This window comes from Brachybacterium equifaecis, from assembly GCF_023509525.1.
In the GTDB taxonomy this organism is placed as follows: domain Bacteria; phylum Actinomycetota; class Actinomycetes; order Actinomycetales; family Dermabacteraceae; genus Brachybacterium; species Brachybacterium equifaecis.
The window spans coordinates 395,669-451,916 of sequence record NZ_JAKNCJ010000001.1; the positions used below are offsets into that span (position 1 = coordinate 395,669).

Genomic DNA, 56,248 nt, shown 5'->3' on the forward strand with positions numbered 1-56,248 from the left:
CCATGGCCGCGCAGACCCTTGAGGGAGGCGGCGATGCGGTCGGAGAGGTTGTTGAACACGGCAGGCTTCCCCCAGGGTCAAGTGGACCGTCCCAGTGTAGGGCGCGCGCCGCGCATCGCCCGGGGCGCAGGGGGCTGGGGCGGCTCACCTCACGCCGAGGCTGCCTCCATCAGGGCGGGGATGACGCGCTGGACCATCGCGTCGGCGAGCGGACGCCCGCGCGCGTCGGTCAGGTAGAGCACGTCCACGGCGCGGTGGCCGAGGGTCATGATGTGGGCGCTGCGCACCTCGAGCTGATGCAGCGTGATCATCTCCGCGACGTCGGCGAGCAGGCTCGGCCGGTTGCGCGCGTTGACCTGGATGACGGTCGCTCCGGGTGCGGCGCCCGGCAGCAGGGTCACCACCGGGGCGTCCTCGGCGGTGCGGGGCGGCGCTCCGGGGGCGACGTCGAGCACGCGGGCGGCCGGATCGTGCCGTCGCTCCAGCTCGCGCTCGAGGGCCGCGCGCAGGACGGTCGGGTGGGGCTGGTCGGCCGGGGCGCCCGTGACCCACCGCGTATCGACCGCGATCCCCTCGGCCGTCAGGATGACGGCGCTGCGCACGTCCATGCGGTGGCGCGCGAGCACTCGCGCCATCGCCGCGAACACCCCGGGGCCGTCGGGAGCGCCGAGGCACACCTGGGTGACGGGCTCTGCGTCCGTCGGCGCCGGGTACAGCACCTGCGGCCCGCCGGTGCGGCCGACGGCCTCGCGCACCGCGGCCTGGGCGGCGCGCTGCGGGGTCAGCAGGTCTCGCGGGGCCCGGGCGGTCCCGGTGAGGGCGTCGCGGGCGAGGGCGGTGAGGTGGTCCACGAGCGACGCCCGCCAGCTCGACCAGGCCGACGGCCCCGCGGCGCGGGCGTCGGCCTCGGTGAGCGCGCGCAGCAGCTCCAGGACCCCCAGGTCGCGGTCCACCGCCTCGAGCAGCGCCTCGAGCGTCCCCGGCTCGGAGAGATCGCGCGCGGTCGCAAGCTCGACGAGCGTGAGGTGCTCGCGCACGAGGCGCGCGACCACGTCGGCGTCAGCCTCCTCGAATCCCAGGTGGAGCGCCGCGCGGCGCGCGAGCGGCGCTCCGGCCAGGGAGTGGTCGCTGCCGTCTCCGCGCTTGCCGATGTCGTGCAGGAGCGCCGTCACCAGAAGCAGATCGGGCCGGTCCACGCGCGCGAGATGCGACTGCGCCTCCTTCACCGTCTCGAGCTGGTGGCGGTCCACGGTGAAGCGGTGCACGGGAGAGCGCTGGGGGCGATTGCGGATGCCCTCCCATCCGGGCACGAAGCCCCCGAAGGCACCGTGGACGTCGAGCGCCTCGTAGGTCTCCCGGATCGCCCCTCCGGCGAGGGCATCGACGAGGACGTCGCGCTGGGCGGGGGTGAGCGGGCGGCTCGGCCGACGGGCGAGGCGGGCGAGGGTCGCGTCCGCGAGCGGGAGGCCCGTGCTCGCGGCATGGCGCACGGCGGCGAGGTCGCGCACCGGATCCGTGACGGCGGGGTCGACGGACACCTCACCGGACTGCACGAGCACGCCGTGGCCGAAGCGCTCGAGCTGCGGCCGGCGGTCGGCGCCCTGGCCGCGGGTCCCCGATCCGCCCGGGGCGGCAGCCGCGGCGGCGGCGCGCACGGTCCGGTGGAGCTGCCAGGAGATCGCGCGCGCGGCGTCGGCCAGCGCGGAGAGGTGGTCGTCCGCCGTCTCGAAGCCCGTCAGCGCGGCGACGGCGTCCTGGTCGGCGCGTGCGAGGCGGGTGGTGGCGCGTCCGGTCACGGCCTGCAGCGCGTCGCGCGCATCCATCAGGGTGCTCGCTGCGGCGTCGACGACCGCGTGGTCGTGATCGGCGAGCCATGAGGCCGCGAAGGCGCGGATCACCGTGATGTCGCGCAGTCCCCCGCGGTCGGACTTCAGGTTGGGCTCGGCGGAGTGGGCGAGCTGGCCGTACTGCTCCTCCCGGGCGCGAGCGATGTCGATCAGCTCCGCGCTCAGGCGGCGGGCGGCGGAGCGCCACTGGCGGCGCACCCGGGAGGCGGTGTCCGCGACGAGGGCCTCCTCCCCTGCCACGCAGCGCAGGTCCAGCAGGGAGATCGCGGCGCGCAGGTCCTCTCCTGCGACCGACTCGCACTCCTCAGGGCTGCGCGAGGCGTGGTCCAGGGACGTGCCCGAGTCCCAGATGGGGTACCACAGGGCGCTCGCGAGACGGGCCGCCTCCTCCTCGTCGATCCGGCTGCGGTCCAGCAGCAGGACCAGGTCGAGGTCGCTCGCGGGGCCGAGATCTCCCCGGCCCAGCGAGCCGATCGCCGCGAGCGCGGCGCCGCCTGCGGGCGGATCCGCCTGCGCCCACAGCTCCTGGAGCCAGGCGTCCACGAGGGCGGCGTGCTCGGCGCGCCGCGCCGGGCCCGATGCGCCCTGCGCGAAGCCGGCGTGCAGGACGTGGGCGAGCCGGCTGGCCGGCAGCGGTTCAGACGGCATCTGCCCCTCTCTCGCCCGTGCGCACCCGCACGGTCTCGACGATGTCCGTGACCCACACCTTGCCATCGCCGATGCGTCCGCTGCGCGCGGTGCTCACGATCAGGTCGACGACGCCCTCGACGCTCTCGTCGCGCACGGCGATCTCGATCTTGATCTTCGGGATGGTGTCGATCCGGTACTCGGCCCCGCGGTACACCTCGGTGTGGCCGCCCTGGCGGCCGTATCCCGCGACCTCGGTGATGGTGAGGCCGGAGGCGCCGTGCTCGCGCAGCGCGTCGGCGACGGCGCTCAGGGCGTGGGGCTGGATGACGGCGGTGATGAGCTTCATCGGTTCTCTCCTCGGTGGGCGTGGCTGGTGGCGATGCTGCGCAGGGTCGCCGGGCTCCCGGTGAGGTCCCAGGCGGTCTCGGCATGGCGGCTGAGATCGATGCCGGCGATCTCCTCCTCCTCGGAGATCCTCCACCCGAGCACGGCCTTCAGGAGGAGGCCGACCGCGAGTGTGACGGTGCCGGAGACGAGCACGGCGGCCAGGGTGATGATCACCTGCACGCCGAGCTGCGCGAAGCCGCCGCCGTACAGGAGTCCGGTGTCCGTGGCGAGGAAGCCGATGAGCACGGTGCCCGCGATCCCTCCCACGAGGTGCACCCCGACCACGTCGAGGGAGTCGTCGATGCCGAAGCGGTGCTTGAGGCTCACCGACAGCGCGCACACAGCCCCGGAGATCGCGCCGAGGGCGATGGCCCCGAGGGGGCTGACGGCGGCCGCGGCCGGGGTGATCGCGACCAGGCCGGCGACCGCGCCGGAGGCTGCCCCGAGGCTCGTGACGTGGCGGTCGCGGATTTTCTCGACGACCATCCAGCCGGCGATCGCCGCAGCGGTCGCGACGGTCGTGTTCACCCAGGCCAGTCCCGCGGTCGCGTTCGCGGTGCCGGCGGAGCCGGCGTTGAAGCCGAACCATCCGAACCACAGCAGGGCCGCGCCCAGCATCACCAGCGGCAGGCTGTGGGGCCTCATCGGCTCACGGCCCCAGCCGATGCGGCGCCCGGTGAGGATCGCGAGCACGAGGCCCGCCATCCCGGCGTTGATGTGCACGACGGTCCCGCCGGCGAAGTCGATGGGGGCGACGGCCGCGACGGCGTCGGATCCGGTCCCCGTCGTCCCGAAGACAGCCGCGGCGAGCGAGTCCGCGGATCCCGACAGGAGCCCTCCGCCCCAGACCATGTGCGCCATCGGCGCGTAGCCCAGGATCGTCCACAGGCCGGCGAAGACGACCCAGGTGCGGAAGCGGATGCGGTCGGCGATCGCCCCGGAGATCAGGGCGACGGTGATGATCGGGAAGGTCATCTGGAATGCGGCCGCGACGAGGAAGGGGACTCCGGAGGCGGCGAGGAGCGACTGCTCGTCGGTCCCCTCGAGGCCGAGGAACTGGAGGGGATCGCCGATCACGCCACCGATGTCGTCGCCGAAGGCGATCGAGTAGCCGCACACGGTCCAGACGATCGCGCCGACTGCGAGCGCCGCGAAGGACATGAGCATCATGTTCAGCACGGTTTTCGCGCGGACCATGCCGCCGTAGAAGAAGGCGAGGGCGGGGGTCATGAGCAGCACGAGCGCGGCGCTCATCAGCATCCACGCGGTGGCCCCGGTGTCGAGGACGAAGGGTTCCATGTCGGCTCCTGAGAGGGGAGTCGGGCGGCCCGGGGGCCGACGGCCCGAGAGGACCGCGCGCCCATCGTGGGTCGGAAGGTGCGCGCTCGCCCCCTCCAGAGCGCCCCGTTACCTTTCCGTGACCTGCGGTTCCAGGGGGTGGACATGGAAAGGCGCCCGCACACCCGCGCAGGCGGACGGGCGGGCGCCCGGGGGCGTCGCGTCGAGCGGCGCTCAGTCCAGGAGCGCGTCCACGAATCCGTAGGCGTCGAACGGCGTGAGGTCGTCCATGCCCTCGCCGAGGCCGACCATCTTCACCGGCACTCCCAGTTCGCGCTGGACGTTCGCGACGATGCCGCCCTTGGCGGTGCCGTCGAGCTTGGTGAGCACGAGACCGGTCACCTGCACCACCTCGGAGAACACGCGGGCCTGCTGCATGCCGTTCTGACCGGTGGTCGCATCGAGGACGAGGAGCACCTCGCTGATCTCGTCGCCGTGCAGGGCCTTCTGCGCGACGCGGCGCACCTTGCCCAGCTCGTCCATCAGGCCCTTCTTGTTCTGCAGGCGCCCGGCCGTGTCGATGATGACGACGTCGGCGGAGGTCTCGATGCCGCGCGCGACCGCGTCGAAGGCGACGGCTGCGGGATCGGCGCCGTCGCGGTCCGAGCGCACGGTCTCCACGCCCACGCGCGATCCCCAGGTGGCGAGCTGATCTGCGGCAGCCGCGCGGAAGGTGTCGGCGGCGCCGAGGACGACGCTGCGGTTCTCGGCGACCAGCACGCGCGCGAGCTTGCCGACGGTCGTCGTCTTCCCGGTGCCGTTGACGCCGACCATCATGATCACCGACGGCACCGCAGTGCCGTCGGGCGCCGTACGCACGGTCGCGGCGAGTCGGCGGTCGAGAGTCGGGTCGACGAGATTCACGAGCTCCTGGCGCAGGGCCTCGCGGATGGCGACCGGATCCTCGGTGCTGATGACCTGGATGCGTCGGCGCAGGTTCTCCATCAGCTCATCGGTGGCGCTGGGGCCGAGGTCGGCGAGCAGGAGCGTCTCCTCGATCTCGTCCCACGTGCTCTCGTCGATCTTCCCGCTGGTCAGCAGGCCGAGGAGGCCCCGGCCGAGGGAGCCGGAGCGGGAGAGGCGCTCGCGCAGGCGCTCCATACGGCTGGCCGCGGGCTCCGGCGCATCCAGCGGCACGACGGCGGGGGCGGGCTCTGCCGCAGGCTCCGCCCGCGCCGGCTCAGCAGCGGCGTCGTCGGTCGGAGCGACGCCGCTGGCCGGAGCCGCAGCAGGGGGCGCGGGGCTCGCGGCGGGCTCCGCGGGGGTGGCGGGCCGGGCCGGGACGGTCTCGTCCGTCGCGGCTCGCTGCGCTGCATCCGCCGGAGCGGCGGTCTCTTCCGGGCCAGCGGGCGCAGCAGGGGCGGAGAGCGTGTCGCCCCAGGTCGGAGCCGCGGGGCGGTCCTTGGTGGCCGGGCGCTCCTTGACCTCCAGACCGGTGGAGGTGGTGCGGACGGTGCCCTCAGCCGAGTCGGTGCCCGGCCGGCTTCCGCCCTGCCGGGTGCTGTCGCCCTTCGCACGGCGGCTGCGCACCCAGGCCCAGGCGCCTGTGCCGATGACGACCAGGCCGCCGCCGGTGCCGGCGAGTATGGCGAGGATTTCATTGGGGTCCACAGGGCACCTCCACGAGTAACGGGCGCCGTTCGGCGCAGGCCGCCCCCCAGTCTAGGGGCCGCGGGTACGGGCCGTGCGGCCCGCGATCAGGCGCTGCGGTCGGTGCGGGAGGTGCCTCGGAGGGGCGCCTCGACCGGCTCTGCATCGCGTCGGGCGGTGAGCACGGTGAGCGCCAGCACGCCGAGCGCGAGGAGGACGGCGAAGACGATGAAGAGAATGCTCACGAGACCCATGGGTCCATTGTGTGCTCTCCCCAGGCGGGGCTCTCGCCGCCGGCCTGGGGAGTTGGTCACATGCGCCTCACGGGCGCGGTCTCAGCCCTGCTCGGGGAACCAGATCGCGATCTCGCGCGCAGCGGACTCCTCGGAGTCCGAGCCGTGGACGAGGTTCTGGATCACGGCGGTGTCCCACTCGCGGGCGAGGTCCCCGCGGATGGAGCCGGGAGCCGCCTGGGTGGGGTTGGTGGCGCCGGCGAGCGAGCGGAAGCCCGCGATGACGCCCTCTCCCTCGGCGAGGATCGCGACGACCGGGCCGGAGCTCATGAAGTCGACGAGGGGCCCGTAGAACGGCTTCCCCTCGTGCTCGGCGTAGTGCTGGGCGAGGAGCTCCTGGGTGGCCTCGCGCTGGTCGAGCGCGAGGATGGAGTATCCCTTGGCCTCGATGCGGCGCAGGATCTCGCCCCGCAGACTGCGGCGGACGGCGTCGGGCTTCAGCAGGATCAGGGTGCGTTCGGTGCTCATGGCGTCAGCCTATCGAGCGCGGCCCTGCAGCCCTGGGTCCGCCCTGCGAGGATCCTCCTCGGGGTGCGCCTCCCAGTAGCTGGCATCCACCGCGTCCTTCTCGGCATCGAGCTTTCGGCCGATCAGCACGCTGTACACGTAGATCGCGGCGAAGAGCAGGCCGACGGCCCACATCGCCCCGACCCAGATGCCCATCGCGATCAGCGGCAGCTGCAGCAGGGCGCCCATCGCGTAGGGCCAGGCGCGCTTCTTGAGCATTCCGCTGGTGAGCACGAGCAGCACCGCTGTGACCAGGGCCAGCGTCCACACCGGTGCGCGCGTGCCAGGGCTTAGCTGGTGGGCGACGAGCGCGGCGAAGACCATGACGAGCGCCTCGACCACGAGCGTCGTCGAGGCGAGGATGCGCTGGGCGCCGTGGGGGCGCTGCGACGGGGTCAGGGAGCCGGGCACTCTCACACCTCCTCGGCGAGGCCGAGGAGGTCGCGGACCTCGGCTGCGAGCGTGATCGATCCGGCGACGACGACGCCGCCGAACTGGTCGCCGCCGTCCTCTGCGAGATCCACGGCGCGCTGGATCGCGTCCGGGAGGGACGCGGACTCGATGACGCGGTCCTCGTCGCCGAAGACGTCGCGCGCGATGTCGGCGAGGACGTCGGCCGGGATGGCCCGGGGGGAGGAGGACTGCGAGATGACGACGGCATCCAGCAGCGGCTCGAGCGTCGCGAGGATCGCATCGGCGTCCTTCTCCGCGAGGATGCCGACGAGCCCGATCGTGCGGGTGAAGCGGAAGTTCTCGCGCACGGTCTCGACGAGGACCTCGGCCCCGGCCGGGTTGTGGGCGGCGTCGATCAGCACCGTGGGCGCCTGACGGGCGACCTCCGCACGGCCCGGGGAGGTGACACGGGCGAGGGCGTCGGCGAGCATCTCGGCGCCCAGCGGCGTCTCCCCTCCCCCGAGCAGCGCCTCGCAGGCCGCGATCGCGAGCACGGCGTTGTGCGCCTGGTGCTCGCCGAGCAGGGAGAGGAACAGGCTGTCGTAGCGCCCGGCGATCCCCTGCACGCTCAGCATCTGCCCGCCGACGCCGGGGGTGCGGGAGAGCACGCCGATCTGCTCGCCCTCGAAGGCGGCCTCGCAGCCCAGTTCGGCGGCGCGATCGCGCAGCACGTCGGCGGCGTCGGGCTCGGCCTGCTCCCCGATGACGGCGAAGGATCCGGCCGTGAGGATGCCGGCCTTCTCCCCTGCGATCTCGGCGATCGTGTCCCCGAGGTAGTCCTGGTGGTCCAGGCCGATGGCGGTGATGACGCTGACGTCCGGGTCGATCGCTCCGGTCGCGTCCCAGGTGCCGCCGAGGCCGACCTCCACCACGGCGACGTCGACGGGGGCGGTCGCGAACGCCTGGAACGCCATCGCCACCATGTACTCGAAGAAGGTCAGGCGGGGACCCCCGGCTGCGAGGGACTCGGCGTCCACGGCCTCGGCGAACGGGAGGACGTCCTCGTAGGCCTGGATGAAGCCCTCCTCGTCGATGGGGGCGCCGTCGATCGCGATCCTCTCCACCGGCGAGTGCAGGTGCGGGCTGGTGGTGCGGCCCGTGCGCAGTCCCGCCTCGCGCAGGATCTGCTCGATGATCCGCGCGGTGGTGGTCTTGCCGTTGGTGCCGGCGATGCGGATCGAGCGGTAGGAGCGCTGCGGATCCCCCATCAGCTCCATCACGCGGCGGATCCGGGTGAGATCCGGCTCGATGCGGTTCTCGGGCGCGCGCTCGAGCAGTGCGGCGTAGACGGCGCGGAGCTGCTCGGACATCTCCGGGCGGGCGGTTCGGGGCACAGCGGCTCCATTCGGTGCTGAGCGCGCGGGAGCGGACCGGGTGCGATCCGCGGCGCGAGATGGGGAGGCCTCAGTCTATGAGGGGCGGGCCGGCCGTTCCTGCACCGGGCCGCCGTTCCTCCCCAGCGCGTACTTCTCCCCAGGGCCGACGGGAAGCGGTCGCGAGGCGCCGGGCGGGGCCTAGCGTCGCGCCATGAGCGGATTCCTGGGGATGGACGTCGAGGCCGCGCGCGCCCGCGCCGCGCAGTGGGAGCAGCACTCGGCGGAGCTGCTCGGATCGGCGACGGCGCTCGGCGGAGCGGTGCGCGCGGCGGTGTGGGAGGGGCCCGACGCGGAGGCGTTCCGGGAGGACTGGACGGCGCGCGCGGACGCGCCATGGCGCGAGGCGGCGGAGGCGCTCGCGCGCTGCGCCCGGGACCTCGAGCGGCACGCCGCCCAGCAGGAGGCGGCCTCCGCCACGGACTCTGCGGCGCCGACTGCGCCTTCCGGACCGGCGGGCCCGGCACCTGCATATGCCGGGATCGGCACCCCGATGTACGGCCTCGCGGGCGGATACCAGGGGATCGGGACCCCGATGTACGGCAGGGCCGGCGGGCCGCCGGCGGCGCTCTCCTCCGCGTGGGGCGGCACCGCTGCTGGGCGAGCGCCCGGTCCCTCCCTCGTCGCGGACCGCACCGAGGTCGAGCTGATCACGCCTCTGGACTGGATGATGGCGCGCTTCCCAGGCGGCGCGGCGAACCCTCGCGTGCAGACCCTGGACGCCCATGTCGACAACCTCGCTCGGATCGCCCTCGAGTCCTCGCCGCTCGGCCGGCCGGCCAGCGCGAGCGAGCTGATTGCGGGAGGGATCCTGGTGGCGGGGTCCGCTGCGGCGCTGTCGCCCCCCGGTCTCGCCCGGCTCCCGGACGGCTTCCTGGATCCGCGCACCGAGGTGAGGGTCCGCTCCGTCCAGAAGATCGAGTCCTCGGCCGCTCCGCGGAGTCTCGCCGATCTCATCCTCGCCACCGACGAGGCCCGTCGCACCCTGCCGGGCACCGACCACCCCTTCGACAGCTCCGCGACCGGCCAGATCCGCATCCAGGCGGTGCGCCCGGCCGACGGCGGCGAGATCGTCTACGTCGTCCACCTCCCGCCGACAGAGGGAGAGGACATCAGCAGCCCGTTCGCCTGGGGCCCGCAGGGCAATCCGAGCGACTGGGGGGCGGACGTCCAGCTCGTCGCCGGTGAGCGCACGGCCTCGATGGCTCAGGTCGAGGCAGCGATGGCGACGCCGGGCGCAGACGGAGAGCCGCTGGTCCCGGCCGGAGCGCGCGTTCTCCTGGTCAGCCATTCCCAGGGCGGGATCGTCGCCGCGGCGCTCGCCGCGGATCCGCTGGTCAACAGCACATCCGGAGCCGAGGGGACCTACCGGATCACCCACTCCCTCAGCGTGGGATCGCCGGTGGAGTCGCTGAGCGCGGCCCGGAACGGCACCCAGGTGGTGAACGTGGCGCACGGGCCGATGGTCCCGGCGGTCCCGCCGGACGGCGACGCCCTCCTGCTCGGCTCCTACGGCACGATCGCAGGAGACACCATGACCGCGCCGGTCCTGGTGGGCGATCCGCGGGACATGCTCGGCCATCTGCTGAACATCCCCGACCTCGTGCCGACGGCGGATGTCGGAGGGCTGCGCCTCGGGATCCCGCTGGCCGGCGGCCCCGGCGCCACCGACATCGTCCTGCCGACTCCGCGGGGGGAGCACGGCGGCGAGGGCCTGATGCAGGATCGCCACAACTCCGTGCAGCGCGGCAGCGGCGAGGTCGATGGCCTGGCCGGCTACTACGGCACGCTGCGCGAGCACCAGGACACGGATCCGCAACTGTCAGCGCTCCAGCGCGACCTCGAGGGAACCTATATCGGCCCGGGGGTGCAGCTCGTGGGCGACGTCGTCGTGGAGACCTCCCGCGAGGATCTGCGGCCGGGGAGCTGAGGTGATCGCGGTGCTCGTGAGCGCGGGGGCCTCAGGCCACCTTCCAGCGATAGACGAATGCAGCCATCGCCTCGCGGCTGATGGGCTCGGCGGGGCGGTAGGTCCCGTCGGGCCAGCCGGTGGAGATCCGCTGACTCGCAGCCCACGTGATCTCCCGGTAGAAGATCGTGGACTCCGGGGTGATGTCGCCCAGCGGGGAGCTCGCAGGAGGCGTGTGCGCGGGCGATCCCGCGGCGCGATAGAGGAACGCCGCCATCGCATCGCGGGCGATGGGCTGCGTGGGGCGGAAAGTCCCGTCGGGATAGCCGGTCGTGATCCCCTGCGCCTGCGCCCACGTGATCTCCCGGTAGTACTGGGTCTGCGGGGTGACGTCGGTGAAGGGCGAGACCACGGGCGGGGTGAACTCCGGGGAGCCGGCCGCGCGATAGAGGAACGCCGCCATCGCATCGCGACCGATCGGCTGGTAGGGCCGGTAGGTGCCGTCGGCCCAGCCGGTGGCGAGCTTCTGGTGCTTGAGCCAGGCGATCTCGACGAAGAACTGGGACTGGCCGTGGCGCACGTCGGTGAAGGGCGCCTTCGGGGTCCCGATGCTCGGGGCGGCGATCGGGCTGGGGGTGGGGTCGGCCCCCGTCGGCGATCCGAACCACGTGGCGTAGATCCGATAGAAGTTGCGGTTGCCGTAGGTCGCGCAGACGTCATCGGCCACGACCCCCGCGCCCGCGTCGAGCGCCGCCTGGCTCGGCGTGAACGGCGTGTAGTTGTAGAGCGCCGCCGTGGCGCGGTTCGCAATGCTCACGCGCCCGGTGCCGCAGAACTCGAAGGGGCTGTACTGCAGGTCGTAGGTGCGGCCGGCCTGGTAGCGGAAGCCGCGCGCCGGATCGCCGTACTCCTGCAGCCGCGAACCGGCCTGGTAGATCTGCTGCGCGAAGCCGGCCTTCGCCGGATCGCATCCGAGGAAGTCGGGGCAGGCGAATCCGAGCGCCTGATCCAGCTTCTTCCACGTGGGAGCGGCGGTGGTCACGAGTCCCTGCTCCTTCTGCAGCATGACCAGCAAGGCCTTCGGGCTCACGCCGCAGGCGGCGGAGACGGCCGCGAGGATCTGCCCGGCGCTCTGCGCAGTGCCCGCGGGGATCGCGGCGCAGTACGCCGTCTTCTCGCGCTGCGGTGTGCTCATCGCGAGGTCCTTGAGGCACGGTGCGCCGTCGACTCCCGTGCGGCAGGAGGCGCCGCGCTCGTCGAGGAAGGCGTCGATCTCGGCGGCTCCGAGAGCGCCCCCGTCGAACATCAGCGCGTCGGTGATCAGCAGGCCCGGATCGAAGCCGCCGATCCCTCCGGGCGGGGTCTCGGCGCGCGCGGCCGTGATCGGCAGCGCCAGCAGGAGCGCTGCGAGGAGGCCGAGCACGGCGAGGGGCCGGGCCGTGAGGGATGTGCGAGGAGCGGGAGAGGTCATGGGGAGGGCCTTCTCGGGTGCGGGGTGCGCCCCGCGATCACCGCGCAGGCGAGTCTGGCTGACGCGCCGAGCATACGTGCCCGGGCCCGGCCGCGGAACGGCCCGGTGCGCGGCCGCTGGTCCGGTCTGCGGCCGAGCGGACGCGCCGGCCGGACCGGGGCGCATGCACGCCCCGGTCCGGTCGGTGCCGACTCAGGCCCGCGCCACCGACACGGTCACCGCGCCGCCCGCGACCTTCTCGCTCGCGCTGTGCGCGCCCGCTGCCGGCTCGGCGGGGACCTGCAGGTCCGTAGCGAGCACCTCCGCGGCGACGAGATCGCGATGCGCGGCGACGGCGGCGACGACCGCCTCATCGCCGGCGACCGTCAGGCGGATCCGGTCGGAGACGTCGAGCCCGGCCTCGCGGCGGGCCTGCTGGATCGCACGGATCACGTCACGGGCCGTGCCCTCGGCCTCGAGCTCCGGAGTGAGCGCGGTGTCCAGGACGACGAAGTTCCCGCCGCGCAGGACGCCGATCGCGGTGCCTTCGGACTGCGAGGAGCTGCCGGCGACGAGATCGAGGGTGTACTCCCCCTCCTCGAGCGCGAGCCCGCCGGAGGTGACCACGCCGTTCTCATCGACGGACCAGTCCCCCGTCTTCGACCCCTTGATGACGACCTGCACGTTCTTGCCGAGACGGGGCCCGGCGGCGCGTGCGTTGACGCTGAGCCGCTGCTCGACGCCCATCGCCTGGGCCTCGGGGCTCGCCACGTCGAGCAGGCGCACGTGCTTCACGTTCAGCTCGTCGGCGATGATCCCGGTGAAGTCGGCGAGCGCCTGCGGATCGGAGGTGACGACGGTCAGCTCGGCGAGCGGGAGGCGGGCGCGCAGGCCCTCCTTCTTGCGCAGCGAGTTGCCGACGCCGGCGACCTGGCGCACGAGGTCCATGCGGGCCACGAGCTCCGGGTCGCGCGGGAACTGCACGGCATCCGGCCAGTCGGTCAGGTGCACGGAGCGCCCGCCCGTGAGCTGCTGCCAGATCTCCTCGGTGACCATCGGCAGCAGCGGAGCCGCCACCCGGCACAGGGTCTCCAGGCACGTGGAGAGCACGTCGATCGCCTCGGCGTCCCCCTCCCAGAAGCGGTCGCGCGAACGGCGCACGTACCAGTTCGTGAGCATGTCCAGGTGGTCCTGGATCAGCTCGGCGGCCTCGGCCAGCTCGAGGCGCTCGAACGCGCCCCGCACGGACTCCACCAGCGCGCCCGTGCGGGCGAGGAGGTAGCGGTCCATCACGTCGGCCGCTTCGAAGCGCGGCTGGCCGGTGTAGCCGGCGGGACGGCCATCCGCGTCCTTCTCCCCGGCGGCGTTCGCGTACAGCGCCAGGAAGTACCAGACGTTCCACAGCGGCAGCACGGTCTGGCGCACGGCCTCGCGGATCTTCGGCTCGTCGACCACGAGGTTGCCGCCGCGCAGGATCGGAGAGCTCATGAGGAACCAGCGCATCGCGTCGGCCCCGTAGAGGTCGAACATCTCGCGCACATCGGGGTAGTTGCGCAGCGACTTGCTCATCTTCTGGCCGTCCTCGCCGAGCACGATGCCGTGGCAGATGACGGAGGTGAACGCCGGGCGGTCGAACAGGGCGGTGGAGAGCACGTGCATGACGTAGAACCAGCCGCGGGTCTGCCCGATGTACTCGACGATGAAGTCGGCGGGGTTGTGCGACTCGAACCAGTCGGTGTTCTCGAAGGGGTAGTGCACCTGGGCGTACGGCATCGAGCCGGAGTCGAACCAGACGTCGAACACGTCGGTGACGCGGCGCATCGCGGACTTCCCCGTGGGGTCGTCCGGGTTCGGGCGCGTGAGGTCGTCGATGTAGGGGCGGTGGAGATTCACCTCGCCGTTCTCGTCCAGCGGCAGGCGGCCGAAGGCCTCCTCGATCTCCGCGAGCGAGCCGTAGACCTCGACGCGCGGATGGTTCGCGTCGTCGCTCTTCCACACCGGGATCGGGGAGCCCCAGTAGCGGTTGCGCGAGATCGCCCAGTCGCGGGCACCCTCGAGCCACTTCCCGAACTGGCCGTCCTTGACGTTGCCCGGGACCCACTCGATCTGCTCGTTCAGCTCGAGCATGCGCGCACGCTGATCGGCGACCTTGATGTACCAGGAGCTCACGGCCTTGTAGATCAGCGGGTTCCGGCAGCGCCAGCAGTGCGGGTAGGAGTGCACGTAGCTGGCCTCGCGCAGGAGGCGGCCGGCGCGCTGGAGGTTCCGGATGATCGGCCGGTTCGCCTCGAACACCTGCAGCCCGGCGATCTCGTCGAGCTCGGTGCCGCGGAAGTAGTCCAGGAACTGTGCGCCGTCGTCCACGGAGACGACCACGGGGATGCCGTACTCGGCGTTGACCTGCTGGTCGATCTCGCCGTAGGCGGTCGCCTGGTGGACCACGCCCGTGCCGTCGTCGGTGGAGACGTAATCGGCGACCGTCACGATCCAGGCGTTCTCGAGCCCCCACCGCGCGGGATCGGCGGAGTAGACGCTCCACAGCGGCTCGTAGGAGACGTGCTCGAGCTCGCGACCGGCGAACGTGCGCGGCTCGAGAGCGGCGAGGACGCTCTCGGCGTCGTCGTAGCCGAGCTCCTTCGCATAGGAGCCGATGAGCTCCTTCACCATGAGGTAGCGGGAGGCGCCGGGGGCGGAGCCGTCGGCCGCACCGTTCGGTCCCGCGGGCACGACGACGTACGTCAGCTCGGGGCCGACGGCGAGCGAGAAGTTCGTCGGCAGGGTCCAGGGCGTGGTCGTCCAGGCGAGAGCCTTCACCCCCGCGAGGCCGAGGCTCTCGGCTTTCTCGCCGGTGAAGGGCAGGGTGACCGTGACGGTCTGGTCCTGGCGCTCCTGGTAGACGTCGTCGTCCATGCGCAGCTCGTGCGCGGACAGCGGCGTCTGGTCCTTCCAGCAGTAGGGCAGCACGTAGTAGCCCTCGTAGGCACGGCCCTTGTCGTACAGCGTCTTGAAGGCCCACAGCACCGACTCCATGAAGGAGGGGTCCAGAGTCTTGTAGTCGTTCTCGAAGTCGACCCAGCGGGCCTGGCGGGTGACGTACTCCTCCCACTCCTTCGTGTACTTCAGCACCGAGGCGCGGGCGGCGTTGTTGAACGCCTGGACGCCCATCTCCTCGATCTCGCGCTTCTCGGTCATGCCGAGCTCGCGCATGGCCTCGAGCTCGGCCGGCAGGCCGTGGGTGTCCCAGCCGAAGCGGCGGTCGACCTTCTTTCCGTTCATCGTCTGGAAGCGCGGCACGACGTCCTTCACGAAGCCCGTGAGAAGGTGGCCGTAGTGGGGCAGGCCGTTGGCGAAGGGAGGGCCGTCGTAGAAGACGAACTCCTCGGCGCCCTCGCGCTGCGCGATGGAGGCGCGGAAGGTGTCGTCCTCGCGCCAGAACTCGATGATCCGGTTCTCGAGCGCGGGCAGGTTCGGCGAGGGGACGAGCGGGTCTCCGCTGAGGGGGTAGACCATGAGGACCTCCGAGGGGCGGTGGTGGCGGACTTCTGCGACGCTGCCCGAGGACGCCTCCCGCCTCGCCGGGTGGGCGAGGGCGGCACGCGCGGTACCACCTCGGTTGATGCCCCTGCTCCGCAGGCTCTGCGCGCCGGGGCGCCCAGGGCCGACGGGGGCATCCCCTCGATCCTCAGCTGTGACGGGCTGGTCCCGGCGGGTTCTACTGGGCTCGGCTCCCTGGCACCGGACCATCCGCCTGCGCGGGGGCGTCCTCGATGTCAGGGGAAGAGCTGTTCTTCCCGCGGCTCTCCGGTGATGGCCGGGTCGGTGCCGATGAAGTCATCCTAGCCTCCCTCCGCCCGGAGACCGGGTCGGGGTCCTCCTGCCCCTCAGCCCGCTGCACGGGCACGAGGGCAGCGGCCGCGAGCGAGACGGCGAGCGCGAGCACGAGGCCCGGCAGGAGCAGCCACAGCGGCGCCGCCTGCCCGAGCGCCCAGATGCCGACGATGACCAGGGCGGCGAGGATCCAGAAGACTCCGATGCCGACGGTGAGGGGACGGCGCCGCGTCGGGGGCGCTGGGGGCTCGACGGATCCGGGACCCCTGGGTGCGGACGCCGCGTCGACGCCGACGAGCTGGTCTGCGCCCGGCATCGTGGCCGGGCTGGGTGCTGCGGTGCTCATGATCCGCTCCTCGTGTAGATGACGTCACCGGCGGCGATGCTCCCGGTGAGATGGACTCCGATCTCGCCCGGATCCACGCCGTGCTCGAGCGCAGGAGCCTGGCCTCCCACGGTGCCGATCGCGGGCACGAGGTCCGAGGTGAAGGGGGTTCTCTCGGGAGGGAGGATCACGGTCACCCTGCCGACGGGGCGGGTGCAGTAGACGAACATGTGCAGCGACATCGGCTCCGGCTCCGAGGCATAGGGGTCGAATTCGGCGGGGGCATCTCCTCCGCCGTCGCTCGCCGGGGCGCCTCCCCCGTCGCTCGCGGCCGCCGGCTCCTCGCCGTCGGGAGCCGCGGCCGGATCCTCCGGCGCAGCGGGGCCGCCTGCCGCAGCATGATCGGCCTCCCACATCGCGACCGCGCTCTCGCGATCAGCGGGCACCTCGAGACCGGAGAGATCCACGACCACGGGCTGGGCGAGCGTGGAGGCGTCCTGCCCGCCGCAGACGTCCACGAATCCACCCGGCGCGTACTGATCCACGGTGAAGATCGCGGGCTCCGCTCTCGGGTCGAAGGTCAGCCGCGCCCAGCCCGCGCCGAGGACGAGGACGGGCAGCGCTGCCAGGGCGACCAGGGCGGTGCCGACGGCGCGCTGGCCGCGCAGACCCGCCCAGATCATCAGCATGCCCGCCGTCACGAGCACCGCTGCGGCGGTCCCGCCGGCGATCCACGCAGCAGGCAGCGGCGCACCGTCGGGGACCCAGGACGCACTGCTCTGGAGCAGAGCGAGTCCCGCGACGGCGAGCGCGCCGACGGCCAGGAGCGCGGTTGCTCGCAGCAGGTGGGGCCGCAGCGAGATGGGCGACCGAGGGGCGCGAGAGGAGGCCTCATCGAGCCTCGGAGCGTCGGGCTGCTCTGACTGCGCCGCCTCGGGGGCCGACGGGACCGACGCGACCGGGCGCACCGACGCGCTGGCGAGAGCCCACGGTGCGCGGCGTGCGTGCTCCTGCATCACGGCGGCGAGCTCTTCGGGACCGACGACACCGGCGCGCTCGCCGAGCCCTCCCAGGAGGTACGCCAGCCGGGCGCGCTGAGCGCGTCGCGCGGAGACCGCGACCGCGGTGACCAGCGGCACCAGGACGAGAACGACGAGCACGGGCAGAGTCCGCAGCTCGGTGAGGAGCAGGAGCATCCAGATCAGGGCGCCGATGCCGGCAGGGATCATCGCCATCACGATCAGCACGTCCCCGGTGGTGCCGGTCCCCCGCCGCACGGGCTGCGCGGCATCGGGTCTCTGCCCGGCGCCACCAGGCTGTGCTGCGGGCTGGACCGCAGGCGGGAAGGCCGGCAGCAGGAGCAGGCCCAGCAGATACAGCAGCGGACCGATCCCCAGCAGCGTGAGGAGCACGGCGAGGGCGCGGATCATCGCCGCCGGGACTCCCCATGCCGCCCCCAGCGCAGCGCACACGCCGCCGGTGAATCCCGCAGCCGGGTCCCGGAGCACCCCCGTGCGCAGGGCGCGCTCGGCCGGGGAGCCATGGGCGGGGACGATGAGTGCGCGCACCGCGGGGCGGATGGGGTCCTCGGGCGCACCGGGGGCACCGGTCGCACCGGGCGGGACGGGAGGCGGGAACTCGCTCATGCAGCCATCCTCTCCGGCGCCGCGGGCCGGAGGTGCCAGATCGGCCCCGCTTCTCCCCGGGCTCATCCCGGAGGTTCCCCGGAGCGAGCGCACCAGGGCACGGATCTCCGTTCGGCGCAGGCATGATGGGCCCATGCCCACCCTGATCCTCCCCTCGGCCGAGGCCTGGAACCGCCATCCGCGCCGAGCCGTCCTCACCGGCACCTGCGCGGCGCTCGCCGCGGTGCTCGAGATCTCCCCTGCGCTGCTGCGCGGAGCGTGCGCGATCAGCGCGGTGCTCACCTGCACGCTCCTGCCGGTGATCGCCGTGGAGGACCTCTCCTACCCCGGGCACATCGGCGTCACGCGCGGAATGCTCCTGCTCGCAGCAGCGCCGCTGGTCGCCTACGTTCTGGCCTGGGCGACGCTCCCGGGCGATGACGCCCTGCAGCGTCGCCGTGCGATGGCGGCGGTGCTGTCCCCGATCGCCGGCCGCCCCGCGCAGAGCGCGAACGCTCCCCTGGCGGGGGCTCGACCCCAGCCGCTGCTGCTGCTGCGATGGCTGTGCCTGGCCGCTGCGAGCGGTCTCGTGGTCGCCGTGCTGGTGATGGGCGCGTTCGGCCCGGCGATGGCCGCGATCAGCTCCTGGTACGGCATCGCCCTGCACCTGCTCGCCTTCTGCCTCGCGGTTCCGGCCGCGGGCCTCGTGCTCGGACTGCTCCCGCTGAGCCTGCTCGATGCCGCACGGGCAGAGGGTGCCGCGCGCGTGCCCCTGCCCGCGATCGCTGCTCTCGCGCTCGCGCTGGCCGCTCTGGCCCTCGGGGCCCTCGCCGTCGTGGGGGTGAGCTTCGGTCCCGGCGCCATGATCGGCACGGCGATCGTCATCGCCGGCACCGCGCTGCTCGCCTCGCTCCTCGTCATCCCCTGGGGCCGGCACCTGTGGCGCGCGGTGCGCGAAGAGGCCGGTGAGCGCGCGCTCGTGCAGCAGCGCAGCGAGTTCACCGCCCATCTGCACGACTCCGTGCTGCAGACCCTGACCGTGCTGCAGCGCCCCGGCACGGAACCGGCCACCGTGCGTCACCTCGCCCGGCAGCAGGAGCGCGAGCTGCGGCGATGGCTCTACCGGGCCGGGGCCGCGGAGCCCGGCGCGCCGGAGGATCTGCGCGGGGCCGTGGAGGCGCTCGCCGCGGAGCTCGAGGATCTCCACGGGATGGACGTGCATGCGGTCGTCGTCGGCGATGCCCCGGTGACCGAGGATCTCCGCCCGCTCCTGGCGGCCCTGCGCGAAGCGGCGTCGAACGCCTGCCGCCATGGTCGCGATGGGGTGGACCTGTTCGTGGATGTCGATGCGGCGCGGGTGGAGGCGTTCGTGCGGGATCGCGGTCCCGGCTTCGACCTGGACTCCGTCCCGCCCGACCGCCTGGGCGTGCGCGAATCGATCATCGGCCGCATGCGTCGCGCAGGGGGTAGCGCGCAGGTGCATCCGGGTCCCGGTGGAGGCACGGAGGTGGCCCTGCTCCTCCCCCGCGGCAGGAGGACGGCATGAGCGCCCGCCCGATCCGCGTGCTGGTGGTCGATGACCACCGGATCTTCGCCGCCGGCGTCTCCGGGGAGATCACCGCCCACGACCCGGGCCTCGCGGTCGTCGGCCAGGCCGATGACGTGGAGTCCGCCATCGCCGCCGCGCAGAGGCTTCGGCCCGATGTGGTGCTGCTGGATGTGCACCTGCCCGGGGGCCTGGGCGGCGGAGGCGCCGAGGTCGCCGACGCGCTGCATGAGCTCACCACCGCCGCGGGCGAGCCCGTGCGCGCGCTCGCCCTGTCGGTCTCCGACGCGGAGGACGACGTCCTCGCGGTGATCCGAGCGGGGGCGCGCGGATACGTCACCAAGTCGATCCTGCCTGCGGATCTGGTCGCGGCGATCCGCAGAGTCGCCGAGGGCGATGCGGTCTTCTCCCCGCGCCTGGCGGGATTCGTGCTCGACGCCTTCCGGGGGACGGCTCCGCCCGTGCCCACCGAGCTGGATCTCCTCTCCCCGCGCGAGCAGGAGGTCATGAAGCTCATCGCCCGCGGATACACGTACCGCGAGGCGGGGTCGGCGCTGTTCATCTCCGACCGCACGGTCGAGAGCCACGTCTCCAGCGTCCTGCGCAAGCTCCAGCTCACGAACCGCCGCGAGCTCGCACGCTGGGCGAGGGACCGCCGCGTCATCTGACGCGACCCCCGCGCGCGCTGCAGCGCTCAGTCCGCGAGCGGCAGGCGGACGGTGAACACCGTGCGCCCAGGGCGGCTGTCGACCTCGATCGCGCCCCCATGGGCTTCGGTGATCGCCTTCACGATGGGCAGACCGAGCCCCGTGGTGCCCTCGCTCCCGGAGCGGGCGGCGTCCGCACGGGTGAAGCGGGCGAAGACGTCCCCCGTGCGCGCGGCGTCGATCCCGGGGCCGTCGTCCTCGACGCGCAGCACGGCGCTCCTCTGTTCAGCGGCCAGCCCCGCACGCACCGTCGTGCCGAGCGGAGTGTGCTTGCGCGCGTTCGACAGGAGGTTGACGACGATCTGCGAGAGCTGGCGCGCATCGCCGCGCACCTGGATCGTCTCCTCGGGGACGTCGATCCGCCACTCGTGGTCCGGCGCGGTGACCTGCGCGTCCATCACCGCGTCCAGCACGATCTCTGCGAGATCGACCTCGGTGAGCGCGGCCTGCGCCCCTTCGTCGAGCCGCGCGAGGAGGAGCAGGTCCTCCACGAGCGCGGTCATCCGGTGCGACTGCGCCTCCAGGCGCTCCACGGACTGCTCGCCGTGGGGCGTCAGCTCCTCCGTCAGCCGGATCATCTCCGTGTACCCGCGGATCGCGGTGAGCGGGGTGCGCAGCTCGTGCGAGGCGTCGGCGATGAAGCGCCGCATCCCCTCCTCGGTGCGCTGTCGCGTCTCGAGCGCGCCCTCCACGTTCTCCAGCAGCAGGTTCAGCGCCCTGCCCACCTCTCCCGCCTCGGTCCCGCTGCGAGCGATCCGGTCGTCGACGCGGGAGGCGATGACCACGTCGCCGCGCGCGAGCGGCATGTCGGCCACCTGCCCGGCGACGGCGGACACCTCCTCGAGCGGTCGCAGGGTGCGGCGCACGATGAGCGAGCCGAGGATGCCCGTGGCCAGGAGCGCCAGCAGGCTCGCCCCGACGAGCGTGAGGTCCAGGCGCGCGAGCGTGGAGCGGAGCGGATCGAGCGGGAGCCCGGCGAGCACCTGCTGGCCGCCGGGACCGCGGCCGAGCCGGAAGGTGTACTCCCCGAGGCCGTCGGCGGCGAGGTCCACGGTCCCGCGGTCACCGTCGGTGTCCGCGACGGCCGCCTGCAGAGGGGCGAGATCGCTGATCGCGTGGACCGTGCCGCCGGCATCCCGCCAGCTCGCGCTGACCACGGCGCCGTCGGCATCGAGCACGGCGGTGAGCTCGAACTCGCCGGAGCCCGGGGCCCCGCCCGGGGTCCCCGCTCCTCCTGCCCCACCTGCCCCTCCGGCGTCGTCCGCACCGCCGGCGTCATCGGGGCCGACGGCGGAGCCGGGACCGGCGGCGCGCTGCGCGGCGCGCTGGAGCTGGGCGTCGAGCTGCGTGTGCAGCTGGCTCGACACGGAGATGTGGGTGATCAGCGAGAGCGCGAGGCACATCGTCGCGACCGTGGCGAGCAGGAGGAGCACGAGGGTGCGCCGCAGGCTCGCGCGGCGGCCTGCGAGGTGGGGCCTGGCGCTCATGCGGGCTTCAGCATGTATCCGGCCCCGCGCACCGTGTGGATCATCGGCTCGCGCCCCAGATCGATGCGCTTGCGCAGGTAGGAGATGTAGAGCTCGACGATGTTGGCCTGCCCGCCGAAGTCGTAGTTCCACACGGCGTCGAGGATCTGCGACTTCGACAGCACACGCTGCGGGTTCTCCATCAGGTACTGCAGGAGCTGGTACTGGGTGGCCGTGAGGGCGATGGCATCGCCGCCGCGCGTCACCTCATGGGTGTCGAGGTTCATCACGAGATCGCCGACGACCAGCTCGCTGCTCGAGAGCGCGGTCACTCCCGAGCGCTGCACGAGCCGGTGCAGGCGCAGCAGCACCTCCTCCATGGTGAAGGGCTTGGTGACGTAGTCGTCGGCCCCGGCGGCGAGGCCGGTGACCCGATCGGCGGGGGCGTCCATCGCCGTCAGCATCAGGGAGGGGACCTCGGGCTGCAGCGCGCGGATCCGGCGCAGCACCTCGAGGCCCTCGATGCCGGGGAGCATCCGATCCAGCACCAGCACATCGGGTCGGATCTCCCGGGCGATGCGCACCGCCTCCAGCCCGTCTCCGACGACGGTCGCCTCCCAGCCGATCATCTGCAGCGGGAAGCGCAGGAGGTCGGCGATCATCGGCTCGTCCTCGACCACGAGCACCCGGATCGGCGAGCCGTCGGGGTGCTGGAGGGCGGGCAGCGCCGCGAGAGCGGCGACAGGGCTGTGGGACATGGCGGGCTCCTGGTCAGGGGCAGCGGTGCGCTGCGATGGGTCGACACTAGCCCTGCGAGCGCGCGAGCCGCCCGCTCCCCCGCTCGATCCTGGGATGCTCACAGCAGGTCGGGCGCCCGCGCACAGCAGATGCACAGTCCCGGCGCGCCGGGGCGGTGCCGGCTGAGTCGGGGGTCACGCCCCGTGCCTCGCGGGCCGGGCGCGTGGCAAGCTGGGGAGCTCACCCCCGGTCCTCGCGGCCGCGCACCCCAGGAGGAACCTGATGTCCTATGCAGGCGAGCCGTTCACCGCGAAGTGCCGCGCGGCGGGGAAGACCGTCGAGGTCGGCTCCGAGGAGACGCTCCTGCAGGCGCTCCTGGACGCGGGGATCTCCGTGGACTACTCCTGCGAGGGCGGGGTGTGCGGCACCTGCGTGGTGCCGCTGATCGCGGGCGAGGTCATCCACCAGGACGAGTTCCTGCTGGAGGACGAGCGCGCCGAGCGCATGACCCCCTGCGTCTCCCGCGGCATCGGGGAGATCGAGATCGACGTCTGAGAGCGGGCGCGGATCCGCCCGGGCCCTCCTCCGGGTACGACCCTGGTCTGCCCCGGATCAGCTCTGGGTCTGATGTCGTCGGGCCTCGCTGCGCGGCAGGGTGGAGCCATGGCGCCGATGCTCGTCGGCGCGGGATCCCCAGGAGGCACCCGAGATGACGACCGCTCCCCGCACCGTCCTCAGCAGCGTCGATCTCAGCAGAGCCGATCTCTCGACCCCCGGCCGCCCCCGCGCCCACTCCGCCAGATCACGGCTGGCTCCGCCGCTGCTGGTGCTCGCGCTGCTCGCACTGCTGGCCGCCCTGATCGGCGGACCCTCCCTGGGTCTCGGCGCCGGGACCCTGCTCTGCGCCGCGTCGCTGGCGCTGCTGGGCCTCAGCGTCCTGGCCGCGCGCAGCGTCGGATCGGCTGACGGCTGACGGCTGACGGCTGAGGCTGAGGCTGACGGCAGGATGCTGAGACCCATCCCCTCTCAGACGCTCGCGTCCCGCGCGGCGAGCGCGGCGAAGGCGCCGCCCCTCTGGATCAGCTCGTCATAGGTGCCGCGCTCGAGCACTCGCCCCTTCTCGAGCACCACGATCTGATCCGCATGGCGGATGGTGGAGAGCCGGTGCGCGATCGAGATGGTGGTGCGGCCGGAGCTGAGAGCGGCGAGCGCCCCGCTCATCGCCTGCTCCGTGAGGGTGTCCAGCGCGCTGGTCGCCTCGTCGAGGAGCAGCACGGGCGGATCCCGCAGGATCGTGCGCGCGAGCGCGAGACGCTGCTTCTCGCCTCCGGAGAAGCGATAGCCCCGCTCCCCGACGACCGTCTGGTACCCCTCGGGAAGTGACGCGATGTGGTCGTGGATCTGCGCGATGCGGCACGCGCGCACGAGATCCTCATCGCTCGCCTCCGGCGCCGCGAAACGCAGGTTCTCGGCGATGCTCGCGTGCAGCAGATACATCTCCTGGGTGACCACGCCGACGCAGTCCGCGATGCTGCGGAGCGTGAGGTCGCGCAGGTCGTGGCCGTCGAGCGTCACCGAGCCCGCCGTCGGGTCGTAGAGACGGGCCATGAGGTAGCCGGTCGTCGTCTTCCCGGAGCCCGTGGTGCCGACGAGCGCCGTGTGGGTGCCGGGATCGACAGAGATGTCGAGGCCGTGGAGGGTGTCCTCCTCCGAGCCCGGGTAGCGGAAGTGCACGCCGCGCAGCCGCACCTCTCCGCGTACCCGGGCGGGGTCGAGCGCCAGCGCTCCGGGCTTCTCGGCGATCGTGACGGGCGCGTCGAGGTATTCGAAGACCCGGGTGAACAGGGCGAGGGACGAGCTGACCTGGGTGGCCACCCGCAGCAGCCCGTTGATCTGCGGGTACAGACCCGACTGCAGGGCGATGAACGCGACGAGAGTGCCGATGGTGATGCCGGGGGTCTCGCCAAACAGGAGCGCCCCGCCCAGGAGATACGTGAGCGCGGGGATGACCGACATCAGCGTCGTGTAGAGCGCCATCTGCCAGCGGCCCGCGGTGGTCGAGGAGACGCCGAGGTCGGCCAGGCGCCGGGAGAGGCCGTCGAAGTGGGCGGTGAGCTCGGCGGTGCGCCCCATGGTCGTGCCGAGCAGGATGCCGCTGACGGACAGAGACTCCTGGATCGAGGAGGAGAGATCGGCGGCGGTCTCCTGCTGGGCTTTCGTGATGGCGCGGCGGCGCAGCCCCACACGCCGGTTCATCCACACCGCGAGCGGCACGGTGATCAGCGAGAACAGGGTCAGGCGCCAGTCCATCGCGGCCATCGCCGCCACCGCCATGGCGATCGCGGCGACGGAGGACACGATGGAGGTGAGCACGCTCGTGACGACAGCCTGCATCGCACCGATGTCGTTGAAGATGCGCGACTGGACCTCGCCGGTGCGGGTGCGCGTGAAGAACCCCAGACCCATGCGCTGGAGGTGCCCGAAGGTCGCCACGCGCAGGTCGTGCATGATCGCCTGGCCCACGCCGGTCGAGAGCATCCCCTGGATCACTCCGAGCACGGCGGAGATCGTCGTCACCGCGATCATCCCGCCCACGCACCACGCGAGGATGTCCATGCGCCGATCCGGGAGCGCAACGTCCACGATCTCGCGCACGAGGAACGGGGAGATCACGCCAGTCGCCGCCGCCAGGGCGATCAGGAGCCCCACGACGGCGAGTGTGCCGCGGTAGGGGGCGAACAGACGAAGGATCCGGCGGGTGTCGGCCTTCTGCCCGGGGGCGAGCCGGCGATCCTCCGCTCCCGGCATCGCGCGGCCCCCTCCCCCGCCGCCCATGCCGCCGCCCATCCCGGGGCCGTGGGCCATGCTCACCGGCTCAGATCCCCGCGCCGCGGGCGACCTTGTGGGCGGCTGCCTGGGCGAGGGGCCGCAGCGTCACGAGGTCCAGGTTCACGTGCTGGGGCGCGTGCAGCGCATAGGCGATGACGTCGGCGACATCCTCCGCGCGCAGCGGCTCCTCGACACCTTCGTAGACGGCAGCCGCAGCCGCGCGGTCCCCGCCGAGCCGCACAAGGGAGAACTCCTCGGTGGCCACCATCCCGGGGGCGATCTCGATGACGCGGATCGGCTCGCCGTTCAGCTCGAGGCGCAGGGCGGCGGCCATCATGTGCTCTCCGGCCTTCGCCGCGTTGTATCCGGCACCGCCCTCGTACGCGACCTGCGCAGCCGTCGAGGAGAGAACGAGGATGCTGCCGCTGCCCGAGCGGCGGACGGCGGGCAGGAGGGCCTGCGTGACCCGCACGGGCCCGAGCGTGTTCGATTCGAACATGGCGCGCCACTTGGCGAGGTCGGCGCCCTCGACGGTCTCGGTGCCGAGCGCCCCTCCTGCCACGTGGACCAGCGCGTGCAGACCCTGCGGGAACAGCTCGTCCACACGGCCGGCGAGTCGGGAGACGGACTCGTCGTCGGTGACGTCGACCCGCAGGATCTCGCAGCCGTTCTCCTGCGCGAGCTGCGACAGGCGCTCCTCGCGCCGCGCGACCGCAAGCACGCGCCAGTCGTCGGCCACAAGACGCTCGGCGGTGGCCCGCCCGATGCCCGAGGAGGCACCGGTGACGACGGCCGTCCGCTCGGCCCCCGGCGTACGGGGGTCGACGGTGGTCACGGACGGGGAGGGAAGGGTCTCGCTCATGGCTCCAGAGTACGAGCGCTGCCGACGGCGGACGCACCGCACACGTCGGTCGCGGCGCTAGCGTGATCCCGTGACGACCTCCGACGACCCCCGCGACCTCGCCGCGCGCCTCGTGCGCGAGCACGGCACGACATTCGCCGCCGATGCCGGGATCGCGCTGCGCGACGAGCCCTCCGCACTGTGGGAGCTGCTGCTCCTCACCCTGCTGCTCTCGGCGCGGATCCGCTCGCAGGCCGCCGTGGACACCGCCCGCGTGCTGATCGGCGCGGGATGGACCAGCCCCGAGCGCCTCGCCGCCTCCACCCACCGCCAGCGAGTCGCGGTGCTCGGCCGCGGCGGCTACCGCCGCTACGACGAGTCGACGTCCGCGAAGCTCGCGCACGCCGCGTCCCTGCTGCAGGATCGCTGGGGCGGGGACCTGCGCGCCCTCCGGGACGAGGCCGGCGGGGATCCCGCGCGCATCGCGCGACTGCTCCAGGAGTTCGAGGGCATCGGGCCGACGGGCGCACGGATCTTCCTGCGCGAGGTCCAGGCGGTCTGGCCGAGCGTGCGGCCCGCCGCGGACGACCTCGTGCGCAAAGGCGCCCGGGCGGCGGGGCTGCCGACGGACCCGTCCGCGCTGGCCGATCTCGTCACCGGGGACGAGCTGGCGCCGCTGTGCGCCGCGATGGTGCGGGTCGCGCGCGATCCGCAGCTCCTCGAGCGCGCCGGCATCTGAGCGACTAGACTCCTCCGGTGCTCTCGTACTGGCGGATCCTCACCGCGACCTTCCGCCAGCACACGACCTATCGCACCGCGACGCTCGCGGGGATCTTCACGAACTCGATGTTCGGGCTCATCCGCGCCTCGATCCTGCTGGCGGCGATCCATGCCGCCGGCGGGGAGCTGAACGGGTACACCGCGCTCCAGGCCGCCACCTACGTATGGCTCGGGCAGGCGCTGCTCGCGCCGATCGAGGCCTTCGGCACGCGCGAGGTGGCTGCTCGCGTGCACCAGGGCGATGTGGCGGTCGATCTCCTGCGGCCGCTGAGCTTCCTGGGGCTGTTCTTCGCCCAGAAGCTCGGCCGCTCCTCCTATTACCTGCTCGCGCGCGGCATCCCCCCGATGCTGATCGGCGCGCTGCTGACGGGTCTCGCCCTGCCCGAGGATCCGCTGAGCTATCCGCTCGGCGTGCTCACGATCGCTCTCGCGATCACGGTCGCGTTCCTCGGGGACATGCTCGTGAACCTCGCGGCGTTCTGGATCCTCGAGACCCGCGGCCTCACCGTCCTCTACAACTCGGTGATGAACCTGCTCTCCGGCTTCCTGATCCCGATCCTCTGGTTCCCTCCGTGGCTGCTCGCGATCGCCCGCTGGACGCCGTTCCCCTCCATGGTGCAGACCCCCATCGATGTGCTCTCCGGCCGTGTGGGGCCGGCGTCGGCTATCGGCCTGATCGGCGTGCAGTCGGCCTGGATCCTCGTGCTGCTCCTCGCCGCCGCGGTCATGCTGCGCGCCGGCGCCCGCTCCCTGGAGGTGCAGGGTGGCTGATCGCGCGTCCCGTCTCGACCGCCCGGTCGGCCCCCTGCGCATGGCCGCGGCGCTCTACGGCTCCCGCATCCGTTCGCAGGCATCCTTCCGCGCGAGCTTCGCGGCCGACCTCGCCGGCCAGGCCCTGCTGGTGATCGTCGAGTTCATCGAGCTGTGGGTGATCCTCTCCCAGGTCGGCGTGTTCGGCGGGATGACCCTCACGCAGGTCGCGGTCGTCTACGGTCTCGCCTCGCTCGCCTTCGGCCTCGCGGACCTCGCCTTCGGTGAGGTCGAGCAGGTCTCCTCCCTCGTCCGCTCGGGAAGGCTCGAGACCCTCCTGATCCGGCCCGTGCCGCTGCTGCTCCAGCTCTCGAGCCTGGATCTCTCGCTGCGGCGCATCGGCCGGATCGCGGTGGGTCTGGCGATGTACGTCGGTGCTCTGCTCGCCGCGGGCTTCTCCCCCGGAGCGGCGGACCTTGTGCTGGCGATTCTCGCGCCGCTCGCAGGCGCGGCGATCTTCTCCGCCCTGTTCGTGGCCGCGGGCGCCCTGCAGTTCTGGCTGATCGACGGGCGGGAGTTCGCGAACGCCTTCACCTACGGCGGCAACTATGTGGCCACCACTCCCGGCGCCGTGTTCGGCGCCCCGATGCGCGCCTTCTTCACCTTCGTCATCCCGGCGACCCTCGTCGCCTACACCCCCGCCCTCGTGCTCCTGGACCTGCCCGGCCCCGCCCTGCTGCCGCAGTGGACGGGCTGGCTGGGGCTGCCCGCCGCGATCCTGCTGTGGACCGCGACGGCGCTGCTGTGGCGCGCGGGGGTTCGCCGATACACAGGAGCAGGCGGATGAACCAGTCCCCGACCCCCACCCGCGATCCGGCCGTCGGCGAGCGCGGCCCTGCCGTCGCGCTCACGGCCCTGCGACGCGACTACACGGTGCACGCGAAGGCCGACGGCGCCCGTCGCCGCACCGCGCGCGTGATCCGCGCGGTCGACGACCTCACCCTGCACATCGAGCGCGGGGAGGCGGTCGGCTTCGTCGGCGCGAACGGAGCCGGGAAGTCCACGACCATCAAGATGATGACGGGCATCCTCCAGCCCACCTCAGGAGACGTGCGGGTGCTCGGGCGCTCGCCCGTGGCCGAGAGGCGCCAGCTCGCACGCGAGATCGGGGTGGTCTTCGGACAGCGCTCCCAGCTGTGGTGGGATCTGCCGCTGCGCGACTCCTTCGCGATCCTCGGCGCCATGCACCGCCTCACCGAGCGCGAGCGGCGCGCACGGCTGGACCGCCTGGTGGCGGGCCTTGACCTCTCTGGCTTCCTGGACCGGCCCGTGCGCCAGCTCTCGCTCGGGCAGCGGATGCGCGGGGAGGTCGCCGCGGCGCTCCTGCACTCCCCGCAGCTCGTGATCCTCGATGAGCCGACGATCGGGCTGGACATGGTCTCGAAGGAGGGCTTGCGGCGCTTCCTCACCGAGGACCGCGCCGAACGGGGCACGACCCTGTTCCTCACCACCCATGACATGAGCGATGTCGAGCGGCTCGCGGAGCGGATCGTGATCGTCGACGGCGGCGCGGTCGCCTACGACGGGGCGCTCGCGGATCTGCGCGAATCCCTCGGCGCGCCCCGCGAGCTGATCCTCGACCTCGCCTCTCCGCGGGAGGAGCCGCTGCGCGTCCCGCCCGGCGCTCAGTGCGCGGGCATCGAGGCGGGCGGGATCCGCCACCGGATCCGCTTCTCGGGCGCCGACCTCACCGTCCCGGTGCTGCTCGCATCGCTCTCCGAGCAGGCGGAGATCGCGGATCTCTCGCTCGCGGAGCCCGCGATCGAGGATCTCGTGCGCCGGATCTCCGCGCAGGAGCGGTGAGCCTGCTCCGCGTATCCTGGGGGCTCCGAGCCGCCGATGAAGGAGCCCTTCGTGAGCACAGCCCAGCCGTCCGTCGGCCGCATGATCGCGAGCGGTCTCGCCGCGGTGCCCGCCGTGAACCGCAAGGACGCTCCGCGCACGCGCCATGAGGCGATGGCGAGAGGGATGCTCGATCATCTGCTGCGCGATCGCCGCGCGCGCCGCGCGTTCACGCGCCGCATCGCCCGGATCGACACCGAGGTGCCCACCTTCCGCACGACGACCCGCACCGGCCCCACCGCGTTCGACCTCATCGCGCAGGCCCCGGCAGAGGGCAAGGGCGAGGGCACGCTCGGCGTGAAGCTCGTGGTGGACGGCGAGATGGATGCCGAGCGGATCCGGGAGCTGCTCGACGGGTTCCGCGACCACCCGGGCAATCGGCTGCTGCTGGTCATCCCGCGATCTCGTCGCCAGGAGATCGCGGCCGACGACGACCGGCTGCGGATCGTCACCTGGGCCCAGGTGGTCAAGCGCATGAGCGCCAAGGACGAGGAGCGCGCGGAGCTCTGGCGCGCTCTCGGCGAGTTCGGCGAGAACGAGGCGGTGCCCGACGCCCACCAGCCCGTCTCCCCCGCCGTGCTGCTGGACCGGGAGGTCACCGAGGAGTTCCGCGCTCACCTCCAGGCGATGCTGCTGGTGAGCCGTGAGCTGATGGGCCGCGCCCCGCGCTTCTCCTCCAGCCGTTCGCACCCCCGGGCCTGGCTGCACGTCGGCGGGAGCACGGGCGATCTGGGCGTCGAGTTGGACGCCGTGGAGGACGGCTCCGCGATCTGGCTCGTGGGCAGCCGCCCCACCCGCTCCTTCTCCCTCGGGATCGGAGCGCTGCCCGACGAGACCGCTCGCGCCGACGCCGAGAAGCGGGTGCGGGCGATCGCCGCTCGGGATGACTGGCGCCACGATCCCGACTTCGCGCTCGAGACGGGACCGTTCATCGGGACGCCTGCGACCCGCACCATCGAGGACGCCCGCTCCCTGCTGTGGGAGGTGCTGGACCCCGCGCGGCTGGAAGGGGCAGGCTTCCCCCTCGTGCCGCGCCAGCAGCCCGACCTCGAGGAGAACCGCCTGGCGGTGCGCGTGCATGCCCCGGGCATCCCGCGCTCGGGCACGTTCCTCGTCTCCATCGGCGGATCGAGCACGTGGCGCACCCTCCTGCCGCGCGTGACCAGGGAGTACGACGGCCGCACCTACGTCATCCAGGCGAAGAAGACCGACACCGCGCAGGATCTGGTGAGTGCCGTCCACAAGGCCCTGCGCTCGCTCGCGACCAAGCCGTAGGCCCCTCGGTGTCGCCGGGGCGGTCTCAGCGGCCGCTGAGAACGCGCTCCCCGTGGCGCCCTCGGTAGACAGCAGTGCGCAACTCGATCGCATACGCCTCCCGCCCCGGCATGCGCAGATTCTCGGCGGCAGCGATCTCCCCCTCGATGTCGTAGGGGACTCGCACGTGCTGCACGGAGAGGCTCGATACCGCGTCGGCGAGGATCACGTACGAGGCCGTCGGCTCGTCCAGCGGGTTCCCGACACTGCCGGTGTTCACCAGGGTGCACCCATCCTTGACCTCGAGAAAGGCTGCGTGGATGTCGCCGTAGACCACCATCGAGGGCTGCAGGCCTTCAGCCGCCCATCCCGCATCGTCCAGAGCAGCGCAGTCGGCGGTGAACGGCGAGTTCTCGAACATGCCGTCGAACTCTGCAGCGGTGTGCTGAGGATGCACCCGGGTGAACTCGTCGACGGCCGATGCGTGCACGAGTCGGATCCTCCTGCCGCCGAGCTCGAGATCGATCGCTCCGGGGAGGGTGCGCATCCACTCCCGATCGGAAGAGCTGAGCTCTGCGCGCCACCAGGCGAGCTCCTCGCTCCACGGCTCGTCCCGGGCACTGAGATAGGCCTCCCAGTTGCCGCGGACGCTCGCCTCGCAGCGGGAGCGCACGATCGCCACCGCCTGCGATCCGCGCGGCCCCTTCCCTGCGACGTCGCCGAGATGCAGGATCCGCTGGATCCCGCGCGCCTCGATGTCGGCCAGGACGGCCTCGAGAGCCGTCACGTTCCCGTGGATATCGGAGATGACTGCGATGGCGCTTCGCTGCATGGATCCAGGCTATCCGCCGACCGGATCCCGCTCTCGCCTCCGCGCACGGGAACGGCCCCGCAGATCGCTCTGCGGGGCCGTTCTGCGAGAAGGGACGATCAGTTCTTGGTGAACCCGTCGGAGATGTTCTTCAGGGCGTCCTTGCCGTTCTCGATGGCCTGCTTCACGCCGGCCTCGGCCTTGTCGCCCGCGCCCTCGGCCTCGAGCTCGCGGTCACCGGTCTTCTCGCCGATGAACTCCTTGGCCTTGCCGCCGAGCTCCTGGGTCTTGTTCTCGATGTCGTCCTGCAGGTTCATGGGTCTCTCCTCTGATCGCTGGGTGCGCCCGCATCTCCCGGAAGGGGACCGCGGGCACCGTGTGTGGGCGAGAGCATAGACCCTGCTGCGGGCCGGTCCCTGAGTGCGGTGTGCGGGCCCGGGCCGGGACTGTCGCCTGCAACTTCCGCGGTCTCCACCCAAAGGCAAGCAGAGCCAGCCCGCTCGCATCGTCGGCGCGCTGATTCACGGCTCCCCGTGCGACTCGCCCGGCCGAAATCACCACGTGGCCCCTGAGCGTCGCCGCCACCCGGCATCTCGTCACCTCGATGATCTCCCTCCCCTCCTCCCCGCTGCCGACAGCTTTCTGCACCAATTCCGCCGCTACCATTGCCCCCCCCGGATAGTGCCCTATTCTCCAATCACGCCTCATGGAGGGGCGGATCACAGCAACGGAGGACAATGATGTTCAGTGCACGACGGATTGCAGCAGCAGCAGTGCTCACAGCGACACTCGCCGCTGGAGGCTCATCGGTCGCCTTCGCAGGGTGGACTTCGAATACAGCTGGGGGCGCGGCGAGCGTCTCCACGAACAGGACCAAGCTGACAGTGACAGACACTCGCGCTGACAACAACCGGATCTACGCCAATTACGGGCTGAATACGGGCACAAGGGGACAGCTGATCACGAAGTCGAGTGGGCAGTCGATCTCGCAGACCTTCACCAACGGGAAGCTCGTCGCGAACTTCCAGGCGTGCACCGATCGGCCGTGGGACGACGACTCGTGCGGCGAGTTCATCTACATCTGACCAGCCCGCGTGGGGTGGGCTCACCCGGCCCGCCCCACGCACCTCCGCACGAACATCGAGGGGTTCCGCGCAATGCTGAAGCTGGACAACGTCACGGTCGCATACCATCGCAGAACGGTCGTGGAGCACGTCTCTTTCGAGGTGCCGGAAAGGACTTCAGCCTCTCTCATCGGGCGCTCCGGCGTCGGAAAGTCATCCCTCTTTGGCGCGATCCTCGGCATGGTGAAGCCGACGAGCGGCAGCATCCTCGTCGATGGACGGGACGTGCAGCGCCTGACCAGCGTCGAGCGCCGGGATTTCCTGGCCAGGACTGTCTCCGTCGTCTTCCAGAGCGGCGAGCTCATCGATGAGCTGCGGCCGGAGGAGAACGTAGCGCTCCCGCTGATGCTCGGAGGAGCACGAGCCGCCTCCGCTCTCTCCCAGGCCGCCGCCCTGCTGGAGGAGGTCGGGATCTCCCCTGCCGCCGCCCTGACGAGGGACCTCTCCGGCGGCGAGCGCCAGCGCGTCGCCGTGGCGCGCGCCCTCGTCACCCGGCCCTCTCTCATCCTGGCCGACGAACCGACGGGTTCTCTCGACAGGGAAACCCGGGATCTCGTGGCTGATCTCATCCTCTCGATCCCGCAGCGCTGGCATGCCTCAGTCCTGATCGTCACGCATGACCCGGAACTGGGCGGGCGAACAGATGCAAGCTTCCAACTGCTCGCATCCAGCACGGGCCCTGCACACTTGGTCCAGCGATGAAGCTCCTCCAGGCAGCTGGCAGCACGCCAGAGCCGCTCCGCTGGTGGTTACGATTCGGCCACAATCTCGACCGGGGCAGACCGGAGCGCCGCATCAGCGCCGCTCTCATCGCGCTCGGAACCTTCGCGCTTGTCAGCTCCTTACTTGTCTTGGCGGGAACTGTCGCCACCTACCAGGAGCGCCTGGCCCGGGACGATGCCCGCATCGATCGCGGGTGGCTGTCTGGTGCAGAGCCGCTGAATGACGGTCCGCGCTGGCGGGCAGCCAATGACGCGGTGGACTACGACTGGGTTCTCGTGCTTGTCGTTGAGCCGGGCCCGGACTCCCCATTGCCTCCTGGATTGGAGGGCTGGCCCGCCCCGGGCGAGGTCGTACTCTCCCCGGCCCTCGCCGGTACAGCAGCGGGAGACGTGCTCGTCGAGCGGTACGGGAGTCCTTCACCGCTCGAGATCGGGCTCGCAGGCCTCTCCTCGCCCGGCGAGCGCGTGATCTACGTACGTCCTTCGACCGAGTCTGTCAAGAATTTCAGCGGCTATCCGCTCACCGGATTCGGATTCGGAATCGGCCGCAAGCCCTCGCCGTTCGACAGCGGCTTCCTCGGTGGCGTCGCGTACCAGCGGAGCGTCTTCGAACCATTGGTCGGTTTCATACTCGGTCTCACGATCCCGTCCGCACTGCTTCTTCTGGTCGGATCACGTGTCGGCTCCCATCGACGTGATCGCCGCTCTCAGATCCTCCGCCTCCTCGGCGGCCGTCCTCGCGAGATCCGGGCCGCGCTGATCGGCCAGGTCGGCATCCCCTACCTTCTGGGCTGCGGGCTGGCATCAGCACTCCTGATCACCGCGCTGTGCATCGATCTGCCTCTGCCGCATGTCGGATTCACTGTCCAGAGCCGAGACCTCCGTGCTCATTCGCTGTGGCTGACGGGCGCCCTCCTCCTCGGCATCGCACTCTCGGCACTGCTCGTGCTCGCGGCGAACCGCACTCGACCGGGCATCGGAACACGCCCGCGTGCCCGGGTGAAGCCCGCGAGCTGGCGGGGCCTTCTCGCGCTGCCCGTCGCAACAGTCGGCACCGTCATCACGCTGCAGCAGACGCTGGGGTGGGAGGAGTCCGCACTGAGGATATTCGTCGTCTATGGCGGACTCATTCTCATCACGGCGGCGCTACCGAGCTTTCTGAGCGCAGTGACCGCAGCCGCATCTTCCACAGGCGTGCGAATCGCTCGGCGCTTCGGCAGCACAGGATTCCTGGTCGGCTGCCGCCAAACACTCGCCGACAGTGTCGCGTCTCGGCGCCTCGCGAGCGGGATCGCTCTGATCATCGTCCTTGTCGCCCAGGCAATGACGATCGGGACTATCACCTCATCCAGCCAGCGAGCGGCTCTTGCTCTCGAGCAGAGCCTCGGCACCACTGTCCTATCGCTCGACGGGATCGCCCCGACTTCTGCGGGCCTCGACGCCTCGCCCGTTTCGACCGCACTGCGTGCAGCAGGGCCTGATGCCACCCTCATCGCCCTCGATGCCGAAGTGAGCCCGGGCGGAAGCACCGTTCGCCTGTTCGGGGACTGCAGCATCCTGGGGGAGCTAGGAGCTCCTTGCGCCTCCGCAGCACCGGCAGCAGCAGTGCCGGCGTTGCGACTGGAGGCTGCCATCGCAGATCGCGCGGGGCCCGGTGCGCGAGTCGAATCGATCCCGTTGACCGATGACGTCGCGCGCTCTGACGAGGTGAGCTGGTATCTGCTCAGCAAGAGCGGAGCAGATCTCCCGCTGGAGCCCCTGAAAACGACTCTCGCGCATTTCTCACTTCCGAGGGCCTCTATCGATCCGATCGGGCGCGGGTGGCTGATCGGCCTTCAGGAGAGCCGCGACAGATCTGAGTGGAGCATTCTCGTCGTCGCGGCGGCCACCGTGCTGCTCGTCCTCGCCACGCTTGGCGCTATCGTGGGAGATGCCGCCTCAGATAGCCCCGCTGCCGGGGTGGCGACCATGTGGGGTGCAGATCTAAGATTCGCAGTCGGGCTCACTGCGGCACGAGTCGTGCTCCCGCTCGCGGTTGCCATCCTCATCGGAAATCTTGTCGCTCTGTACACGACTCTGCCATATACGATGCCGCCTCTGAACGGCTATCTCCCCGAGGGATTCTTCGTTGCCACCGCCGTGATCCCGATCCTGCTCATGGTCCTTCTGGCGGTCGCGTCCCTCCGCACAGTGCGGAGGGCCCTGGGGTCCTGGCGGCCCGGAGCAGCGACATAGCCGGGACGGTCAGGGGCGTGACAGTCCGAACACTGAGCCAGGTGCGGGGGCGCCCACCCGCCTGGAACAATGGGGGCATGACCGAGACCTCCGCGCCCTCTTCCGCCTCCGCGATCCCCGACAAGCCCTCCCTCGACGGCCTCGAGGCGAAGTGGGACGGCGTCTGGAGCTCCTCCCAGGTGTACGCCTTCGATGAGGACACCACGCGCGAGCAGGTCTTCAGCATCGACACCCCGCCGCCCACGGCCTCCGGATCCCTCCACGTGGGCCACGTGTTCGGCTACTCGCAGGCCGACATGATCGCCCGCTACCAGCGCATGCGCGGCAAGAACGTCTTCTACCCGCTGGGCTGGGACGACAACGGCCTGCCCACCGAGCGCCGCGTGCAGAACTACTACGGCGTGCGCTGCGATCCCTCGCTCCCCTACGTTCCGGACTTCACGCCCCCGCAGGAGGGCGGCGACAACAAGTCCGCCAAGGCCGCCAACCAGATCCCCATCTCGCGCCGCAACTTCATCGAGCTGTGCGAGAAGCTGACGAAGATCGACGAGGCCTCCTTCGAGGAGGTCTTCCGGATCCTCGGCCTCTCCGTGGACTGGAAGCACAGCTACCAGACCATCGACGCGCGCTCGCGCGCGGTCTCCCAGCGCGCCTTCCTCGAGAACCTCGAGGCCGGCCAGGCCTACCAGTCCGAGGCCCCCACGATGTGGGACGTCACCTACCGCACGGCCGTCGCCCAGGCCGAGCAGGAGGACCGCGAGAAGGACGGCGCCTACCACCGCATCGGCTTCACGAAGGCCGACGGCTCCGGCGAGAAGGTCTTCATCGAGACCACCCGCCCTGAGCTGCTGCCCGCGTGCGTGGCACTGGTCGCCCATCCGGAGGACGAGCGCTACCAGGGCCTGTTCGGCACCACGGTCACCTCCCCGCTGTTCGGGGTCGAGGTGCCCGTGCTCCCCCATCGCCTCGCGCAGGCCGACAAGGGCGCAGGCATCGCGATGATCTGCACCTTCGGCGATGCGACCGACGTCATCTGGTGGCGCGAGCTGGACCTGCCCACGCGCTCCGTGATCGGCCGCGACGGCCGCTTCCTGCCCGAGGCCCCGTGGATCACCTCGGCAGGCGGCCAGGAGCGCTACGCCGAGCTCGCCGGGATGACGGTGTTCTCCGCGCAGAAGCGCGTGGTGGAGATGGTGACGGAGACCGGCGATCTCGTCGGCGAGCCCAAGAAGATCACCCACCCGGTGAAGTTCTACGAGAACGGCGACAAGGCGCTCGAGTACGTGACGAGCCGCCAGTGGTACCTCACCAACGGCGGCCGGGATCAGTCCGAGGACGGTCTGCGCTCGCAGCTCATCGCCCGCGGCACCGAGCTCACCTGGCACCCTGCGTACATGGAGTCCCGCTACCGCAACTGGGTCGAGGGCCTCGCCGGTGACTGGCTGATCTCGCGCCAGCGCTTCTTCGGCGTGCCGTTCCCGATCTGGTACGGCGTCGGCGCCGACGGGGAGACCGACTACTCGCGCGTGCTCACTCCCAAGGTCGAGTCGCTGCCGATCGATCCGACGATCGATGTGCCCGAGGGCTTCACCGAGGACCAGCGCGACCAGCCGGACGGCTTCACCGCCGACCCCGACATCCTCGACACCTGGGGCACGTCCTCGCTGACCCCGCAGCTCGCGGGCGGCTGGAACAGCGACCCAGCTCTGTTCGAGAAGGTCTTCCCGATGGACCTGCGCCCGCAGGGCCACGACATCATCCGCACTTGGCTGTTCGCCACGATCGTGCGCTCCCACCTGCAGCAGGACTCCCTGCCGTGGAAGCACGCCTCGATCAACGGCTGGATCCTGGATCCGGACCGCAAGAAGATGTCCAAGTCCAAGGGCAACGTGGTCACCCCCATCGGCCTGCTCGAGCAGCACGGCTCCGACGGCGTGCGCTACTGGGCCGGCCGCGCCCGCCAGGGCGTGGACACCGCGTTCGACGAGGGCCAGATGAAGATCGGGCGCCGCCTCGCGATCAAGATCCTCAACGCCTCGAAGTTCGCGCTAGGCTTCGGCCAGGCTCCGGCCGACCCCGCAGGGCGCCTGGCCGCGGACCCGTCGGCCGTCACGGAGCCGCTGGATCGCGCCCTGCTCGCGCGACTCGCGGAGGTGGTCGAGGCCGCGACCGCTGCGTTCGCGGACATGGACTACGCGCGCGCCCTCGAGGTCGCAGAGCCGTTCTTCTGGGCGTTCTGCGACGACTACATCGAGCTGGTCAAGGAGCGCGCGCACGGCAACGCCGAGGCCGGAGTCTCCGAGGCCGCGACGGCGTCGGCGCGCGCAGCGCTCGCGATCGCGCTCGAGGTGCAGCTGCGCCTGTTCGCCCCGGTCGTGGTGTTCGCGACCGAGGAGGTGTGGTCGTGGTGGCGCGAGGGGTCGGTGCACACGCAGCCCTGGCCGAGCGCCGCTCCGCTGCGCGAGGCCGCTGCCGGCCAGGACTCCGCGCTGCTCGGCACCCTCGCGGACCTCGCGATCGCAGTGCGCCGCCTGAAGTCCGACGCGAAGGTCTCCCAGCGCACCCCGATCCTGCAGCTCACCCTGACCGTCCCGGCCGCGCAGCTCGAGCACGCGGAGGCGGGGCGGGCTGACCTGGTCTCCCTCGGCCGCATCGAGAAGCTCGAGATCACGGGCGGCGACGTCGAGACGATCACCGCGAGCGGCGTCGAGATGGGCGAGCCCCCGGCCAAGCAGCCGCGGGGCTGACCTCAGCCGATGCTCACCGGGCGCCGCACCTCACGGGGTGCGGCGCCCGGTGCGTTCGCGGCGTCCGAACGACGACTGCATCAGTGCAGCACCGTCGGCTTCGACCAGACGGCGAGATAGCGCCACAGCGGCAGGCGCTGCCACGTGACTCCTGGCAGCAGGGCCCTCAGCTCCGTCCGTGCCTCGGTCCAGGTCTGCAGAGGCTCCTGCGTCGAGCATCCCGGATCCCACCACACATTCCGGGCCCTGAGAGCGGCGTTGCGCCCGACATCGATACAGCTCCGCACTCGATCGGTGAGCGAGCTGTCGCGGCCGAGACCGAGCACAGCGATCCGTCCTCCCGGCTGAAGGACGCGTGACGCTTCGCGCAGTGCGATCGCGGCGTCCACGTGGTGCAGGACCATCACCATCGTCACCGCATCGAATGCGGCGTCATCGAACGGGAGCCGCTCTGCAGAGCCCGGGATGAGGGGTACTGCACTGTGGGTCGAACCCGGCACCTCTAGATCAATTCCCGTCGCGTCGTGTCCCTGCGCATGGGCCCACCGGGCGAAGGTGCCGTCCCCGCAGCCGACATCGAGAAGGCGCACGGGCCCGGCGGGAGCGACAGCACGCAGCACGCGCGGGTACTGGTGGCCATTGTGATTCCACTGCTGACTGAACGGGTGCACGCCCCGAAGATAGCTCGGGACCGGGCCTCGCGCCTTCAGCCGCCCCGGGGCGCTCTCTTCGCAAGCGGTCATGGCCACGACGTACGCGAAGGCGTACGCTGTGGCCATGACCGCTGTGACCGCCACCGCCGCCCGTTCCGATCTCTATCGCCTCATCGACCAGGTGAACGACGAATCCGAGCCGCTCACCATCACGGGCGCCCGGGGCAATGCCGTGCTCGTCGGCGAGGAGGACTGGCGGGCCATCCAGGAGACGATCCATCTCGCCTCGATCCCCGGCATGGCGCAGTCGATCCACGCCGCGCGCGAGGAGGGGATCGACGCCGGCTCCGAGGAGCTGGACTGGTGAGCACCTGGAGAGTCGTCTACTCCCGGCAGGCGCAGAAGGATGCGAAGAAGCTCGCCGCATCCGACATGAAGGCGAAGGCTCAAGGGCTCCTGGAGATCATCGCCGACGATCCCTTCGCGACCCCGCCGAGGTTCGAGAAGCTCGTAGGAGACTTGGCCGGCTGCTATTCGCGACGGATCAACATCCAGCACCGTCTCGTCTATGAAGTGCTCCCCGACGAGCATGCGATCCACGTCCTGCGCATGTGGACGCACTACGAGTAGCTCTCGGGCACACCACGCCCGGCCGACGCCGCAGCGCGGTCAGAGCGAGGGCGGCTCCCCCGCCTGGATGTGCTCGTGGTGGCGGATGACCTCGGTGACGATGAAGCGCAGGAAGGCCTCGGCGAAGGTCGGATCGAGGCCTGCCTCGTCGGCCAGCGACCGCAGCCTGGCGATCTGCTTCTCCTCGCGATCCGGATCGGCGGGGGGCAGATCGTGCTGCGCCTTCAGCACTCCGACGCGCTGGGTGTGACGGAAGCGCTCGGCGAGGATGTGCACGAGAGCCGCATCGATGTTGTCGATGCTGCGCCGCTCCTGGGCGAGGATCTCGCGGGCCCTGGCCGCATCATCAGCCGGGGCACCATCGATTCCCCCGCCCCCCCGCGCTCCGATCCTCTCGCTCCCGGCCATCAGGCGCTGCGCTCCTGCCGGCCGTCGTCCTCGCGGTCGACGTCCTTCGTGGACAGCATCAGAGGGGCCCGGCCCTCCCGCACCACGCCCTCGGTGATGACGACCTTCGCGATGTCGGTGCGCGAAGGGACCTCGAACATCACCGACTGCAGGGTCTCCTCGAGGATCGCGCGGAGCCCCCGGGCGCCCGTCCCGCGCTCGATCGCGCGATCGGCGACGGCCTCAAGCGCGCTGCGCTCGAAGTCGAGCTCGACACCGTCGAGCTCGAACATGCGCTGGTACTGACGCACCAGGGCATTGCGCGGCTCGGTGAGGATCTGGATCAGCGCCTCGCGGTCGAGGTTGTTCACGCTGGTCAGCACGGGAAGGCGGCCGATGAACTCGGGGATCAGGCCGAACTTCAGCAGATCCTCGGGGAGGATCTTCGCGTAGATCTCGGCCTGCTCCATCGGGGTGTGCAGCTCCGCGCCGAAGCCGATGCCGCGCTTGCCGATGCGCGAGCCGATGATGTCCTCGATGCCGGCGAAGGCCCCGGCCACGATGAACAGCACGTTCGTCGTGTCGATCTGGATGAACTCCTGATGGGGGTGCTTGCGCCCTCCCTGCGGGGGGACCGCGGCGACCGTGCCCTCGAGGATCTTCAGCAGCGCCTGCTGCACGCCCTCGCCGGAGACATCCCGGGTGATGGAGGGGTTCTCGGACTTCCGGCCGATCTTGTCGACCTCGTCGATGTAGATGATGCCGCGCTGAGCGCGCTCGACGTCGTAGTCCGCGGCCTGCAGCAGCTTCAGCAGGATGTTCTCGACGTCCTCGCCGACGTATCCGGCCTCGGTGAGCGCGGTGGCGTCGGCCATCGCGAAGGGCACGTCCAGCAGCTTCGCGAGGGTCTGGGCGAGGTAGGTCTTGCCGCAGCCCGTCGGCCCGACGATCATCACGTTCGACTTCGCGACCTCGACGAGGGGGTCCTGGCCCTGCGCAGAGGGGGCCCCTGCGGATCCGCCGACCTCCGGCTCGCCGACACTCTTCACCGCTCCGGAGCTCGCCGGGGGCGAGGACTGCGCGCGCACCCGCTTGTAGTGGTTGTAGACGGCGACGGCCAGGGCGCGCTTCGCGGGCTCCTGGCCGACGACGTACTCCTCGAGGAAGTCGAAGATCTCGCGGGGAGTGGGGAGCTCGGACTGCTCAGCTGCGGCGGGCTCGGCGGCGGAGATCTCCTCGGCGATGATCTCGTTGCACAGCTCGATGCACTCTTCGCAGATGAAGACGCCCGGTCCGGAGATCAGCCGTTCGACCTGCTTCTGCGACTTCCCGCAGAACGAGCACTTGAACACGTCGGCCCCCTCGCTCGTGCGCGCCATGTCCGCTCTCTTCTCTCGTGGATCGGGGTGGAGCCGGCGGGCGAGCTGCCCGCCCTCTCGGCTCGGCCGCCGGCGTGCGGCGGTCCAACCGCCCACCACGGTAGCCCAGCGGGCCCTCTGCGGCGGGAAGGCGGCGGCCCCGGCGCGTTCGCTCCGGGGCCGCTGCACCTGCTCGGGAAGATGCTCGGGTCAGCGGGCGATCTGCGGGCGGGTGTCCTTGCGCGAGGCGAGGACCTGGTCGATCAGTCCGTAGTCCAGCGCCTGCTGCGCGGTGAGGATCTTGTCGCGCTCGATGTCGCGGCTGATCTCCTCCTTGCTGCGGCCCGAGTGGTGGGCGAGGGTCTCTTCGAGCCACTCGCGCATGCGCAGGATCTCGTTGGCCTGGATCTCGATGTCCGAGGCCTGGCCGCCTCCGCCCTGGCCGCCCATGGCGGGCTGGTGGATCATGATCCGGGCGTTCGGCAGCGCGAGGCGCTTTCCGGGCGCGCCGGCGGCGAGCAGCACGGCGGCCGCGGAGGCGGCCTGGCCCAGGCACACGGTGGTGACGTCGGGCTTGATGTACTGCATCGTGTCGTAGATGGCCGTCAGCGCGGTGAACGAGCCGCCCGGGCTGTTGATGTACAGCGTGATGTCGCGGTCGGGGTCCTGGGACTCCAGCACGAGGAGCTGAGCCATCACGTCATCGGCGGAGGCGTCGTCCACCTGCACGCCGAGGAAGATGATGCGGTCCTCGAACAGCTTGGTGTACGGATCCTGGCGCTTGAAGCCGTAGGCGGTGCGCTCCTCGTACTGCGGCAGCACGTAGCGGCTGGTGGGCATGGGGCCTGCCTGCGCGGCAGGTGCGCCCGCGGAGGCGGTGAAGTCGTAGCGGCGGTCGAAGGTCACGGGGTGCTCCTTGGAGAGGGTCGAGGATCGAAAGATCAGGGCGCGCGGTCTCAGTCCTCGGTGCCGCCGCCGCCGCTGACGTCGTCGGCACGGGTCACGATCTTGTCGATGAAGCCGTACTCCAGGGCTTCCTGGGCCGTGAACCAGTTGTCGCGATCGGCGTCGGCGTTGATCTGCTCGACGCTCTTGCCTGTCTGCTGGGCGGTCAGCTCGGCCATCTGGCGCTTCATCGAGAGGATGAGATCCGCCTGGATCTTGATCTCCGTGGCGGTGCCGCCGAGCCCGCCGAGGGGCTGGTGCATGAGCACGCGGGTCATCGGGGTCGCGTAGCGCTTGCCGGGGGCGCCCGAGGAGAGCAGGAACTGGCCCATCGACGCCGCCATGCCCATCGCCACGGTCACGACATCCGGCTGGATGTACTGCATGGTGTCGTAGATGGCCATGCCGGCCGTGATCGAGCCGCCGGGGCTGTTGATGTAGAGGTAGATGTCCTTCTCGGAGTCCTCCGCGGCGAGCAGGAGGAGCTTCGCGCAGATCGCGTTCGCGTTGTCGTCGCGCACATCCGATCCGAGCCAGACGATCCGCTCGCGCAGAAGGCGCTGGTAGACGTTGTCATCCAGGCCCATGGGCGTATCGCCCGAGGCGTTCTGAGGGTGCGAGGTCATGGGTGTCTCCTTAGTCCGAGAACTCGATGACTCGACTCTATGCCGCCGCTCGGACAGACGACCCGTCTGTTCGCCGCGGGCGCACATGTCCCGGGGCCCCGGGATCTGCGGCCCGGATGTGACCTGCCGTGCACAGGAGGAGCGCCCGCACCCCTCTCCCGCAAAGCCGGATCACCGGCGGGTCATGCATCGGCCCGATCGCGTCAAGGGATCGCAAAGGTGCAGGCCGGGCTCGATCAAGCCACTCGCCACAGCGCACGCGCGCCCCTACGTTGGAGGAGCCGAGGCCGAGAGCATCCCTGCTTCACCGGTCTGAGAGCCACCACACGGAATCGTCCAGCTCCCCCACTGGATGACATGGAAGGAACGCCGCACTCATGGCCAAGAACAACACCCACCGCGCAGCAGTCCGCACGGTCACCCCCTTCACCGCCTCCACCATCGCTGTGCGCAGCGCCGGCGGCGCGGCAGTGCTGGGCACCGTCCTGGTCGGCTCGGCCTTCGGGATGCAGAGCGCCACCGCCGCTCCCGCACCGGCCGCCGCCCCCGCGGTCAGCGTCGCCGCCGCAGCTCCCGCCGCTCCCGTGGCGCAGGCCGCCCCCGCGGCCGTCACGCTCAGCAGCGGCTCCACCCTGTACCGCGGTGTCAGCAGCAGCCGCGTCGCCGACCTGCAGAGCGCGCTCAACGAGAACGGCGCGAGCCTCACGGTCGACGGCAAGTTCGGCGCCCGCACCCACGCCGCGGTGCGCGACTTCCAGGCCGCCAACGGCCTCGCGGTCGACGGCCGCGTCGGCCCCGCCACTCGGGCCGCGCTGAACGGCGATGCCGCTCCCGTCTCGCAGTCGAGCGCTTCCGATACCTCCTCGAGCAGCTCGTCCTCGAGCTCGTCGATCCTTGACTCGGGCCGCACGCAGATCGGCAAGCGCTACGTGTGGGGCTCCAGCAACCCCTCGGTCGGCTTCGACTGCTCCGGTCTCGTGGTCTGGGCCTACTCCCAGAACGGCATCTCGCTGCCCCGCACCTCGGGTCAGATCGCGGCCGCCGGCAAGACCATCTCCCAGTCCCAGGCTCAGCCCGGCGACATCGTCGCCTGGCCCGGCCACATCGGCATCTACGCCGGCAACGGCAAGGTCCTGGACTCCGCCCCCTCGAAGAGCGGCGTGAGCGAGCGCGCGATCTGGGGCAACCCCACCTTTGTCACCTTCCGCTGAGCATCGCGGTGATCAGCCGACAGCGCTGATCGACACCCAGAAGGGCGGCACCTCACGGTGCCGCCCTTCTCATGTGTCCTGGCGGAGCCAGGAGTATGGTCCGCAGCTCATTGCCCCTCGGAACAATGAAACTGAATATGACGGACGGTCACCCGAAGTCGTGGCCAGGATGCTACGCTCAAGCCAGCAGCGCATCGAGGCACTGCTGGGGGCGAACGCCCCCCGATACCTGAATGATCGGGGCATCATCAAAACAGCACTTCGGCGGCTCAGCGGAGCCGCGGTCATTGCCGGGTTCGTCTTTGCACCTCTTGCCGCGAATGCGGACCGGGGCCTGTACAGCTACCAGGGTGGCGATTACTCCTACGACTACATCTCATCGTACAAGATCCAGATCCACGATGGAGAGAACGACGGACACGGCGTCAGGGCCGAGTATTTGATGCTGAGCGGCGGAGAATCAAGGCATCTCTACAACTACGACGGCATCAACACCAACAAGTACGACTCCCTGAGTGGGCCTCTTCGAGCCCACCGGGCGATCGAGATCCTCAGCGGTCGCCCAGATGCGTATGGCGACTGGAAGTACCCCAGCTGACAGCCGGGATCGGAGAACCCTTACGTGACTGACCACAGCGTCGCATGCACGGACGCAACGGTGACGTTCGGGGACGTGCTCGCGCTTCCCCGAACGTCACTGAGCGTTTTTGCAGGCTCTTCTCTCGCCATCATGGGCCCGAGCGGCTCGGGGAAGTCGACTCTTCTCGCCTGCATCCAAGGACTCGAACGACCCACTTCAGGCACCGTCGTCGTCCTCGGTCAGGACCAGGGCTCTGCCTCCCCCCGCGCCCGCTCTGAGCTGCGGCGTCGTCGGATGGGGCTGATTCTGCAGAGCCCGAACCTCCTGGAGGAGTTCTCCGCCATCGAGAACGTCGCATTTCCCCTACTCTTCGATGGGACGAAGCGCGCAAGTGCACTTAAGTGTGCCCATGAAGCGCTAAGCGGGGTGGGACTGGAACATCGGGCCAATGCCGACGTTCGCACGCTCTCCGGCGGCGAGGCCCAGCGCATTGCGGTGGCGCGTGCCCTGGTGCGGCCGGGTATCGCCTTGCTGATCGCGGATGAGCCGACCGCCTCTCTCGATGCCGACAATGCGCGGCGCGTGACCGAGCTCCTCCTGCGTGAAGCCGAACGGCGCTCAGCAGCTGTGCTGCTCGCGACGCACGACCCTGCGGTCGCAGCTCTGTGCGCACGCACTCATCACCTCGCACGCGAACGCGATGCAGAATGAGCGCGATCGTCCGGTTCAGCGCCGCGGTCGCCTTCTCCGCCGACCGCCGCCAGCGCTGGCGGCAGTTCTGCCTCATCGGCTCGGCCGCTCTAGCGGCCTTCCTCATTCTTCTCTCATGTGCTCTCGGGCTCCTCTCCGTCACCAGTCCTGTGAGGGCTGGATCGCTGCTCGGCGTCCCCACCACAGCCCAGGCCGAGGGGGTCCCCGGACTCTCACCCGACGGCGCTGTGGCCGCAGTGGTAGAACGCGGCACCCTGGCGATGGGCCGTCAGGTACCCACAGTGTGGATCGAACCCATGCTCGGGCACGAGGACGATCCGGCCGCCGTTCCGAGAGGACTCACCACTTTGCCGGATCCGGGCGAAGCGGTGCTCTCGCCCGCACTCGTATCGGCCGGCTATACGGCGGAGGATCTCGGCTGGCTCAGTTCTGACGCAGGATCAGGCAGCGGCGGGGCGATCGGCTACGAGGGGCTCGCGGCTGCGTCTGAGCCCCTCATCTTCGTGCGACCGGCCCCGGGTGCAACCCTCGGCGAAGGAGGCGCGATCACCTACATCGCGACCTTCACGGAATCCGATCCGAACGCCGTCTACGGCGGGTACTCCTACGATCCCGAGGTCATTTCCAGCAGCATGATGATTCCGGGCGTGCTCATGTACCTGATTGCACCGAGCATCGCTCTGCTGATCTCCAGCTCTCGAGCACGATCGCTCGTGCGCGATGAGCGCCTGCGATTCCTGCACCTGCTGGGCGCCTCTTCCTTCCGGGCGCGCGCGGCCATGGCCCTTGAGACAGCGCTCCTCGGCATAGTCGGTTCCCTCATCGGCGCCCTTGTCTACGCGGTCTCCAGTCGCTGGCTCACAGTCATCCCCGCCACCTCTGTCCGACTTCTCCCCGGCGACCTGGTCCTTCCGTGGTGGGCGTACTCTCTTCCTGTTGCGGCCGTTACCGGTTGCGCTGCCGTCTGCGGCGCGCTCGGCCGAATTCGTCTCCGCCGAAATGGGGGGCGAGCCCGAGCCGGTCATCGAATCGCGGTTGCAGCCCTGGTCCTCTCGGTCGTCTGCGTGATGACGGCTGCGACTCCGTGGGTGTCGTCCTCATACGGAAGCACTGTTCTCTTCTCCGGTACGATCGGCATGCTCATCGCACTCCCCCTGGCCGTCCCGGCCATCACTGCAGGGGTTGCCAGATCGATGAGCGGTACGAAGAGTCCTGTGCTCTGGGCTGCCGCACGCAGACTCCGACATGATTCCGTGCATCTTTCACGCATCGCCTCGATCATGGGGATGCTTATCATCGTGGTGAGCGTTGCGATCTCACTCTGGGCATCTGCGGCAGCGACCCAGGCAGAGGGATCTGCGCCGAGCGAGACTCAGGTTCTCGCGGTCGGCTGGCGCGGCGATCCCGACTCGGGGCTCTCCGCTGCCCGGCGAGCGTTCGCAGACGTGCACCGCGACGTGCTCATCGTCCCTGTGCTCAGCCAAGACGATTCCAAGGGACCCCTCCCCCGCCTTTTGGACATTGACGATTGCAACAGCTTCACGGCGTTCTTCGGCGGAGATGCGTCGGTTCTCTGTACCCCTGGGAGGTCGACTGCGCTCTCAGACTTCGCAGAACAGAACACCGGAATGCGAATTCCGGATTCTTCCGCTCGGCTGCTTCCGAGCGGTGGCCTGGGAGAAGACGTGATGATCTATTCCAAGGCGCCCTTGGCAGTCGAGGACGTGCAGCGAACTCTTGGGTTCCTCCCGGCTCTGAACATCGCTCTCCCCGCGCATTCCACCACGGCGCCGCTCCCGCTCGTCCAGTGGCTCATCGCAGGGGCGCTGGCGGCATTCCTGATCCTCGGGATGGCCATCGCCCGGGAGATCGGGGATCGGAATGTCGAGGACGCCGACCGCGACCTGCTCTATCAGCGACTCGGCCTCTCGTGGCGCACAGCAGATAGGCTCTCCTGGATGGTTCTCCTGATCCCGCTGCTTGTTTCCGCCGCGACAGCATTCGTCTGCTCTCTGGTCATCGCCTATGCAGGCGAAGTCCTGCAGTTCGCTCGGGGTGACACGGTGAAGCTGCTTGCCGTAGCAGCGGTTTCGCTCGCCTTGCCAGTCAGTGCTGTGCTCGTCAGCATCCCTGCTCGCAGGGCAACGACTGCCGCCGTTCGGCAATGACCTACCTTCGAAACCTTCCGCTGATCAGGCGGTGATCAGCCGACAGCGCTGATAGACGATCCGAGAAGGGCGGCACCTCACGGCGCCGCCCTTCTGCTGTCCCTAGGGATCTTCGAGCCTCTGCGCAGAGTGCCCGACGAATGGTCGGCCCAGGGGGCGGTCACGTGCACCAGTGCACGTGAGAGCCCCCTGCAGTGAGGAGAGCGCGGGGCCTTCCATGGGAGGGCTCTCACGCCCAGCGCTCTCCGGATCGCCGACGAGGCCGCCGTCCCCCTCAGGGGGGACGGCGGCCTCTTCAGCTCACGACGCGGGTACCTCAGCGGCGCCTGCGGTCATCAGCTCACTCGGAGTCGGCAGCCTTCGCGGGAGCCTTCTTCGCGGGTGCCTCGGCGGTCTCGCCCTCGGCAGCCTCCGCCTTCTTCGCGGCGGCGGTCTTGGCGGGTGCGCGCTTGGCGGGGGCCTTCTTCGCGGGAGCCTCGGCGGCCTCCTCGCCCTCGGCTGCAGCAGCGGCCTTCTTCGCGGGAGCGCGCTTGGCCGGAGCCTTCTTCGCGGGAGCCTTCTCCTCGGACGCCTCGGCGCCCTCGGTCTCGGCGGCAGCCTTCTTGGCAGGAGCGCGCTTCGCGGGCGCCTTCTTGGCCGGAGCCTTCTCCTCGGCGGCCTCCGCTGCCTCGCCGCCCTCGGTCTCGGCGGCGGCCTCAGCCTTCTTCGCGGGAGCCTTCTTGGCCGGCGCCTTCTTCGCAGGAGCCTTCTTCGCGGGAGCCTTCTTCGCGTCGGCAGCCTCGCCCTCGGCCGGCTCGGACTTCTCCAGGCCCAGGTCGAGCACATCGCCCGCGGCGTTCTTCACGATGACCTCGGCGAGCACCGAGTCGAGAGCCTTGGAGCGCTGCGCATCCCCGAAGACCTGCTCGAGCTGGCCCGACTGCGCGAGCATCGAGATGAACTGGTTGGGGTCCACGCCGTACTGCGCGGAGAGCTGCGACAGGTAGGACATGAGGTCCTCCTGGCTCACCTCCACCGTGCGGGACTCATTGATCGCATCGAGGATGAGCTGCGCCTTGATGGCCTGCTCGGTGTCCTCGCGGATCTCCTCGCCATGGGGGTCGCCTGCGGGCTTCCCCTCGCCCTCGAGGTGGCCGTTGATCTCGTCCTCGACGAGCTGCGCGGGCACGGGGACTTCGAGCTCGGAGACGAGCTGGTCGAGCAGCGCGTTGCGAGCGAGCGCCACGCGGTTGCCCTCGGCGTCCTTCGCGGCCTGCTTCTCGAGGTCGGCCTTCAGCTCCTCGATGGTGTCGAACTCGGAGGCCATCTCGGCGAACTCGTCGTCGGCCTCGGGCAGCTCGCGCACCTTGACGGACTGCGCGGTCACGGAGATCGAGGCCTCCTCGCCCGCGCGGTCGCCGCCGGCGAGCTGCGAGGTGAAGGTGGTGGACTCCCCGGCCGACAGGCCGATGAGCGCCTCGTCCATGCCCTCGAGCATGTTGCCCTCGCCGATGCGGTAGGAGACGCCCTCGACGGACTCGATCTCCTCCTCGCCGATGGTGGCGGTCATGTCCAGGGAGACGAAGTCGCCGTCGGCCGCGGGGCGGTCCACGCCCACGAGGGTGCCGAACCGCTCGCGCAGGGCGTCCAGGCGCACCTGCACGGCGTCCTCGTCCACGACGGGCTCGTCGATCTCGACGGTCACCTCGGAGAAGGTCGGCAGCGCGATCTCGGGGCGCACATCCTGCTCGACGGTGAAGACGAGGTCGCCCTCATCGGTGCCGTCGAGACCGGGGACCTCGGTGACCTCGACCTCGGGGCGGCCGAGGGGGCGGATCTCCGCCTCGGAAGCGGCCTTCTGGTAGAGCTCGGGCAGGGCCTCGTTGACGGCCTCCTGCATGATCGCCGGGCGGCCGACGCGCTGCTCCAGGATGCGGGCGGGAACCTTGCCCTTGCGGAAGCCGGGGATCTGGACCTGCTCGGCGAGGGACTTGAAGGCCCCGTCGACGTACGGCTGGATCTCGGCGAACGGGGCGGAGACGGTCAGCTTCACCCGGGTGGGGCTGAGCTTCTCGACATCGGTCTTCACGTGAAGGTCTCCCTAAGCATGTTGTGGGACTGGTGGTCTGGTCGTGCCGCACGCCGGGGAGCGCCTGGCGGCGATCCTGCTGCGAGTCGGGGTGACAGGATTCGAACCTGCGACATCCCGCTCCCAAAGCGGGTGCTCTACCAAGCTGAGCTACACCCCGCGGGGCAACCCTCCTGATCCTACCCGTTCGCCTGCCAGGCGCCGGGAGGGCGCCTGAGCGCTGTGATCGGATCCATCCGCCCTCCAGGGCCCGACGGGTGCGAGGGCGGGCAGGGATCTGGTCTAATAGAGGACGGCCGAGCGGCCCCGGGATCCCGCCTCATCGCGGGGATCCCAGCATCTCCGCTGGTCACGCGGGCGTAGCTTAGTGGTAAAGCCTCAGTCTTCCAAACTGATGATGCGGGTTCGATTCCCGTCGCCCGCTCCGAACATCACCGCAGGTCAAAGCCTCTTTCGCCTCCCTGCAGCGTCTCGGATGCAGGCCGAGACCCACCGAGTGCCGCACCTGCTCGCACCAGGATCAGGTCCAGCACCACCAGCAGGATCCCGAGCACCGGCCGCAGCACTCCCCAGCTGTCCGAGGGACCGCCGATGCCGTACCGCAGCGGCGCCAGGAGCCACCAGTCCAGTGCCAGGTATCCCGCCATGAGGACGAGAGCGGGCAGCTCCCAGCCGGGCCGGCGGGTGCGCGGCTCGCTCTGACGGATCGGGCCGACGAATGCGCGCCCCGCTCGTGCGACCATCGCCGCCACCAGCAGGAGCGGAGCCCACGGCCACATGCTCCCCCCGAGAACTCTCGAGTAGATCCAGCTCCCCACGGAGCTGCCGGACAGCATGCTGAACCCCATGCCCCAGTCCACGATCCCGAATCCGAGGACAGCCAGCCCCGCCGTGGCCAGCACAGCGAGCAGCTGCAGCCGCCGGTCCAGCCACTGCCACAGATGCGGGCCGATTCGGTTCGTCGCGGGGCCTGGGACGGGGTGATCGGCGGGCGGAATCCGATCAGCGGAAGAAGGCGCCGCCGGCAGTCCCGCCGCGACGCGGGAGCCGGGCTCGACGCCCGACTGGGCCTGGGCCCCCGCCACCGCTGGCTCGTCCTCGGTCTGCGTCTTTCGCAGACCGAGCAGGAGGGCCTGCACCACGGCATACAGCGCGGGAGCGCTCGTGACCTTCAGGATCCGGCGCACGAGGGGGCGAGGCATCGCCCGCAGCACGCTGACGACTTCCTGCACCTCCCGGTGCGTGGCCTTCGCCATGGGCACCTCCAGCGGGGCGGGGTCGAGCAGCTCTCCCCTGGCCAGGGCCCGGAACTCCTCGGAGTCCGGATCCCGCCAATCGCCCCGCTGCCAGAGCGCCTCGGTGCGGTCGAGCAGGCCACGGGCCCCCGCGGTGTCGCAGCCGATGAGCTCCAGTCGCACGCCCCGCTCATCCAGTGCGTCCAGACCCTGCCGGGCCAGGGGCAGGACGATCACGGCGAGATGATCCACCACCTCGATGAACTCCTGGCGGAGATCCTCCGGCAGGGGCGCCGCGGGATCCGCGCTCTCCAACGCGGAGCTGCGGGCCGTCAGCTCCTCCATCCGCTGGGCCGCGGCTGGGACCTCTTCGAGGCGGGCCAGCGCCGGGTGATCCACGCCGAGAGCGATCAGGGCCTCCCGAGCGAACGTGATGGCGAGCGCCAGGAACTCGGCGTCCTCCGGAGTCGGCTCGCCCCCGACGGGTGACGAAGCCGGACCGGGGACCGCATCCGGGCGAGAGCTCTCCATGCCTCGATGGTAGAGGCGCCCCGCTCCCCACTGCCGTGTCCGGATCCCGCTGGCCTCCGCCGCCCCGCCCCTGTTCACTGGTGCCCATGGACACGATGACCGACGAGGAGCGCTACGCGGCGATCAGCGCGCGCGATGCGCGCTTCGACGGCATCTTCTTCACGTGCGTGCGCACCACCGGGATCTTCTGCCGGCCCTCGTGCCCCGCCCGCACACCGAGCCGGGCGAACGTGGAGTTCGCCGCGAGCGCTGCAGCGGCCCTCGATGCCGGCTTCCGCGCGTGCAAGCGCTGCAGCCCCTCTGCTCCCCCGGGCTCGCCGGATGCCGACCCAACGGAATCCCTGGCCCGCCGGGCCCTCGACCTCATCGAGGCGGGCGCCCTGGATGACGGGGCCGGCGTCGGCGCGCTCGCCTCGCGCCTGCACGTCACCGAGCGCACCCTGCACCGGGCCCTGCTCGCAGCGACTGGGGCGAGCGCCCTCTCCCACGCCCGGATGCGCCGATCGCGCCGCGCCCACGAGCTCCTGCGCACGACCGATCTGCCCCTGGCCCGCATCGCCTACGCGGCGGGATTCGGCAGCGAGCGGCAGTTCCACGACACCTTCCGCCGCGTCTACGGCCAGACCCCCAGCGCCCTGCGCGCGGCCTCGACCTCCGCGCGCAGCAGCACTGCGGCCTCCGACGGCGCCGTGCTGACCGCTCGCCTCGCGGTGCGCCTCCCTTTCGACGGCGCGGGGCTTGCCCGCTGGTTCGCGGCGCGCGCAATCCCCGGCACCGAGGCGGTCGAAGGCCTGCGCTGGCGGCGCGCAGTGCGGCTGCCGCACGGCCCTGCAGTGCTCGAAGTGGAGCTTCTCCCCCGCACAGCCGGTTCCGGAGGATCCGCCCATCTCCCGCTCACCGCGCGCCTCGCGGATCTGCGGGACTACTCCGCGGCGGTGGCCCTGGCCCGGCGGATGCTGGATCTCGACGCCGATCCCGTCGGCATCGATGGCGCACTGTCGCGCGCCCTGCCCGCCCTCGCTCCCCTCGTCGCGCACCGCCCTGGGGTGCGGATCCCCGGGCTGCCGACCATGGAGGAGGCGCTGCTGCGGGCGATCGTCGGCCAGCAGATCAGCACCCGGCGCGCCCGGGACCTGCTGATCGAGGCGCAGGAACTGCTCGGCGAGCCGCTTCCGCAGCCGCTCGCGGCCGACGGGATCACCCATCTCCTCGCCCCCTCGGCCGCCCTCGCCGATCGTGCAGACGACTGGTTCCGCGGCCCCGCCTCCCGGCGCCGCGCACTCGTCGCGGCGCTGCGCAGCGGGATCGATCCCGCCGCCCTGGGGGCCGCCGAGCTGGAGCAGGCGCTCCTCGCCCTGCCCGGCGTCGGCCCCTGGACCGCGCAGTACGCGATGCTGCGGGCCGCCCGCGCGGTCGACGTCGCCCCGGAGCGCGACGTCGCCCTGCTGCGAGGGGCCGCCGATATCGGTCTCGCGCAGTCCCTCGCCGATCTCGCCACCGCACTCGCCCCCGCCTCCCCCTGGCGCAGCTACGCGGCCCTGCACCTGTGGCACCACGCCGCGGCTCTCCCCGCCGCTCGCCCCACCCCTCGAAAGGCACCTCGATGAACGTTCCTCTGACCGGCCCGCGCCACCGCATCCTGCCGACCCGCCTCGGCACGTACTACCTGGCCGCCGAGGACGGCCCGGAGGGCGATGCCATCATCGGCGTGTGGCGCGAGGACCAGTCCTATATGCCGTCCGCGGAGCGGCTGGGCACGCGTATCGAGGGCCCTGATCCTCTGCTCGACGCCGCTGCGGCCCAGATCCTCGAGCATCTCGACGGCTCGCGCACCGACTTCACCCTTCCGCTGCGACCTCAGGGCACACCGTTCCAGCAGCAGGTCTGGGCCGTGCTGCGGGCGATCCCCTGCGGGTCGACCACCACGTACGGGCAGATCGCCCGGCAGATCGGCTCCCCGAGGGCTGCGCAGGCTGTCGGCCGGGCCGTCGGCACGAACCCCATCTCGGTCCTCGTCCCCTGCCATCGCGTGCTCGGCTCCGCCGGCGCGCTGACGGGGTACGCGGGCGGGGTCGAGACGAAGCGCGCCCTGCTGGAGGTCGAGGGGGCGATCCCGCCCGAGGCCGGCGCGGAGGGCTGAGCCGCCTCCCGTGCAGCGGCACGCCCCATGCCACCATGGGTGCATGCCCTCCCCCCTGAGCTCCTCCGCACCCGCACGGCCGCACGCCCCGTTCGCCTTCCCCGTCGCCGCCCGCTACGCCGGCATGGAGAGCTCCCCCCTGAAGGACATCTTCGCGCTCGCGGCGCGGCCTGACGTCGTCTCCTTCGCGGGCGGCATCCCCGATCCCTCGCTGTTCGCGCTGGCCGACATCGCCGAGTGCTACGACCATGTGCTGCGCCTCCACGGCTCTCGCGCGCTGCAGTACGGGCAGAGCGAGGGCGAGCTCGAGCTGCGCGAGCAGGCCGCGCGGCGCCTCTCCCGCGATCTGCCGACGTCGGCCGAGCAGATCCGCATCACGTCGGGCTCCCAGGAGGGGCTGTTCGTGGCCGCCGAGGCGCTCCTGGAGACGGGCGACGTGGTGCTGGTGGAGTCTCCGACCTACCTCGCCGCGGTGCAGGCGTTCGCCGTGCACGGGGCGCGGATGGTCGGGGTCCAGACCGACGAGCACGGCGTGCTGCCGGACGCCCTGGACCGCGCGATCCGCACGCACCGCCCGAAGCTCGTCTACCTGATCCCCACCTTCCAGAACCCGACCGGTCGCACCATGCCGCAGGAGCGCCGGGAGCAGGTGGCCGAGGTTCTGCTGCGCCACGATGTCCCGCTCATCGAGGACGATCCCTACGGGGAGCTGAGCTTCGACGGCTCGCGCCACCGCCCCATCGCGGCTCTGCCCGGGATGAGCGAGCGCACCCTGCTGATGAAGTCGATGTCGAAGCTGATGAGCCCGGGCGTGCGGATCGGCTGGATCCGCGCCGAGGGCCCGATCCTGCAGACCCTCGCGGTCGCGAAGGCCGCGATCTCCATGCAGTCCTCCGTGGTCGATCAGCTCACGGTCGCCCGCTACCTCGAGGCGAAGGATCTCGATGCGCACGTGGCCTCGGTGACCGGGATCTACCGCGAGCGCCGCGATGCCCTCGCGGGCGCGCTCGCCCCGATCCTCCCGGCCGGTGCGCACATCACCGATCCCGAGGGCGGGATGTTCCTGTGGGCATCGCTCGGCGAGGCGTACGACGCCCAGGCGATGCTGGCCGACGCGGTCGCCGCGGGGGTGGCGTACCTGCCGGGGTGGTCGTTCTTCGCCGAGAACCCCGACCGCTCGTCCATGCGCCTGAGCTTCGTCACCCACAGCCCCGAGGTGATCCGGGCGGCCGCGGGCCGCCTCGGCGAGGTCATCGCGCAGCACGGCTGAGGGCGCGGAACCGCACTCTCGCCCCTGCTGCCTTACAGGCGAGCGGCGGCCGACGCGCGCGGGCTATCAGCGCGCGAGCTCTCAGCGCCCTCGGTTCTCGCTCTCGCCCGTGAGCTCGCGGATCCGGCCGCGGGCGAGCCCGGACAGCGCTGCCGCGTGCAGGCCTGCCCAGCTCAGCACCGCCAATGGGCCCCCGTGCACCGCCGCGAGCCCCAGCACGACCGCCGCGAACAGCACCAGCAGCAGCTCCCCCGCCTGCCACAGCAGCATCGGCGCGATCGAGGCGTCGCCCATGGGTGTCGGCATCGGCGTGGCCAGGCTCAGGGGCATCGGCCCCTTCGCCGCGGCCCAGATCCGGGCCAGCACCACGATGCCGCTCAGCAGCGCCGGGACGAGCAGCAGCACGGGCACCCCGCTCGCAGCGGCGGGACCGGCAGCAGCAGGACCGGCAGTGCCGATCAGCGCCCCGATCCCGCCCAGCACCGTGAGCACCGCCAGCGCGAGCACCGGCGCGACCGCATGCAGCGCGCACTGCGCGCCGATGCTCTGCGCGAGCAGCCGCGTCGCACCGAGCGACTCCACCGCGTGGCGCAGCCCGTCGATGAGCGCACCCGAGGCGGCCCAGAGAGCCGCTGCTCCGGCCAGCAGCAGGATCCAGCGCAGCGGGCCCGTCAGCCCGAGGGCGAGCACGAGCAAGAACCCCGCTCCGAGCGCTCCGAGGATCCCGCCGATCAGCCGCTCGGGCGTGCGCAGCCAGGCGAGCGCGTCGCGCCGCGCGTGCAGCAGGACCAGGGCCAGGATTCCCGCTCCGGAGCCTCGCACCACCGGCAGCCGGCGGCCCGTGCTGGGCCGGGCGCGGAAGGCGCCGCCCGCGCCGGCGAGATCCCCTGTGGTCGCGATCGTGACCGCGCCCTCCCAGCGGCTCGACTGCTCGAGCAGCACCGTCCCGCGCACCCGGTCGAGGGCGACGATGCTCGCGAGGACCGCTGCGGTGCCGCCGAGCAGCAGGATCGCCGCCCAGAGCCCTGCGCTGACCCCTGGATCGAGCCCTGCACCGAGCCCAGCGCTGCCAGCCCCGATCGGATAGACGGCGGCGAGCCCCAGCCTCGGCGCCCCGCCCGGCAGGAGGATCTGCACGGCGGCAATCCCTGCGCCGACGGCCGCGAGCGCGAGCGCCGCGAGGCGCCGCACCGCCGCCCCGGCCCGCTCCCCGAGCAGCCAGGCCCCGCTCAGCAGCAGCGCGGTGCCGGCGGCGCCGAGGAGGAAGGGGGCGCTCTGCCCGAGGCTCGTGCCGACCGCCACGTGCAGCACCCAGCTCACCAGCGCCGCGGCGGCGAGCGCGATCGCGAGCACCGCGAGCACGGAGCGGCCGAAGGGGCGCGCGAGGGCGGCGCGGCGGCTGCGGTCGCTCGAGGCGAGCGTGAGGGTGAAGAACGGGGAGAGCAGCGCGGGGCCGCGCACGCCCCCGGCGAGCACGAGGGCGGCGGCCGCGACCCAGGTGCCGGCGCTGATCCAGGCGCCCGTGGAGGAGGCGGTGAGCACCGGGACGACGTCGGGGCGGGCGAGCAGGATCCCGACGGTGCGGCCGGCGGGGATCACCACCACGAGGATCACCATCAGGACCAGGTACAGCAGGTAGGCGACGTCGGCGCGCGTGCGCGCTCCCTGGCGGTCCTTCCAGATCTCCTGGACGGCCGGGCGGGCAGCGCTCACAGCTCGCCCTCGAGC

General features: G+C 71.3%; 51 protein-coding genes and 2 tRNA genes (2 of these 53 cut by a window edge). 24 read left to right on the top strand and 29 right to left on the bottom strand.

The features are described 5' to 3' along the window. The 9 genes from ffh to Bequi_RS01840 all read right to left on the bottom strand — a co-directional run. Positions 1 to 59 carry the beginning of a signal recognition particle protein gene (gene ffh / locus Bequi_RS01800; RefSeq protein WP_249736293.1) on the bottom strand. 1,561 nt of this gene lie to the left of the window's left edge, so only the first 59 of its 1,620 coding nucleotides appear in the window; the start codon lies at positions 57 to 59; its stop codon lies beyond the left edge, outside the window. Positions 60 to 149: 90 nt separating this feature from the next. Continuing rightward, positions 150 to 2,495, bottom strand: coding sequence for a [protein-PII] uridylyltransferase (locus Bequi_RS01805; protein ID WP_249736294.1), 2,346 nt, complete (start codon positions 2,493 to 2,495; stop codon positions 150 to 152). Continuing rightward, on the bottom strand, positions 2,485 to 2,823 hold the full coding sequence (locus Bequi_RS01810; RefSeq protein ID WP_249736295.1) for a P-II family nitrogen regulator: 339 nt from the start codon (positions 2,821 to 2,823) through the stop codon (positions 2,485 to 2,487). The genes Bequi_RS01805 and Bequi_RS01810 overlap by 11 nt, the downstream gene beginning before the upstream one ends. Next, entirely contained in the window at positions 2,820 to 4,163 is a 1,344-nt protein-coding gene (locus Bequi_RS01815; protein ID WP_249736296.1) for an ammonium transporter, read from the bottom strand. The genes Bequi_RS01810 and Bequi_RS01815 overlap by 4 nt, the downstream gene beginning before the upstream one ends. A gap of 213 nt (positions 4,164 to 4,376) precedes the next feature. Then, positions 4,377 to 5,813: a signal recognition particle-docking protein FtsY gene (gene ftsY, locus Bequi_RS01820; RefSeq protein WP_249736297.1), complete on the bottom strand. Its 1,437-nt coding sequence runs from the start codon at positions 5,811 to 5,813 to the stop codon at positions 4,377 to 4,379. An 86-nt stretch (positions 5,814 to 5,899) separates the two neighbouring features. Further along, entirely contained in the window at positions 5,900 to 6,046 is a 147-nt protein-coding gene (locus Bequi_RS01825; RefSeq protein WP_249736298.1) for a hypothetical protein, read from the bottom strand. A gap of 81 nt (positions 6,047 to 6,127) precedes the next feature. Beyond that, the gene (gene ndk, locus Bequi_RS01830) at positions 6,128 to 6,553 is read right to left on the bottom strand and encodes a nucleoside-diphosphate kinase (RefSeq protein ID WP_249736299.1); all 426 of its coding nucleotides are present in this window, start codon (positions 6,551 to 6,553) and stop codon (positions 6,128 to 6,130) included. Positions 6,554 to 6,562: 9 nt separating this feature from the next. After that, complete coding sequence (locus Bequi_RS01835; protein WP_249736300.1) at positions 6,563 to 7,003, bottom strand: DUF4233 domain-containing protein; 441 nt, start codon at positions 7,001 to 7,003, stop codon at positions 6,563 to 6,565. Between the two features lie 2 nt (positions 7,004 to 7,005). After that, positions 7,006 to 8,355 carry a bifunctional folylpolyglutamate synthase/dihydrofolate synthase gene (locus tag Bequi_RS01840; RefSeq protein WP_249736752.1) on the bottom strand — a complete coding sequence of 450 codons (1,350 nt, stop codon included), beginning with the start codon at positions 8,353 to 8,355 and terminating at the stop codon, positions 7,006 to 7,008. A 217-nt stretch (positions 8,356 to 8,572) separates the two neighbouring features. Between Bequi_RS01840 and Bequi_RS01845 the strand changes: the two genes are divergently transcribed. Continuing rightward, on the top strand, positions 8,573 to 10,348 hold the full coding sequence (locus tag Bequi_RS01845; protein ID WP_249736301.1) for a hypothetical protein: 1,776 nt from the start codon (positions 8,573 to 8,575) through the stop codon (positions 10,346 to 10,348). Positions 10,349 to 10,379: 31 nt separating this feature from the next. Here the strand turns inward: Bequi_RS01845 and Bequi_RS01850 are convergent, their stop codons facing one another. From Bequi_RS01850 to Bequi_RS01865, 4 genes are all read right to left on the bottom strand, one after another. Then, a complete protein-coding gene (locus tag Bequi_RS01850) occupies positions 10,380 to 11,798 on the bottom strand; it encodes an S-layer homology domain-containing protein (RefSeq protein ID WP_249736302.1) in 1,419 nt (472 codons plus the stop codon). A 192-nt stretch (positions 11,799 to 11,990) separates the two neighbouring features. Further along, positions 11,991 to 15,287 (bottom strand): isoleucine--tRNA ligase, encoded by a 3,297-nt coding sequence (gene ileS, locus Bequi_RS01855; RefSeq protein ID WP_249736303.1) that lies wholly within the window; start codon positions 15,285 to 15,287, stop codon positions 11,991 to 11,993. 202 nt (positions 15,288 to 15,489) lie between these two features. Next, positions 15,490 to 15,951, bottom strand: coding sequence for a hypothetical protein (locus Bequi_RS01860; protein ID WP_249736304.1), 462 nt, complete (start codon positions 15,949 to 15,951; stop codon positions 15,490 to 15,492). Next, positions 15,948 to 17,576 (bottom strand): PspC domain-containing protein, encoded by a 1,629-nt coding sequence (locus tag Bequi_RS01865; RefSeq protein WP_249736305.1) that lies wholly within the window; start codon positions 17,574 to 17,576, stop codon positions 15,948 to 15,950. Before Bequi_RS01865 ends, Bequi_RS01860 begins: the two co-directional genes overlap by 4 nt. Positions 17,577 to 17,709: 133 nt before the next feature. On the opposite strand from Bequi_RS01865, the gene Bequi_RS01870 reads away from it, so the two are divergent. Beyond that, positions 17,710 to 19,101, top strand: a complete 1,392-nt coding sequence (locus tag Bequi_RS01870) for a sensor histidine kinase (protein ID WP_249736306.1) — start codon at positions 17,710 to 17,712, stop codon at positions 19,099 to 19,101. Continuing rightward, the gene (locus Bequi_RS01875) at positions 19,098 to 19,769 is read left to right on the top strand and encodes a response regulator (protein ID WP_249736307.1); all 672 of its coding nucleotides are present in this window, start codon (positions 19,098 to 19,100) and stop codon (positions 19,767 to 19,769) included. The genes Bequi_RS01870 and Bequi_RS01875 overlap by 4 nt, the downstream gene beginning before the upstream one ends. 26 nt (positions 19,770 to 19,795) lie before the next feature. Here Bequi_RS01875 and Bequi_RS01880 read toward each other — a convergent pair whose 3' ends face one another. Next, positions 19,796 to 21,295, bottom strand: a complete 1,500-nt coding sequence (locus tag Bequi_RS01880) for a sensor histidine kinase (RefSeq protein WP_249736308.1) — start codon at positions 21,293 to 21,295, stop codon at positions 19,796 to 19,798. After that, positions 21,292 to 22,032 (bottom strand): response regulator transcription factor, encoded by a 741-nt coding sequence (locus Bequi_RS01885; RefSeq protein WP_249736309.1) that lies wholly within the window; start codon positions 22,030 to 22,032, stop codon positions 21,292 to 21,294. The genes Bequi_RS01880 and Bequi_RS01885 overlap by 4 nt, the downstream gene beginning before the upstream one ends. 262 nt (positions 22,033 to 22,294) lie before the next feature. Here Bequi_RS01885 and Bequi_RS01890 point away from each other — a divergent pair, with 262 nt between their 5' ends. Both Bequi_RS01890 and Bequi_RS01895 read left to right on the top strand, forming a co-directional pair. Then, entirely contained in the window at positions 22,295 to 22,567 is a 273-nt protein-coding gene (locus Bequi_RS01890; protein ID WP_249736310.1) for a 2Fe-2S iron-sulfur cluster-binding protein, read from the top strand. Positions 22,568 to 22,721: 154 nt separating this feature from the next. Then, on the top strand, positions 22,722 to 22,985 hold the full coding sequence (locus tag Bequi_RS01895; protein WP_249736311.1) for a hypothetical protein: 264 nt from the start codon (positions 22,722 to 22,724) through the stop codon (positions 22,983 to 22,985). A gap of 53 nt (positions 22,986 to 23,038) precedes the next feature. Here Bequi_RS01895 and Bequi_RS01900 read toward each other — a convergent pair whose 3' ends face one another. Both Bequi_RS01900 and Bequi_RS01905 read right to left on the bottom strand, forming a co-directional pair. Beyond that, positions 23,039 to 24,877, bottom strand: a complete 1,839-nt coding sequence (locus Bequi_RS01900) for an ABC transporter ATP-binding protein (RefSeq protein ID WP_249736753.1) — start codon at positions 24,875 to 24,877, stop codon at positions 23,039 to 23,041. A 10-nt stretch (positions 24,878 to 24,887) separates the two neighbouring features. After that, entirely contained in the window at positions 24,888 to 25,703 is an 816-nt protein-coding gene (locus Bequi_RS01905; protein WP_249736312.1) for an SDR family oxidoreductase, read from the bottom strand. 70 nt (positions 25,704 to 25,773) lie between these two features. On the opposite strand from Bequi_RS01905, the gene Bequi_RS01910 reads away from it, so the two are divergent. Genes Bequi_RS01910 through Bequi_RS01930 form a run of 5 tightly spaced genes read left to right on the top strand, consistent with a single transcriptional unit; the run spans position 25,774 to position 30,389 of the window. After that, entirely contained in the window at positions 25,774 to 26,421 is a 648-nt protein-coding gene (locus Bequi_RS01910) for an endonuclease (protein ID WP_249736313.1), read from the top strand. A 17-nt stretch (positions 26,422 to 26,438) separates the two neighbouring features. After that, complete coding sequence (locus Bequi_RS01915; RefSeq protein ID WP_249736314.1) at positions 26,439 to 27,233, top strand: ABC transporter permease; 795 nt, start codon at positions 26,439 to 26,441, stop codon at positions 27,231 to 27,233. Beyond that, complete coding sequence (locus Bequi_RS01920; protein ID WP_249736315.1) at positions 27,226 to 28,059, top strand: ABC transporter permease; 834 nt, start codon at positions 27,226 to 27,228, stop codon at positions 28,057 to 28,059. Before Bequi_RS01915 ends, Bequi_RS01920 begins: the two co-directional genes overlap by 8 nt. Next, entirely contained in the window at positions 28,056 to 29,075 is a 1,020-nt protein-coding gene (locus tag Bequi_RS01925; protein ID WP_249736316.1) for an ABC transporter ATP-binding protein, read from the top strand. Before Bequi_RS01920 ends, Bequi_RS01925 begins: the two co-directional genes overlap by 4 nt. 51 nt (positions 29,076 to 29,126) lie before the next feature. Then, positions 29,127 to 30,389 carry a hypothetical protein gene (locus tag Bequi_RS01930; RefSeq protein WP_249736317.1) on the top strand — a complete coding sequence of 421 codons (1,263 nt, stop codon included), beginning with the start codon at positions 29,127 to 29,129 and terminating at the stop codon, positions 30,387 to 30,389. A 25-nt stretch (positions 30,390 to 30,414) separates the two neighbouring features. On the opposite strand, the gene Bequi_RS01935 is transcribed toward Bequi_RS01930, so the two are convergent. After that, positions 30,415 to 31,200 (bottom strand): metallophosphoesterase family protein, encoded by a 786-nt coding sequence (locus tag Bequi_RS01935; RefSeq protein ID WP_249736318.1) that lies wholly within the window; start codon positions 31,198 to 31,200, stop codon positions 30,415 to 30,417. Positions 31,201 to 31,298: 98 nt separating this feature from the next. Further along, positions 31,299 to 31,496: a CsbD family protein gene (locus Bequi_RS01940; RefSeq protein ID WP_249736319.1), complete on the bottom strand. Its 198-nt coding sequence runs from the start codon at positions 31,494 to 31,496 to the stop codon at positions 31,299 to 31,301. Between the two features lie 567 nt (positions 31,497 to 32,063). Between Bequi_RS01940 and Bequi_RS01945 the strand changes: the two genes are divergently transcribed. The 4 genes from Bequi_RS01945 to valS all read left to right on the top strand — a co-directional run bounded on the left by Bequi_RS01945 (position 32,064) and on the right by valS (position 38,007). After that, a complete protein-coding gene (locus Bequi_RS01945; protein ID WP_249736320.1) occupies positions 32,064 to 32,264 on the top strand; it encodes a hypothetical protein in 201 nt (66 codons plus the stop codon). 120 nt (positions 32,265 to 32,384) lie between these two features. Then, positions 32,385 to 33,005, top strand: coding sequence for an ABC transporter ATP-binding protein (locus Bequi_RS01950; RefSeq protein ID WP_249736321.1), 621 nt, complete (start codon positions 32,385 to 32,387; stop codon positions 33,003 to 33,005). Beyond that, positions 33,002 to 35,260: a hypothetical protein gene (locus Bequi_RS01955; RefSeq protein ID WP_249736322.1), complete on the top strand. Its 2,259-nt coding sequence runs from the start codon at positions 33,002 to 33,004 to the stop codon at positions 35,258 to 35,260. Before Bequi_RS01950 ends, Bequi_RS01955 begins: the two co-directional genes overlap by 4 nt. Before the next feature lie 77 nt (positions 35,261 to 35,337). After that, positions 35,338 to 38,007, top strand: a complete 2,670-nt coding sequence (gene valS, locus Bequi_RS01960) for a valine--tRNA ligase (RefSeq protein WP_249736323.1) — start codon at positions 35,338 to 35,340, stop codon at positions 38,005 to 38,007. An 80-nt stretch (positions 38,008 to 38,087) separates the two neighbouring features. Here valS and Bequi_RS01965 read toward each other — a convergent pair whose 3' ends face one another. Continuing rightward, a complete protein-coding gene (locus tag Bequi_RS01965) occupies positions 38,088 to 38,786 on the bottom strand; it encodes a class I SAM-dependent methyltransferase (RefSeq protein WP_249736324.1) in 699 nt (232 codons plus the stop codon). Between Bequi_RS01965 and Bequi_RS01970 the strand changes: the two genes are divergently transcribed. Continuing rightward, the gene (locus Bequi_RS01970) at positions 38,785 to 39,027 is read left to right on the top strand and encodes a type II toxin-antitoxin system Phd/YefM family antitoxin (protein WP_249736325.1); all 243 of its coding nucleotides are present in this window, start codon (positions 38,785 to 38,787) and stop codon (positions 39,025 to 39,027) included. The genes Bequi_RS01965 and Bequi_RS01970 overlap by 2 nt on opposite strands. Then, positions 39,024 to 39,290: a Txe/YoeB family addiction module toxin gene (locus Bequi_RS01975; RefSeq protein WP_249736326.1), complete on the top strand. Its 267-nt coding sequence runs from the start codon at positions 39,024 to 39,026 to the stop codon at positions 39,288 to 39,290. Before Bequi_RS01970 ends, Bequi_RS01975 begins: the two co-directional genes overlap by 4 nt. A gap of 39 nt (positions 39,291 to 39,329) precedes the next feature. Here Bequi_RS01975 and Bequi_RS01980 read toward each other — a convergent pair whose 3' ends face one another. The 4 genes from Bequi_RS01980 to Bequi_RS01995 all read right to left on the bottom strand — a co-directional run bounded on the left by Bequi_RS01980 (position 39,330) and on the right by Bequi_RS01995 (position 42,606). After that, positions 39,330 to 39,698: a chorismate mutase gene (locus Bequi_RS01980; protein ID WP_249736327.1), complete on the bottom strand. Its 369-nt coding sequence runs from the start codon at positions 39,696 to 39,698 to the stop codon at positions 39,330 to 39,332. Further along, the gene (clpX, locus tag Bequi_RS01985) at positions 39,698 to 41,056 is read right to left on the bottom strand and encodes an ATP-dependent Clp protease ATP-binding subunit ClpX (RefSeq protein WP_249736328.1); all 1,359 of its coding nucleotides are present in this window, start codon (positions 41,054 to 41,056) and stop codon (positions 39,698 to 39,700) included. Before clpX ends, Bequi_RS01980 begins: the two co-directional genes overlap by 1 nt. 189 nt (positions 41,057 to 41,245) lie before the next feature. Beyond that, positions 41,246 to 41,875: an ATP-dependent Clp protease proteolytic subunit gene (locus tag Bequi_RS01990; protein WP_249736754.1), complete on the bottom strand. Its 630-nt coding sequence runs from the start codon at positions 41,873 to 41,875 to the stop codon at positions 41,246 to 41,248. 116 nt (positions 41,876 to 41,991) lie between these two features. Then, entirely contained in the window at positions 41,992 to 42,606 is a 615-nt protein-coding gene (locus tag Bequi_RS01995) for an ATP-dependent Clp protease proteolytic subunit (RefSeq protein WP_249736329.1), read from the bottom strand. Positions 42,607 to 42,983: 377 nt separating this feature from the next. Between Bequi_RS01995 and Bequi_RS02000 the strand changes: the two genes are divergently transcribed. The 4 genes from Bequi_RS02000 to Bequi_RS02015 all read left to right on the top strand — a co-directional run bounded on the left by Bequi_RS02000 (position 42,984) and on the right by Bequi_RS02015 (position 47,276). Next, the gene (locus Bequi_RS02000; RefSeq protein ID WP_249736330.1) at positions 42,984 to 43,817 is read left to right on the top strand and encodes a C40 family peptidase; all 834 of its coding nucleotides are present in this window, start codon (positions 42,984 to 42,986) and stop codon (positions 43,815 to 43,817) included. 160 nt (positions 43,818 to 43,977) lie between these two features. Continuing rightward, the gene (locus Bequi_RS02005; RefSeq protein ID WP_249736331.1) at positions 43,978 to 44,415 is read left to right on the top strand and encodes a hypothetical protein; all 438 of its coding nucleotides are present in this window, start codon (positions 43,978 to 43,980) and stop codon (positions 44,413 to 44,415) included. 24 nt (positions 44,416 to 44,439) lie between these two features. Next, positions 44,440 to 45,108, top strand: a complete 669-nt coding sequence (locus Bequi_RS02010; protein WP_249736332.1) for an ABC transporter ATP-binding protein — start codon at positions 44,440 to 44,442, stop codon at positions 45,106 to 45,108. Beyond that, complete coding sequence (locus tag Bequi_RS02015; RefSeq protein ID WP_249736333.1) at positions 45,105 to 47,276, top strand: hypothetical protein; 2,172 nt, start codon at positions 45,105 to 45,107, stop codon at positions 47,274 to 47,276. Before Bequi_RS02010 ends, Bequi_RS02015 begins: the two co-directional genes overlap by 4 nt. A gap of 340 nt (positions 47,277 to 47,616) precedes the next feature. Here Bequi_RS02015 and tig read toward each other — a convergent pair whose 3' ends face one another. Further along, positions 47,617 to 49,344: a trigger factor gene (gene tig / locus Bequi_RS02020; RefSeq protein ID WP_249736334.1), complete on the bottom strand. Its 1,728-nt coding sequence runs from the start codon at positions 49,342 to 49,344 to the stop codon at positions 47,617 to 47,619. An 86-nt stretch (positions 49,345 to 49,430) separates the two neighbouring features. Beyond that, positions 49,431 to 49,504, bottom strand: a tRNA-Pro gene (locus Bequi_RS02025). Between the two features lie 193 nt (positions 49,505 to 49,697). Here Bequi_RS02025 and Bequi_RS02030 point away from each other — a divergent pair. Beyond that, positions 49,698 to 49,768 (top strand) — tRNA-Gly (locus Bequi_RS02030). 7 nt (positions 49,769 to 49,775) lie between these two features. On the opposite strand, the gene Bequi_RS02035 is transcribed toward Bequi_RS02030, so the two are convergent. After that, positions 49,776 to 51,110 (bottom strand): hypothetical protein, encoded by a 1,335-nt coding sequence (locus Bequi_RS02035; protein WP_249736335.1) that lies wholly within the window; start codon positions 51,108 to 51,110, stop codon positions 49,776 to 49,778. Positions 51,111 to 51,196: 86 nt separating this feature from the next. Here Bequi_RS02035 and Bequi_RS02040 point away from each other — a divergent pair, with 86 nt between their 5' ends. Genes Bequi_RS02040 through Bequi_RS02050 form a run of 3 tightly spaced genes read left to right on the top strand, consistent with a single transcriptional unit; the run spans position 51,197 to position 54,520 of the window. Continuing rightward, positions 51,197 to 52,717: an Ada metal-binding domain-containing protein gene (locus Bequi_RS02040; RefSeq protein WP_249736336.1), complete on the top strand. Its 1,521-nt coding sequence runs from the start codon at positions 51,197 to 51,199 to the stop codon at positions 52,715 to 52,717. Continuing rightward, positions 52,714 to 53,250 carry a methylated-DNA--[protein]-cysteine S-methyltransferase gene (locus Bequi_RS02045; RefSeq protein ID WP_249736337.1) on the top strand — a complete coding sequence of 179 codons (537 nt, stop codon included), beginning with the start codon at positions 52,714 to 52,716 and terminating at the stop codon, positions 53,248 to 53,250. Before Bequi_RS02040 ends, Bequi_RS02045 begins: the two co-directional genes overlap by 4 nt. 43 nt (positions 53,251 to 53,293) lie before the next feature. Beyond that, complete coding sequence (locus Bequi_RS02050; protein WP_249736338.1) at positions 53,294 to 54,520, top strand: aminotransferase-like domain-containing protein; 1,227 nt, start codon at positions 53,294 to 53,296, stop codon at positions 54,518 to 54,520. 81 nt (positions 54,521 to 54,601) lie between these two features. Here the strand turns inward: Bequi_RS02050 and Bequi_RS02055 are convergent, their stop codons facing one another. Together Bequi_RS02055 and Bequi_RS02060 are read right to left on the bottom strand one after the other, a co-directional pair. Continuing rightward, a complete protein-coding gene (locus Bequi_RS02055) occupies positions 54,602 to 56,233 on the bottom strand; it encodes a hypothetical protein (protein ID WP_249736339.1) in 1,632 nt (543 codons plus the stop codon). Next, positions 56,230 to 56,248, bottom strand: partial view of an ABC transporter ATP-binding protein gene (locus tag Bequi_RS02060; RefSeq protein WP_249736340.1) — the 3' end only. The gene runs 629 nt beyond the window's last position; the window shows 19 of its 648 coding nt (coding positions 630-648); the start codon falls outside the window, past its right edge — the gene reads right to left on this strand; it ends in the stop codon at positions 56,230 to 56,232. Before Bequi_RS02060 ends, Bequi_RS02055 begins: the two co-directional genes overlap by 4 nt.

Coding starts and splice junctions, on each gene's coding strand:
- ndk (WP_249736299.1), bottom strand. CDS start 6,553: ATGAGCACCGAACGCACCCTGATCCTGCTGAAGCCCGACGCCGTCCGC.
- Bequi_RS01885 (WP_249736309.1), bottom strand. CDS start 22,032: ATGTCCCACAGCCCTGTCGCCGCTCTCGCGGCGCTGCCCGCCCTCCAG.
- Bequi_RS01880 (WP_249736308.1), bottom strand. CDS start 21,295: ATGAGCGCCAGGCCCCACCTCGCAGGCCGCCGCGCGAGCCTGCGGCGC.
- Bequi_RS02050 (WP_249736338.1), top strand. CDS start 53,294: ATGCCCTCCCCCCTGAGCTCCTCCGCACCCGCACGGCCGCACGCCCCG.
- Bequi_RS01840 (WP_249736752.1), bottom strand. CDS start 8,355: ATGTCCGAGCAGCTCCGCGCCGTCTACGCCGCACTGCTCGAGCGCGCG.
- Bequi_RS01905 (WP_249736312.1), bottom strand. CDS start 25,703: ATGAGCGAGACCCTTCCCTCCCCGTCCGTGACCACCGTCGACCCCCGT.
- Bequi_RS01815 (WP_249736296.1), bottom strand. CDS start 4,163: ATGGAACCCTTCGTCCTCGACACCGGGGCCACCGCGTGGATGCTGATG.
- Bequi_RS02040 (WP_249736336.1), top strand. CDS start 51,197: ATGGACACGATGACCGACGAGGAGCGCTACGCGGCGATCAGCGCGCGC.
- Bequi_RS01875 (WP_249736307.1), top strand. CDS start 19,098: ATGAGCGCCCGCCCGATCCGCGTGCTGGTGGTCGATGACCACCGGATC.
- Bequi_RS01980 (WP_249736327.1), bottom strand. CDS start 39,698: ATGGCCGGGAGCGAGAGGATCGGAGCGCGGGGGGGCGGGGGAATCGAT.
- Bequi_RS01810 (WP_249736295.1), bottom strand. CDS start 2,823: ATGAAGCTCATCACCGCCGTCATCCAGCCCCACGCCCTGAGCGCCGTC.
- Bequi_RS01870 (WP_249736306.1), top strand. CDS start 17,710: ATGCCCACCCTGATCCTCCCCTCGGCCGAGGCCTGGAACCGCCATCCG.
- Bequi_RS01805 (WP_249736294.1), bottom strand. CDS start 2,495: ATGCCGTCTGAACCGCTGCCGGCCAGCCGGCTCGCCCACGTCCTGCAC.
- Bequi_RS01895 (WP_249736311.1), top strand. CDS start 22,722: ATGACGACCGCTCCCCGCACCGTCCTCAGCAGCGTCGATCTCAGCAGA.
- Bequi_RS02045 (WP_249736337.1), top strand. CDS start 52,714: ATGAACGTTCCTCTGACCGGCCCGCGCCACCGCATCCTGCCGACCCGC.
- Bequi_RS01970 (WP_249736325.1), top strand. CDS start 38,785: ATGACCGCTGTGACCGCCACCGCCGCCCGTTCCGATCTCTATCGCCTC.
- Bequi_RS01990 (WP_249736754.1), bottom strand. CDS start 41,875: ATGCCCACCAGCCGCTACGTGCTGCCGCAGTACGAGGAGCGCACCGCC.
- Bequi_RS01865 (WP_249736305.1), bottom strand. CDS start 17,576: ATGAGCGAGTTCCCGCCTCCCGTCCCGCCCGGTGCGACCGGTGCCCCC.
- clpX (WP_249736328.1), bottom strand. CDS start 41,056: ATGGCGCGCACGAGCGAGGGGGCCGACGTGTTCAAGTGCTCGTTCTGC.
- Bequi_RS01825 (WP_249736298.1), bottom strand. CDS start 6,046: ATGGGTCTCGTGAGCATTCTCTTCATCGTCTTCGCCGTCCTCCTCGCG.
- Bequi_RS01890 (WP_249736310.1), top strand. CDS start 22,295: ATGTCCTATGCAGGCGAGCCGTTCACCGCGAAGTGCCGCGCGGCGGGG.
- Bequi_RS02035 (WP_249736335.1), bottom strand. CDS start 51,110: ATGGAGAGCTCTCGCCCGGATGCGGTCCCCGGTCCGGCTTCGTCACCC.
- Bequi_RS01940 (WP_249736319.1), bottom strand. CDS start 31,496: ATGAACCTGCAGGACGACATCGAGAACAAGACCCAGGAGCTCGGCGGC.
- ileS (WP_249736303.1), bottom strand. CDS start 15,287: ATGGTCTACCCCCTCAGCGGAGACCCGCTCGTCCCCTCGCCGAACCTG.
- Bequi_RS01845 (WP_249736301.1), top strand. CDS start 8,573: ATGAGCGGATTCCTGGGGATGGACGTCGAGGCCGCGCGCGCCCGCGCC.
- Bequi_RS02015 (WP_249736333.1), top strand. CDS start 45,105: ATGAGCGCGATCGTCCGGTTCAGCGCCGCGGTCGCCTTCTCCGCCGAC.
- Bequi_RS01850 (WP_249736302.1), bottom strand. CDS start 11,798: ATGACCTCTCCCGCTCCTCGCACATCCCTCACGGCCCGGCCCCTCGCC.
- valS (WP_249736323.1), top strand. CDS start 35,338: ATGACCGAGACCTCCGCGCCCTCTTCCGCCTCCGCGATCCCCGACAAG.
- Bequi_RS01935 (WP_249736318.1), bottom strand. CDS start 31,200: ATGCAGCGAAGCGCCATCGCAGTCATCTCCGATATCCACGGGAACGTG.
- Bequi_RS01965 (WP_249736324.1), bottom strand. CDS start 38,786: ATGGCCACAGCGTACGCCTTCGCGTACGTCGTGGCCATGACCGCTTGC.
- Bequi_RS01995 (WP_249736329.1), bottom strand. CDS start 42,606: ATGACCTCGCACCCTCAGAACGCCTCGGGCGATACGCCCATGGGCCTG.
- Bequi_RS01860 (WP_249736304.1), bottom strand. CDS start 15,951: ATGAGCACCGCAGCACCCAGCCCGGCCACGATGCCGGGCGCAGACCAG.
- Bequi_RS01925 (WP_249736316.1), top strand. CDS start 28,056: ATGAACCAGTCCCCGACCCCCACCCGCGATCCGGCCGTCGGCGAGCGC.
- Bequi_RS02000 (WP_249736330.1), top strand. CDS start 42,984: ATGGCCAAGAACAACACCCACCGCGCAGCAGTCCGCACGGTCACCCCC.
- Bequi_RS01900 (WP_249736753.1), bottom strand. CDS start 24,877: ATGGCCCACGGCCCCGGGATGGGCGGCGGCATGGGCGGCGGGGGAGGG.
- Bequi_RS01955 (WP_249736322.1), top strand. CDS start 33,002: ATGAAGCTCCTCCAGGCAGCTGGCAGCACGCCAGAGCCGCTCCGCTGG.